Annotated in this window: 43 protein-coding genes and 2 tRNA genes; 34 read left to right on the top strand and 11 right to left on the bottom strand. The window is 36.0% G+C overall.

Features of this window, described 5'->3' with window-relative positions; all coding sequences use genetic code 11:
- Nucleotides 1-262 precede the first annotated feature (262 nt).
- Together JSS34_01440 and JSS34_01435 are read right to left on the bottom strand one after the other, a co-directional pair.
- Nucleotides 263-799, bottom strand: a complete 537-nt coding sequence (locus JSS34_01440; protein ID MBS0185010.1) for a hypothetical protein — start codon at nt 797-799, stop codon at nt 263-265.
- Nucleotides 796-2,874: a mechanosensitive ion channel gene (locus JSS34_01435; protein ID MBS0185009.1), complete on the bottom strand. Its 2,079-nt coding sequence runs from the start codon at nt 2,872-2,874 to the stop codon at nt 796-798. Before JSS34_01435 ends, JSS34_01440 begins: the two co-directional genes overlap by 4 nt.
- 371 nt (nt 2,875-3,245) lie before the next feature.
- Here JSS34_01435 and JSS34_01430 point away from each other — a divergent pair, with 371 nt between their 5' ends.
- From JSS34_01430 to JSS34_01415, 4 genes are all read left to right on the top strand, one after another.
- Nucleotides 3,246-10,388: a hypothetical protein gene (locus JSS34_01430; GenBank protein MBS0185008.1), complete on the top strand. Its 7,143-nt coding sequence runs from the start codon at nt 3,246-3,248 to the stop codon at nt 10,386-10,388.
- Nucleotides 10,389-10,518: 130 nt separating this feature from the next.
- A tRNA-Val gene (locus JSS34_01425) sits at nt 10,519-10,593 on the top strand.
- Between the two features lie 36 nt (nt 10,594-10,629).
- Nucleotides 10,630-11,586: an alpha/beta hydrolase gene (locus JSS34_01420; GenBank protein MBS0185007.1), complete on the top strand. Its 957-nt coding sequence runs from the start codon at nt 10,630-10,632 to the stop codon at nt 11,584-11,586.
- A gap of 153 nt (nt 11,587-11,739) precedes the next feature.
- Complete coding sequence (locus tag JSS34_01415; GenBank protein MBS0185006.1) at nt 11,740-13,077, top strand: glucokinase; 1,338 nt, start codon at nt 11,740-11,742, stop codon at nt 13,075-13,077.
- A gap of 3 nt (nt 13,078-13,080) precedes the next feature.
- On the opposite strand, the gene JSS34_01410 is transcribed toward JSS34_01415, so the two are convergent.
- Entirely contained in the window at nt 13,081-13,665 is a 585-nt protein-coding gene (locus tag JSS34_01410; GenBank protein MBS0185005.1) for a hypothetical protein, read from the bottom strand.
- Nucleotides 13,666-13,734: 69 nt separating this feature from the next.
- On the bottom strand, nt 13,735-14,328 hold the full coding sequence (locus JSS34_01405) for a methyltransferase domain-containing protein (protein ID MBS0185004.1): 594 nt from the start codon (nt 14,326-14,328) through the stop codon (nt 13,735-13,737).
- A gap of 386 nt (nt 14,329-14,714) precedes the next feature.
- Between JSS34_01405 and JSS34_01400 the strand changes: the two genes are divergently transcribed.
- The 6 genes from JSS34_01400 (at nt 14,715) to JSS34_01375 (ending at nt 25,807) form a co-directional block, all read left to right on the top strand.
- Nucleotides 14,715-17,483 carry a hypothetical protein gene (locus tag JSS34_01400; GenBank protein ID MBS0185003.1) on the top strand — a complete coding sequence of 923 codons (2,769 nt, stop codon included), beginning with the start codon at nt 14,715-14,717 and terminating at the stop codon, nt 17,481-17,483.
- Nucleotides 17,484-17,513: 30 nt separating this feature from the next.
- On the top strand, nt 17,514-18,308 hold the full coding sequence (locus JSS34_01395; GenBank protein MBS0185002.1) for a hypothetical protein: 795 nt from the start codon (nt 17,514-17,516) through the stop codon (nt 18,306-18,308).
- A 212-nt stretch (nt 18,309-18,520) separates the two neighbouring features.
- Nucleotides 18,521-20,302: an aspartate--tRNA ligase gene (aspS, locus tag JSS34_01390; protein MBS0185001.1), complete on the top strand. Its 1,782-nt coding sequence runs from the start codon at nt 18,521-18,523 to the stop codon at nt 20,300-20,302.
- A 30-nt stretch (nt 20,303-20,332) separates the two neighbouring features.
- Nucleotides 20,333-20,920 carry a TIGR00730 family Rossman fold protein gene (locus JSS34_01385; protein ID MBS0185000.1) on the top strand — a complete coding sequence of 196 codons (588 nt, stop codon included), beginning with the start codon at nt 20,333-20,335 and terminating at the stop codon, nt 20,918-20,920.
- Between the two features lie 95 nt (nt 20,921-21,015).
- The gene (locus JSS34_01380) at nt 21,016-24,690 is read left to right on the top strand and encodes a vitamin B12-dependent ribonucleotide reductase (protein MBS0184999.1); all 3,675 of its coding nucleotides are present in this window, start codon (nt 21,016-21,018) and stop codon (nt 24,688-24,690) included.
- 124 nt (nt 24,691-24,814) lie between these two features.
- Complete coding sequence (locus JSS34_01375; protein MBS0184998.1) at nt 24,815-25,807, top strand: SDR family NAD(P)-dependent oxidoreductase; 993 nt, start codon at nt 24,815-24,817, stop codon at nt 25,805-25,807.
- A gap of 3 nt (nt 25,808-25,810) precedes the next feature.
- Here JSS34_01375 and JSS34_01370 read toward each other — a convergent pair whose 3' ends face one another.
- Both JSS34_01370 and JSS34_01365 read right to left on the bottom strand, forming a co-directional pair.
- Nucleotides 25,811-26,026 (bottom strand): DUF1049 domain-containing protein, encoded by a 216-nt coding sequence (locus JSS34_01370; GenBank protein ID MBS0184997.1) that lies wholly within the window; start codon nt 26,024-26,026, stop codon nt 25,811-25,813.
- A 153-nt stretch (nt 26,027-26,179) separates the two neighbouring features.
- Nucleotides 26,180-26,467, bottom strand: a complete 288-nt coding sequence (locus tag JSS34_01365) for an integration host factor subunit beta (protein MBS0184996.1) — start codon at nt 26,465-26,467, stop codon at nt 26,180-26,182.
- A 148-nt stretch (nt 26,468-26,615) separates the two neighbouring features.
- Here JSS34_01365 and recF point away from each other — a divergent pair, with 148 nt between their 5' ends.
- Both recF and JSS34_01355 read left to right on the top strand, forming a co-directional pair.
- On the top strand, nt 26,616-27,761 hold the full coding sequence (gene recF / locus JSS34_01360) for a DNA replication/repair protein RecF (protein ID MBS0184995.1): 1,146 nt from the start codon (nt 26,616-26,618) through the stop codon (nt 27,759-27,761).
- A 173-nt stretch (nt 27,762-27,934) separates the two neighbouring features.
- Nucleotides 27,935-28,270 carry a hypothetical protein gene (locus tag JSS34_01355; GenBank protein MBS0184994.1) on the top strand — a complete coding sequence of 112 codons (336 nt, stop codon included), beginning with the start codon at nt 27,935-27,937 and terminating at the stop codon, nt 28,268-28,270.
- 199 nt (nt 28,271-28,469) lie between these two features.
- Here JSS34_01355 and murJ read toward each other — a convergent pair whose 3' ends face one another.
- Nucleotides 28,470-30,026, bottom strand: a complete 1,557-nt coding sequence (gene murJ, locus JSS34_01350) for a murein biosynthesis integral membrane protein MurJ (protein MBS0184993.1) — start codon at nt 30,024-30,026, stop codon at nt 28,470-28,472.
- Nucleotides 30,027-30,181: 155 nt separating this feature from the next.
- On the opposite strand from murJ, the gene glmU reads away from it, so the two are divergent.
- The 4 genes from glmU to JSS34_01330 all read left to right on the top strand — a co-directional run bounded on the left by glmU (nt 30,182) and on the right by JSS34_01330 (nt 34,912).
- Complete coding sequence (glmU, locus tag JSS34_01345; GenBank protein ID MBS0184992.1) at nt 30,182-31,549, top strand: bifunctional UDP-N-acetylglucosamine diphosphorylase/glucosamine-1-phosphate N-acetyltransferase GlmU; 1,368 nt, start codon at nt 30,182-30,184, stop codon at nt 31,547-31,549.
- Between the two features lie 6 nt (nt 31,550-31,555).
- Nucleotides 31,556-33,379: a glutamine--fructose-6-phosphate transaminase (isomerizing) gene (glmS, locus tag JSS34_01340; GenBank protein ID MBS0184991.1), complete on the top strand. Its 1,824-nt coding sequence runs from the start codon at nt 31,556-31,558 to the stop codon at nt 33,377-33,379.
- An 84-nt stretch (nt 33,380-33,463) separates the two neighbouring features.
- Complete coding sequence (locus tag JSS34_01335; protein ID MBS0184990.1) at nt 33,464-34,300, top strand: uracil-DNA glycosylase; 837 nt, start codon at nt 33,464-33,466, stop codon at nt 34,298-34,300.
- Nucleotides 34,301-34,489: 189 nt separating this feature from the next.
- Nucleotides 34,490-34,912 (top strand): hypothetical protein, encoded by a 423-nt coding sequence (locus JSS34_01330; protein ID MBS0184989.1) that lies wholly within the window; start codon nt 34,490-34,492, stop codon nt 34,910-34,912.
- Between the two features lie 362 nt (nt 34,913-35,274).
- Here the strand turns inward: JSS34_01330 and JSS34_01325 are convergent, their stop codons facing one another.
- Entirely contained in the window at nt 35,275-38,703 is a 3,429-nt protein-coding gene (locus JSS34_01325; protein ID MBS0184988.1) for a hypothetical protein, read from the bottom strand.
- A 619-nt stretch (nt 38,704-39,322) separates the two neighbouring features.
- Here JSS34_01325 and JSS34_01320 point away from each other — a divergent pair.
- The gene (locus JSS34_01320) at nt 39,323-40,585 is read left to right on the top strand and encodes a cation:proton antiporter (protein MBS0184987.1); all 1,263 of its coding nucleotides are present in this window, start codon (nt 39,323-39,325) and stop codon (nt 40,583-40,585) included.
- A 4-nt stretch (nt 40,586-40,589) separates the two neighbouring features.
- Entirely contained in the window at nt 40,590-41,222 is a 633-nt protein-coding gene (locus JSS34_01315; GenBank protein ID MBS0184986.1) for a ribonuclease HII, read from the top strand.
- Between the two features lie 9 nt (nt 41,223-41,231).
- Here the strand turns inward: JSS34_01315 and mutY are convergent, their stop codons facing one another.
- Nucleotides 41,232-42,296, bottom strand: coding sequence for an A/G-specific adenine glycosylase (gene mutY / locus JSS34_01310; protein ID MBS0184985.1), 1,065 nt, complete (start codon nt 42,294-42,296; stop codon nt 41,232-41,234).
- 224 nt (nt 42,297-42,520) lie between these two features.
- Between mutY and JSS34_01305 the strand changes: the two genes are divergently transcribed.
- The 12 genes from JSS34_01305 (at nt 42,521) to JSS34_01250 (ending at nt 49,794) form a co-directional block, all read left to right on the top strand.
- The gene (locus JSS34_01305; GenBank protein MBS0184984.1) at nt 42,521-42,892 is read left to right on the top strand and encodes a hypothetical protein; all 372 of its coding nucleotides are present in this window, start codon (nt 42,521-42,523) and stop codon (nt 42,890-42,892) included.
- Nucleotides 42,893-43,164: 272 nt separating this feature from the next.
- The gene (locus JSS34_01300; protein ID MBS0184983.1) at nt 43,165-44,037 is read left to right on the top strand and encodes a GrpB family protein; all 873 of its coding nucleotides are present in this window, start codon (nt 43,165-43,167) and stop codon (nt 44,035-44,037) included.
- Between the two features lie 55 nt (nt 44,038-44,092).
- The gene (locus JSS34_01295; GenBank protein ID MBS0184982.1) at nt 44,093-44,662 is read left to right on the top strand and encodes a DUF924 domain-containing protein; all 570 of its coding nucleotides are present in this window, start codon (nt 44,093-44,095) and stop codon (nt 44,660-44,662) included.
- Between the two features lie 425 nt (nt 44,663-45,087).
- Nucleotides 45,088-45,561, top strand: coding sequence for a hypothetical protein (locus JSS34_01290; protein ID MBS0184981.1), 474 nt, complete (start codon nt 45,088-45,090; stop codon nt 45,559-45,561).
- Nucleotides 45,562-45,571: 10 nt separating this feature from the next.
- Nucleotides 45,572-45,898 (top strand): 4a-hydroxytetrahydrobiopterin dehydratase, encoded by a 327-nt coding sequence (locus JSS34_01285; protein ID MBS0184980.1) that lies wholly within the window; start codon nt 45,572-45,574, stop codon nt 45,896-45,898.
- A gap of 136 nt (nt 45,899-46,034) precedes the next feature.
- Nucleotides 46,035-46,550, top strand: a complete 516-nt coding sequence (locus JSS34_01280; protein MBS0184979.1) for a DUF721 domain-containing protein — start codon at nt 46,035-46,037, stop codon at nt 46,548-46,550.
- Between the two features lie 88 nt (nt 46,551-46,638).
- Nucleotides 46,639-47,274: a DsbA family protein gene (locus JSS34_01275; GenBank protein MBS0184978.1), complete on the top strand. Its 636-nt coding sequence runs from the start codon at nt 46,639-46,641 to the stop codon at nt 47,272-47,274.
- Nucleotides 47,252-47,614: an AtpZ/AtpI family protein gene (locus JSS34_01270; GenBank protein MBS0184977.1), complete on the top strand. Its 363-nt coding sequence runs from the start codon at nt 47,252-47,254 to the stop codon at nt 47,612-47,614. The genes JSS34_01275 and JSS34_01270 overlap by 23 nt, the downstream gene beginning before the upstream one ends.
- Before the next feature lie 148 nt (nt 47,615-47,762).
- The gene (locus JSS34_01265; protein ID MBS0184976.1) at nt 47,763-48,485 is read left to right on the top strand and encodes a F0F1 ATP synthase subunit A; all 723 of its coding nucleotides are present in this window, start codon (nt 47,763-47,765) and stop codon (nt 48,483-48,485) included.
- Nucleotides 48,486-48,564: 79 nt separating this feature from the next.
- Complete coding sequence (locus JSS34_01260; protein ID MBS0184975.1) at nt 48,565-48,789, top strand: F0F1 ATP synthase subunit C; 225 nt, start codon at nt 48,565-48,567, stop codon at nt 48,787-48,789.
- Nucleotides 48,790-48,802: 13 nt separating this feature from the next.
- Nucleotides 48,803-49,297 carry a hypothetical protein gene (locus JSS34_01255; protein MBS0184974.1) on the top strand — a complete coding sequence of 165 codons (495 nt, stop codon included), beginning with the start codon at nt 48,803-48,805 and terminating at the stop codon, nt 49,295-49,297.
- Nucleotides 49,294-49,794, top strand: a complete 501-nt coding sequence (locus JSS34_01250) for a hypothetical protein (protein MBS0184973.1) — start codon at nt 49,294-49,296, stop codon at nt 49,792-49,794. Before JSS34_01255 ends, JSS34_01250 begins: the two co-directional genes overlap by 4 nt.
- A gap of 3 nt (nt 49,795-49,797) precedes the next feature.
- On the opposite strand, the gene JSS34_01245 is transcribed toward JSS34_01250, so the two are convergent.
- Nucleotides 49,798-50,298, bottom strand: a complete 501-nt coding sequence (locus JSS34_01245) for a CarD family transcriptional regulator (GenBank protein MBS0184972.1) — start codon at nt 50,296-50,298, stop codon at nt 49,798-49,800.
- Between the two features lie 369 nt (nt 50,299-50,667).
- Between JSS34_01245 and JSS34_01240 the strand changes: the two genes are divergently transcribed.
- From JSS34_01240 to clpX, 4 genes are all read left to right on the top strand, one after another.
- Nucleotides 50,668-50,752: transfer RNA gene (locus JSS34_01240), tRNA-Leu, on the top strand.
- 36 nt (nt 50,753-50,788) lie between these two features.
- The gene (locus tag JSS34_01235; GenBank protein MBS0184971.1) at nt 50,789-52,198 is read left to right on the top strand and encodes a trigger factor; all 1,410 of its coding nucleotides are present in this window, start codon (nt 50,789-50,791) and stop codon (nt 52,196-52,198) included.
- Nucleotides 52,199-52,288: 90 nt separating this feature from the next.
- Nucleotides 52,289-52,891: an ATP-dependent Clp endopeptidase proteolytic subunit ClpP gene (clpP, locus tag JSS34_01230; GenBank protein MBS0184970.1), complete on the top strand. Its 603-nt coding sequence runs from the start codon at nt 52,289-52,291 to the stop codon at nt 52,889-52,891.
- A gap of 169 nt (nt 52,892-53,060) precedes the next feature.
- Nucleotides 53,061-54,341 (top strand): ATP-dependent Clp protease ATP-binding subunit ClpX, encoded by a 1,281-nt coding sequence (clpX, locus tag JSS34_01225; GenBank protein MBS0184969.1) that lies wholly within the window; start codon nt 53,061-53,063, stop codon nt 54,339-54,341.
- A 233-nt stretch (nt 54,342-54,574) separates the two neighbouring features.
- Here the strand turns inward: clpX and JSS34_01220 are convergent, their stop codons facing one another.
- Nucleotides 54,575-54,754, bottom strand: coding sequence for a hypothetical protein (locus JSS34_01220; protein ID MBS0184968.1), 180 nt, complete (start codon nt 54,752-54,754; stop codon nt 54,575-54,577).
- Nucleotides 54,755-54,793: the final 39 nt, after the last annotated feature.

Below are 54,793 nucleotides of genomic sequence, written 5' to 3'. Positions count from 1 at the left end.
GGAGGAGTTATGATCTGTTTCTCTAAAAAGTCAATTTTTTCAATGTCTTAATTATTTCTTATGTCGAACTGACCTTATTTAGATTTTTTTGGGCGTCAGGAAGAATTGAAAGATTTGGGTTTATGAAAAAAAGCTTTTGGAACATGAGAATTTTTCGTCTTTATCAGGATTTTTGTACTTGAAAGCCATATTTTCAGCATTCATGTTTAATGCTACTCTTAAATTTTTTTAATTTCCTTAATCTCGATTTCTTAATGTTCCCTTAATCACCCATGGCTTCTTTGAGTTTGCTGTTTAATGCATTAAGAATTGAATTAATGACAGAACGCCATATCTTTTCTTTTTCGAGCAGTGTCGCATTTTCAGGATAGGTCTGGGAGCGGTTGGTCCTGACTTCTAAATATTTTTGCCTGAATCCACGGTCATTCTGAATTGAAATCTTAAGAGCAATAGCGCCTTCTAACCTTCCAGCTTGCTCTCTTGTTAGAAGTGTTCCAGGTTTTTTTTCTAAGAGGACATCTTGACCCACCACTTCATCAAACTCAATAAGTGCATGACCCTGTGAAGATGTTGTTTTAAAGTGCGCGCGCGCCCAATTTTCAAGGGCTTGCATTAGTTGATTTACATAGATATTTGTTGTGAGCTCACTGTAAGTTGATTTAAATTCGATGGTTCTTGCATCTAAAGAAAAGTCTATAAATTCTTTTTCATTGAGGGATACTTGAGGCCCCAGATTGGGTGTATTGCAGGCAGTCAAAGGAAGGCATAAAAAAAGGCAAGGGAATAATAAATGTCTCATAATGGTTCTCCTTTAAATGTATTCTTCATAGAAGAAAGATATACAATTTCAGCGGGAGAAGAAAGATTAATTTTATTTAATTTGCAGGCTTGTTGGAGACGTTTGTTAAACTCAGATTTGACATTGCCACTAATATAAACACCAGATTTAAACCTTCCATCAATTGCAATTTTTAATCCATCCATCCTTTTAATGCCCCAAATCGTTGCTTCACTTAATACCATATCCTTTGTTGTGGGGTCTTCCATCATCTCTTTTAAAACATTTTGAATGGTTGTTGAAACCAAATTCAGATCTTCACTTTCTAAAACTTCGACCTCAAAAGAGCAAAATGTATACTCTTTGGAAAAGTTTGAAATAATTTCCACTTGACTGAAAGGAACAATGTGAATGGCACCTGTGTCAATGTCTCTGAGCTCAACATTTCGAAGCGTTAAGTTTTCAACAACACCTTTACAGTTTCCAAGGAGAACAACATCACCAATATTTAAAGATCCATCTAAGAGAATATTAAGACCGTTTATAAAATCTTTTACAAGGCTTTGTGAACCAAAACTTAACGCGAGCCCAAAAATACCAAGACCCGTTAAAAGAGGCGTGGTATCAACACCGGCCTGTGCAAGCATCATCAGCAATAGAATAGAACTTAAAATCCATCTTAACCCATTTTGAAAGACAGGCAAGATTGTCCGAAGTCTTTGCATCTGAGCATTTTTTTCCCGTTGTGACCCTTTAAGTCTTTGTGAAAGAGACTGAAGATATTTTTCAAAAAGCGCTTCTGTTAATTGCCAGATTAATATTCCTAAGATTAAAGTAATACTGATATCAATTGTAATGTTTAATGATTTTGTTTGAAACGTTTCATCAATCCAGCCAATAAGATCACATTTCCAAACTTTTCCAATAAGAACAAAGCCTATCCCATAAAAAAAGGCATGAAAAAGCCATCCCATAAAATGAAGTGATTTTGTAATATGTCTTGAATAAATCGGATCGAATCGGCTCAAAAGAGAGTCCGTATCTGTCCATAATTTTAAAAGAAAATGCCATAAAAGAAAGCTTAATTGAATGAGAATAATAATAAGAAATGAGGAAAAGATGCGGATGAAAAAAGTTCTTGTATCTTCTTTAAAGGTCCATGAAAGATAGATAAAGAAGCCAGATCCGATGACAAAAAGATGGCAATGATCTGCTAAAAATTGAAAAAAAGGTGACGTTAAATGAAATCTTTGTAAGATGTTTTTTTGTTTAATCCAGGTGTCAAAAGCAGGCCGCAATTTTAAAACAAAATTTGTGAAAAGAGAAAAAATAATAAATCCAAGAATTCCAAAAAAAATCCCCGATAAGAGGGAAGGGACCTTTGCATATTTAAGCAGGACATTTAAGGCAATAAAACTCCATATCCAATAGATAAGAGAACGCAAGGGAAGCGTAAGAGAAGAAATAAGTTCTGAAGAAGGCTTTGTCCTATCAAAATAATTTAAGGAACTTAAACAAATCCATAAAGCTGTTATTAAAGTAATAAAATCAATAAAAAAAGATCTAAAAAAAGTGTTTTCAATAAAAAGGCTTAAAGAAATAAATCCTATAATAAAGAAGGAAAGGGGGGATAAAAATATTGATCCAAGAGAAGACCAAAGGGGCGGAAGAGACTTAAATCTTTGAAAAACTTTTTTTTGAATAAAAGAGATGAAAAACGCTGATAAAAAAGCAATAAAAAGACTTACTATAATTTTATAACTGAGCATACCTACTTTTTTTAAAATATCTTTTTTATTGTTTTGCTCGATTATTGTATTGAGATAACCTGGAAGTGCCGCAATTTTTTCAACATAAACAACAATCTCTGACGTTCGAAGGCGCACCGCCTCTGAAAGATGAGAAAAGGTATTGGAAAGCCATGGATTATGTTGTATGGAAGAATTAGAATGCGTCGATTCAACCATGGATAATCCTGCTGACTGAAGAAAATTTTCTTCAGGGTTTCCATGAGAAGGGGCAGTAAAAAGGCTTATTACAATGAAGACAGGAACGATAATGCTTAAAAATTGCAAGCTTTTATTTAAAATGATCAAATTTGGTTCTCCTTTTATTTTTTTTAACAATACCATATAAGATGATGAATGGAAAGCATTCACCTTGTTTGAGGAGTCCTTTTATTTCGTGTTTTTTAATTTAAAATAAAGATCTTATGAAAACTCTCTTTTTTTGAGAGAAAAAGAATTTTTAAAGAAGGAAGATTATCCTTCTTGAGAAAATTTGGGAAAATTTAGAAATGAAAAAAAGTTCTTGAATAAAAATTGGAAATAAAATCAGGCTGTTGCTCCAATTAAATATAAAATAAGATTGAAAAAAACAAAATTTATATTATTTGTTTAATAAGCTCATATTACATTTATTATTTATTAATAATTCATTATGGAAATTTTTAATCTAAAGGCATAACATGAAAAAAATTATTTCAAAAAGAAATTTAATTCGTCCTTTTATATTATTAGGAGTTCTTGGGGGAATTTCTTTATTTTCCTCTCAAATTTTTAGTATGGAAGAAGCTGCTGTTGATGTTGATTCTATTGATGGCGGTCGTTCTACTTCGCCTGTTCTTTCTTCTCTGCATAAAAATATAAATACAAAATTAAATGAAGATCTTAAGAATGCCTTGAAAGCGCTTCCTCAAGATGTAAAAGATCTTATTATAAGTAAGGAGAATGGCCGTCTTTTTTGGAAAGTAGCGGATCAATATTCTAGTGTTTCAACAAAAGCCTGGTTGGATGCTATGGGGATTCTTGCTTGTAAGGGAAATAGAAAGCAAAAAGAACATGCGACACGAGCGCTCGTAAAAATTTTAGAGGAAGAACAACACCCAGATTTTCCAAAATTAGAAATTACAACTTTCTTGCTTGAAAAGATGGGTGAAAGTCTGCCTCAATACAGACAAAGTTTGGAAAGAACTATACAACAAGGTATGAGAAACTCTACCTATCCTTTGAAAAAACGTTCAGAATTTGCTGAATTTCTTTTCTTAGAAGGTTCCCAAGAGGCATCGTCCGAAGCTGAAACCTTTTTAGGAGAATATTTAACGTATCCAGATGATTCTTTTTCTTTTGAAGAGCGTGTAAGCGTTCTTAGAACAATAATGGATAAAGGAAGAGTTGAATTTGGAAAAGTAAAATTAAAGCAAGTTATTAGAAATGCTCTTCTAGCAGGCAAGAGCTTTCAGGACTGTCGAGCTTCGCTATGGGGATTTCGCTTAAAAAAAGCGAAAACGGCTTTAAGTGATATTTATTTAGAAATTGCACAAGAGGAAGGCCCTTCTTTTTCTTCACAAATGCGTTTTAGTTTTGCAGCTGACGTTTTAGAAGTACAGAATCCATATTCATGGATGTATAGAAGGCATGAGGGAAGTGAAGAATTTAGTATAGAAGAGAGGACGTCTTATAGCGAGAAGGTCTTTGCGATTTTGTTTCCCTTTTTTTCTGATGAGAGCATTCCTTTAAAAGATCGATTGCATATCGCCGACAAAATGTTATATCAAGAGGGCTTAATCAAAGAAAGAGGATATGACTTTTTATTCTCTCAGGCTAAAAATGAATCTTTGCCTCCTTTAGAACGTTTAGAAACAGCTAGGAAACTTTTAAGCCTTTGCAAGGCTGATAAAGAGGAACGCGAGTATCTGTTTGATCTCTTGGAATCTTTGGTGCAGAGTGTTGAACCGTTGCAATCTCTGAAAGAGTTCACTGAAACAATTAATGGCCTCAGTTTTCAGATGGAATCTTTGGATCAAACAGAGAGAGATCTTAAAAGAGATCGTTTGTATGCTCTTCTTTCTTCTAAGGCCCAAGGTTTAGAGGCAACACAAGATGTTATAAATGCGCATATATCGATTGCTCGGAATGGTCCTCCATCACAAAAAGAAAAGGCTTGTGACCGCCTTTTAAGTTTTTTTCAACAAAGTACACTTTCTTCTGAAAATCGATATTATCTTCTGAAATGTATTGTCGAGAACGGAACAGAAGACCAAAGAAAAGTGGCTTATCCGTATCTTTTAAATGATGTCAACAGTCTTCCTTTAGAAAAGCAAATTGATTTGCTCAAAATGGTTGCCGGAGCAAATCAAGGAGAGCAAAAAGAAGATGCCTTGAGACGTCTCTTCATAATTGCTCAAGACCCTGCCTTATCTCTGGACATGTATTTTGGCATCATAAGGTTTTTTGTATGGAAAGGCTCCCAAGATCAAACAAAAACAGCATTTACATTATTCGAAAAACGGTTGGAGGGTTTGAAAGAGGCCTCTCAGCTTAAGGCGTGGCTTTTTGAGTTTGATAACTATCTATCGAATAAAAAATATTCTCGAGAACGTGCTTCAACATTGGTTTTATCTTTTTTAAACTCTTTAGGGGATGAGGCAAGAAAAACGCTTTCTTTTGAAACCCTTCAAAGGGCAATTGGCCTTATGGAAAGTTCTAAAGTACAAGAGGATATAAACCAAGGACATGCTTTTATGCTTTCTTTTATGGAGGCAGATAACACCCTAAAAATGGTTGAGTCTCTATCAGACGAATATAAAAGATTTTTGAGTAATGTTCTTGAGGGAAAGCATGCAGAAAATAAAGAGCGTGCTTTTAACATCATCTCTTCTTTCCTTGAAAATAGAGTTGCAAATTCAAAGTTTCCTAATGAAATTCATCGTTTTTTTGGATGGGGCTCCTCTTCTGAACATCGCCAACGTGCTGAAAGAATTATATTTCCTCTTCTTCAAAATTCTCAAAATTTATCCCCTGATGATCTTATTGACGCTGCGCGGTTCATTTTTTACGGAAATGAGCCAGCTCGAAGAGAAATCGCTAAAAATGCTTTAATAGGCTTAGCTCGAAAAGTAAAAAGTTCTCCTTGCGAATATTGGCGAATTGCAGAGATTTTTGGAAATTTTGGACGTGGTGATGAAGAAGAGGTATATCCAAATGAAAAAGAAGAAATATGCACGGGGCTGATGTCTTTCTTAGGCGGAGAGGAAGATTCAAGGATTTATACCTATGTTGCTCGTCATGGATCTAAAAGTCAGAAACATGAGGTCTGTGAACGGATTCTTTTACGAATGACATCTTCTCAATCTGTAAAAGATTTGAAAGAAGATGCGTATACGATTGTATATCATGGAAGCCTTGCACAACAAGTTAATATGTTGAGTCTTCTTTTGAAGCATCCTGAATTTTCTTATAACGAATGGGGAAGTTTTTTTTATAGTTCATATGAGTATAGTTGGGGTTATGATAATCAGGATGCCGCTCGTAAATCAGCCCATCAAAAACGTTTAAAAACAATAACAGAGGGTCTCATAGACGTGCTTGAAAACTCAGAAGATGAGATTTCTTTGGAAAAGCGTGTCAAATGCATTTCAAGATTTGCATGGAGGGATGATTTTAATAATCGTGTTCAGGGTTTCTTAGCCGCAACTCTCGAAAAGCCTGGTCAACTCCCTTGCGAGATTTTAAAGGAAGCTGCTCACCTAATTATAAGAGACCAGTCCGCTGAGAAGGACCATTGTGACATCGCGAGCAACTATCTTCTTTCTTTGATGAATAAAGCTACATTTTCTTTAGAAGAACGCCTTGAAACGGCACGTGGATTAATGAAGCGCGACTTTTGCTATCCCTCAGAACAAGCAAGAAAAGAAGCGAAGGCATTTTTAGTGCTTGCTTTAGTGAACGATGCAATATCCTTAGAAGAGCGTAAAGAGATTGCGCTTTCTTTGCTTGAAAGAGAAAATGGAAGAACCCCAGAAGAGCAAATTTGTGTATTTTTATTATCCTTTTTAGCGCATTCTGAGAGTACTCTTTCAAAGGAAGCCCAGGAAGCGCGCATAAGAATTGCAAGAACAGTTATTAAATTTGGAACAGAAGAGCAAAGCAAGCAAGCAAGCCAAATATTATTTAGAGAGAACATGGGGTACCTGGAGGGCCGAAGCCCCTATGATTATATTAATATGTTAAGAGAAGTTTTCCATAAAGTCACGTCGGAAGAGGAAAAAGCAAAAGCGGGAGAAGCAGTTTTTTCTTTTGTTCAAGATCCTGAAATAAAAAATGATGGTTGGTACAAAAATAATGCTATTGAGCTTATTTTCAAATATGGTGTGCCCCGGCATAAAGAACAAATGTGTGCTCTTTTATGGCACTTTTTTGAGACGAAAAATAAAGTATTATATGATGAGATAACGCCTCTTCACCTCCTTGCAAGATTAGCTCAAGACCCTTCCTTAACGCATCATAGAGAGAAGGCTTTTTCTGTTTTGTTCGATTTTTCAAAAGAAAAGCAGAATTCTTTTAATGCGCGTCTCTCCGCACTTCAAACACTGATTGACAACGGGGACAAGGAACATAAAAAAAATGCAGTAGATCTTTTATTTTCACTTGTCACTGAAGAGACACATTGGGCGTCTTTAAAAAATCGTTTGGAGCACCTAAGGAGACTTATTGGGACTGACGTTAAAAACGAGGCACTTACGCTTTTATTGAAATTATTAGAAACTTCTCCAGACTATCCTTTAAAAGATCGTTTAGAGAGCCTGAGTTATGTCTTTCATAATGGTACATCTGCACAAATAGAAGAAGTCTGCTCCAGGATACTCCTTTTTGTTCGAAGCGAGGATATTACACTCACATCAAAAGAGTTTGGCTGGGTTCTTCAACGTGGAAATGCTGCACAATTAGAAGAAGCTTGTAGTCTCGTGTTATCTTCTGTTCAAAAAGAAGAAAGTTCTTTGTCTTTAAATGAAAAAATTGAGCTTGTAAGCAAAATTTTTAATCGGGAGACGGGGGATCATCAAGCGGCAGCATATACGTTTTTACGATCTTTAGAACGTCAGGGAGAACTTTCTGAGGGTCAATGTATTCAAGTGGCAAGGATATTGATTGGAGCAGATCATTATTCTTACGATTCTCCAAAAAGAGCGCCCGAGCATGTTGAAGGGGGATGTGAGATGCTTTTAAGACTTCTTAAGAGTGCGACACTTTCTCTTTCTCCCAATGCGCGTCTTAATGTTGCTTCTACTATTTCTAAATATGGAACATCGTCACAAAAAGATCAGGCTTGTACCTTTGGTATTTCTCTTATTAAGCAATATGCAGGCACTATTCATCCACAGGAACAGACGGAGTTTCTTATAGGAGCTGTTAAACAGGCAGGAGATGAGATCTCTCAAGACGCAGAAAAAATGCTATTTTCTCTTTTTGAAAGTCCGGAGACAGATGCATATATTTGTAAGTCTATAGTGCGTTCTTTATGTTGGCTTCAACGGGAGGCAGAGTCTAATTGGCAGGATACAGACGAACTGAGAAATTTGCGTGTTAAATATAGATCCTTATGGAATAAAATTCATGCGCGATTGATTGATTCTCTTTTAAATTTTGAAAATGGTCTTTCTTTAGAAAAGCGTTTCGATGCTGTAAATCAAATGACAGAAAACTTTTCGAACTCTTCGAATGCGTCCACAACGCCTTATCATACAAAAGCATTTGATGCTTTATTAACGCTTATGGAACATCCTGATACCTCTCCTGAGATGCGTTTACGCACCTCAAAAAATATGCTTTCTTATCGGCACGGTATTAATGTAGAAGAAGAGAACCAAAAAGAAAGAGCGCGTGTTCTTTTATGGTCTGTTCTCGTTGATCCAAGAACCGACGTAAATGAGCGGAGAGAGGCTGGATTGTTCCTTGTGAAATATGGATATAGGACGATCGCACCTGCTGGAGCAGGGAGCATTCTTATGTCACTTATGAAGGATCCTTATCTTTTAGAGGGAGATAATAATTATTGGCCTGGAAATGACAGAAGACCACAAGAAGAGATTCAGCGTGAAAGACTTTTATTAGCTCAAAAAGAAATTTCTGTTTATCTTGCAAAGTTTGGTCAAACTGAAGCGGAAAAAGAAGAAGGCAGAAAGTTTACATTGACTCTTCTTGAGAGTCGAGATCAGGCGCTTTCTTTGAAAAAATTAATGGAGATTGGAAAAGAATTTATTGACCTTGATATTCCAGAAATTCAAAAAAAGAGAGGCGCTGTAGTATTATTATCTCTTATCCAACCTACAAATACCCTACTTTCTCCAAAGATATATATGAATATTGCGATTAAGCTTATAAACACGGGAATTGTAGAATTAAGGGAGGAAATAAAACGCGTTTTAGTACATTTTTTGAATGAAAACGAACAATTCTCATATTTGGATGAATATTTGCGAGATAGGCATCGGTATTATTATGATCCAGCCACAGGGAAAACATATAATGGTTGCTGGCATCCCCAGCTACCACAAAGTGCACAAGAAAGAGGTGTGCTTTCAAGCGATGGAAAAGAGTTCATGCGGTCGGTTTTCCTTTCTTATGCGCGTGAGAATCGAGCAAGGCTGAGTGCGGAACAAAAAAGGATTCTAAATGATATGATTCCTGCTTTTACAAATATGCGCCAGCGCCTAGAGCTTCTTACCTTCTTATCAGAAGCTCCTATTCCGGACGATCGGCTACAGGTTTTCTTAAATGTTTTAGAAATTTCTGGAGCAGAGCTCTTTCAGCTTGTGCCTCCCCAGAGATTAAATGAAATGATTACAGGTATTGCTCGTGAACAAAATCTTCACAGATGGGGAGAGATCATAGAAGAGACACTTATACGTTTTCGTCCTCAACCTTTAGCTCGAAGAATGGCAGGCGCTGCAGCGGCTCAAAGACAACCAACAGTTGCAGAAGAAATAAGAAGACAAGGCATCATTGCGCGTGAGATTCATAACTTTATGCATGAGGCAACGGATGAAGGTGGCCGAATCGAGGACGGTGTTATTCATATTATCAATCGTAAGCTAAGCTCTATTGCTCAGGGTGCAGAGATTGTTATTAAAACATATGGAGAGACATTTGCATTTATAAAAGCATGGGTTAAGGAGAATGTTTCATCTGAGCGATATCCCAATGCTATTGCCCAGCTTCAAACAGGTATAGAAATTTCACTCGTTCAAAATTCTCTTCAAAAAATACATACCTTCTTAGAAAGATTTTATCCCGATAAGATCGATATGTGGATGAGAGGGTTTATTATGGATTCTTTGAATGCTTATGCTGACCATACGAGTTGTTCTGAAGGTGTCGCAGAAAGGCCATTTACGGCATTGGGGGGAATTGATCCTGAAATAGATGCCGTTCTAAGAAGGCCCTTTGCTATCCAATCAGCAAAATTCTTTATTGCTCAATGTAACTTTAGAGAAACAAATGAGCGTGGAGAAGAAGAGAATAAACAATGGGTTATACGTAATTTAAGGAATGCTGGTATAACCAAGGAGTCTACATCTATAGAGGCGGCCTTAGCATTCAGGCAATTTGGAACAAGCCAGATTCAAAGCTTGAACTTAGGTGCTCAAAAACAAAGATGGTTTTTAGAGCAGATAGAGCTTTTTTCAGATCTTTTAGAAAGTTCCTTTGAGGATGAGTTTAAACCTCATATGAGGAGTGCACTGAGAGATCAAATTGAGCAAGCAATTGCAGCAGCATCTGCACCGGTTGCTGGTTCTAAAGAGAAAGGCTTAGCTGCTTCTTTAGATTGAATAAAGGTCTAATTATTCTTAAAGACGAGCGGAGGTATAATGCCTCCACTCGTTTGGCAAATAATAATCCTTAATCGAAAGGCTTGCATCCAAAATAAACCTATGGTATTGGAGTTTAAGTCCTAAATATGGGCGCATAGCTCAGTGGTAGAGCACTACGTTGACATCGTAGGGGTCAGAGGTTCAAACCCTCTTGTGCCCACCATATTATAAAAAGAAAAAGTTTTGATAAGGATTGATCTTGAAAAGTTTTCTATCCCTTTTTTATCTTATCTTAATTCTTGTTGGTTTTTATGGAATTTTTAATAAAGTTGAGAGCAAACACTCTGAAACTCAAAAAATTACCCTTTTTTCTGAAGCCTTTGGAAACAAAAACCATCCTGCAATTCTTCTGAATGCTGGTGCAGGAAGTCAATCCATTGTATGGGCCGATGTCTTTTGCAAAAAGCTTGCAGAGAAAAGATATTTTGTCATCCGGTATGATTATCGAGATACAGGTCTTTCTTCTCAAGTTCAGGATGAAATAACTCCCTACACGATTCACGATCTTGCAAAAGATGCTTTAAATATTCTTAAAAAATATCATATTCAAAAAGGTCATATTGTTGGATTTTCGATGGGCGGGCAAATTGCTCAGTTTCTTGGGGCTTATTATCCAGACCATGTTTTAAGTCTTATTCTCATTGGAACTTCAACAGATTTTAAACCTGGATTTGATGCTTTTGAAGGCAAGTTTAAAAACGAAGGACTTTCTCCTCCAAATCAAAATTATGTGACATGGGCAACGCGCCAAGTTGATCTTGATGCCCAGACACTTGATGAAAAAGTAGAAGATTATATTAAGACATGGCGTTATTTAGATGGAAATTCCCCTCGATTCAATAAGGATTATTACAGAAATGAGGGAATTCGAAATTATACACGTACGAAACTTCATAAACCTTATTTAAAGCATGCCCGAGCAATGAAATCCTCTTTTAAGGATCACAAAAAAGCGCCTTCTCTCATTAAATCTCCAACGCTCATTCTTCAAGGAGCGCAAGATCCTGTCTTTGGCATTGATCATGGAAAGAAGTTGAATTCTCAAATTAAAAACTCAACTCTGTTAATTTGGGACGACTTTGCGCATGCCATTAGTCCTCAAAACTTTGATCGTATTATTGAAGAAATCGATAGATTCATTAAAAGTCACTTTTGAAAAACTTGGGCGTTAAATTGTCCTGCAAAAGATGCCTTAAATTAATTTCTAGAAGTTTTTTTAAAAATGAGAGAGAATAAAAAAGAAATAAAAGAACGTTAAAAAGTAAAAAAATATTTACAAATTCTCATCGGTTTTTTAAAGGGAGGCTCAGTGGAAACTTTAAGTATTACCTTTTCTTATGAAAGTACGCTCAAAATATCTCTTTTGCTAGTGGAAGTAACGCCTTTTGATATTTTAATTGGTGTTAAGGTTCCTTCTCAAACAACAATATCTTATGAAAGTATTAATCCCTTTGCTTTTACATCTCTTGAGGATATTGTTTTGAATTTTTTAGAGCGTTTCCCAGAATTTCAAGACATAAATTCAGCTGTAGTTGCTCTTCCTCAAAATTTTTTAGTCTTTGACCAAAATGCAGCTCCTTCTTCTCCCTTTAATGCATGGAAATTTGATTCTTCTTTTTTTAAGAAGAAAACAGGTTTCTTGAATGTTTTTTTTGTTGATCGAGTAACCGTTATTGGAAAAGCAGTTCCAATGCTTTTGCCCAATGATTTTTTTGTCTTGTCTGGGCAGCAAGCTGCTTATTTTAATGCAAACAAAAATACGTATATGATTGCTTTAACGGATGAGACTTATGAAAGCTCTTTTTTCTCCTTTAATGAGGCTTCAAAAAGTTGGGTAAGTACAAAAAGCTTGGTTAATGCCTTAGAGCTTAATACACATAATGATGCCCTTCAAAACCTTTTAAATGTAATGAGTCAAGACGTTTCGCCCTCCTATCCAACACTCGGATTCTTTTTTAGTGCTAAAGGAATTGAAAAGCTCTATGCAACTCTTTATCAAGAAAACAATATGGAAGATTTTATACAGCGTCAAATTGAGTTAACACCTGCCGTTATTCAGAAAGGAGCCCCAACAGGCGTTGATTCGTTAGAGCTGAATGATGTTATCACACGATCTTCTTTAGAAGGACTGGATGTAAGTATTTCTGCAATCGCTCCCACTGACCCCCAAGTTATAAAGAATGCAAAGTCATTTTTACCGCTCTCACTTAAAAATACAGTCCCCATTTCTCAAGATGATCTGAATTGGGCTCTTTTAAAAGCTCTTCCGTTTTTGACAATTATCAAAGGAGCTTTTTCATACAAAAAATTACCCTTCCAATCGAATATTCTTTTTCCGATGTCTTCAAGTAATCTGCAACCTATCCTTGAAAAGTTTTGTTTTGATTGTCTTAATACATGGTCATCTTTGCTTGGAGAAGCTTTAGGTCAGCAAGCTCTTATTTTAAATGCACAGGGAGGCATTTTTTTAGCGGGACGGTTGCTTCTCTTAATGAAAGGACTTTTGAGAGATCTTTCTTTGAATTCTTCCTTTGAAAAAGAAATATCTGATCAAAACTCTTTTACTGAAACTTCTTTTGCGCTCATTACAAATCCAATGCCTTCTTTTTTAGGAATGATTGTTTTTTTTGAAGAGCAGGAGAATTAATCTTTAAGTTCCTTTTTTCTTATTTTTTAAATCTATAAGATTTTTAAATGGAAAGTATGTCGATGGTTTTTCATGGGTTTGAGGTTCTTGTAAGGAAAAAGGCTTTGAAGGAAGAGAAGAAAGCTTTACTTCAGAGGGCAGAGAAATGCTTGGATAAAGATTTAAAGCAAGGCTAAGATATTGTGCGATAATTTCTCCTACGTCAAGAAAACCCTCAGCATCAAGTGGTTCGATGGTTTCTTCTTCTCCTGTTAAAATGAGATCTTCTAGTGTATCTTCATGTTTAAAGAGAGAAGGGTTTTGAGCTGTAAAATAAACAGTTTCCTGGATATGATCTTCAAAAGGATCCAATGTTTTAACACACGTATAGACGACATCGGCTTCAAGAGTTGCTTTAAGTGGATAAGTTAGAGGGCGTTGAGAGGAAAGAAAAAAAAGGCTAAAACTGAGTTTTTTTAAATTTTCAAGCCCAAAGCGTTTTGCTAATTTTAGACATTCGTCTTGCGTTGCTTCAAAATAAAGAGGCTTTCCTTCAAGAAAACGAAGCGGAATGTTAACAAGACGCGAAAATTCAATAAAAGAAGTCATCAAAGCTCTCCACTGGGTTTAAGAAATTTAATTATTGTTTATCTAGAAAAATAAAACCAGAAAAAAACTTTAATTTTTTTCGTAACACCAGATTGTAGCGGGAGGAAAGTTCTTCAAGACAAATCCTGCACGTCTTTTTGAAAGACCATATTTATGACAATTAAGAGAAGTGAACGGGTTATATGTATACTGAACGAAACGGCCATTTTTTGAAAGATTCTTGAAGCTGGCATCAAGAATATTTTTTTGAACAAGTTTCGGCATGTTTAAAAGAGGCATTCCAGAAACGATGGTTGAGATCTTTCCTAAAAACTCAGAAGGAATTAAATTTGGAAGGTTTATGGCATTCCCATGTATAATTTTTACATTTGGAAATCGCTTTTTAAGATAAGACACAAGAATAGGATCAAGTTCAATAACATAAAGCTGCTCCTCTGGGACTCCTGCTTTTAAAAGCTCTTCTGTTAAGATTCCTGTTCCACCCCCTAATTCAACCACAATATGTTGAGGAGATACAAGGATTTCACGACTAATGTTCCGTGCAAGAGATTTTGAACTTGGGAAAAAAGCGCCAATCTGAAGGGGGTTTTTGAGCCATCTTTTAAAGAAAACAAAATGTTCTTCATGGCGTGCTTGTTTTTTTTTCAGAGAGTGTAAGGTCATAAAAAGGATTATCTCTTCTTAAATTGTTGGGAAGGAATTTATAGGGAGAATCTACAGGATAGTTTTAGGTTGAATCAAGTAGAAATTTAAAAAAAAAAGAAAGCACTTTGAGTTTTTTTTAAAATTAAGAGAAACAAAGGCCGGTGGATAGGGGCAAAAATTTGATCGAGTGTTTAATCAATTTTTAGAAGAGCAAGAAAATCACGTAAATTTTGAACTATCAAAAAGAAAACAGGTGAGTTTTTAGAGAAAATAAAATAAATTTTTTATCTTGAGGGATAAAGAGAAAAATGGTTTTATGTATTTGATAAATAAAAAGAGTTGTCATCTTTTATAAAAAAAATGAAAGGATTTTAAATAATGAATAAAAAAGAAAGGGAAGTTAAATGAAAATAAAATTTTATCTTGTTTTATTTATTTGTTATTTTTTCTCCTTTCAATCAAATGGAATGATGTTTGAAAGAGCACTTGAAAAGGCGTCGCATTCAATATCAAAATCAAACATGATTTCTGGGCTTGTCAAAAGAGGGGGACAACCTTCGATTTTCAGAAGAAACATTCATGCACGCAATTCCCTTTTTTCTGAATGTCCCTTAAAAGGCGTGCCTAAAAGCTTAAAAGGAAATTCTTTTTTAAAATATTCATCCTGTTTTGAAAAAGATGAAAATTACTGGAGGTGGTATACTTTAATGGCTGGAGTTGGTGTTGGGGTAATAGTATCTTCCCAACCTGTTTTTGCGAATGAGGCGTCTAAAGATACAAAAAAGGAAAACCCTGAAGAGACATTAGAAAAAATTAAGCTTTCTATTCAAAAAACTGAAATGCATATTTCAACACAAGAAATTAAGAAAAAATCGACAATTTTGATTGGGGGAACAGCCGCAGGAAAAACCGTTGTTTATAATTATTTAACAGGTGTCCCCTTAGAAGCATTAGAATATAAAGGAAAACTTGTTATTGATCGGAAATTTAATAAAGATCAAGAAGAGGGACGAATTTCACATGGGTATTGTTCTGAAACCCGCTATTTACATATAAAGGGTGAATATTGCGATTCTCCGGGATTTCGGGGGACTAATTTTGAAGAAGAAACGCCGGATACAATCCAAGATATTGTAAATGCTTATTCTTTTCATCTTTTATTTAAGCATGTGGAAGAATTTAGACTCGTTCTTGTTGTTCCAGAAACTCATTTTGATACAACAAGTGATCGCGGAAAACTTTTTATTGACCTTATAAAGCAACTTGAAGCAATTTTTCCCGGGCAAGCAAGCCATCTGAAATGGGGGTTAACACTTCTCGTAACTGGAAATACCAATAAGAGAAATCCCGAAAAAGCAGTGAAATCAAAGATTTCAGAAATGCTTTTACAAAGAAAAAATCTGACATCTTTTCAAAGAGAAATTCTCGAATTTTTTGTATCTGAAGAGGATGCTTCAAGAGATGGATGTATGACAGACTGCTCAGAACTTTCACACATTTCTCAGAGAGAAAAAAGAATTACTTTTTTTGACAAACCTACTGAACCCATGGATATTCCTCAAGGACAATCATTAGTTGAAAGTAGCACATATATAAAAAGACTTGCCCCTCCTAAAATTTCTGTAGAAGCTGAAACAAAATTATTTATAAGAGGACTTACAGATTCTATTACCCAAGAAACATTAGCCATTTTTTCTTCTTTTTTGGCCCATTGGGAAAATAAAGCGATGGCGCTTGTGAAAAATCATTCAGGCCATGCTTTCCTCTTAAGAAACCGTTTTAGGGAAGCTACGGATTATCTAAATCATGTCCGGAATCTTCCGAGTAGTTTTGATGAAGATATCAATAATATTGAACAGGTTTTGGCACGTTTTGATCCAGATGAACATAAGAGATTTTCTAATTTAATGGAGCGATATAAATTTTTGCAAAGTATTCAAATTGAAAATTTTGGTAATGAAATAGATTTTAAGGCAGGTGGGCACCTAATGAATGTTATTGACACGATACGACTTTTTGCTTCTAACCCAGAAGTTATATCTATTTCTGATGAGTTAAGAGTAAAAGGGTGTATCGTAGGAGTCAGTGATATTGATCGAAATTCTTCTTCTCTTGTCTTAACAGGATCAAAAGCCTTGCTCGTCGATACAGATCTCCATATACGTGAAGTTAAAGGCAACACAAATGTAGTTTTTATGGCGCCTTTATGGAGTGTTAATGGAAAAAGAACGTTTGTTTTAAAAGGAAAAGAGGGGGGATTTATTTCCCCTTTTAAGGCAGGGAATGGACAAAGTCCAAGCAGTGCAGGTGAAAATGGGCAACCCGGGAAGCCTGGTTATAACGGTGGAAATTTTTTTGGAATTGCTGATCATATTGAAAGAGAGACTGATTTAACCGTTAACTTAAATGGAGGAGATGGAGGAGCAGGGCAACAAGGTGGGGATGGGGTTGATGGAGAATCAGGAAAAGAGGGCTCTCTTGAAGAAGTAAAAGCACGTTTAAGCTCACTTGTTATAAAAAGAGTGGCCATTTTAAGAGGCTATCGCGTAACATATACATCAGGGTCTTCTGGTACTGAGGGAGGGAATGCTGGCCAAGGAGGGATTGGCGGAGCGCCGGGAGAAGCAGGGATATTTGAAATAAGAGATCATAATTTCAATAAAAAAGTAACTCTTATGCATGTTATTCAAGAAAAAGGTAATGAGGGCCTTTCTGGTGAGGCCGGTAAAGCTGGAAGAGGTGGATTAAATGGACATATCTTTACTGGCGTTTATGAAGAAAAAACGGATAATGGAAAGAATGTAGGAATTTTGGCGGCAACAATGGCAGCGGCCGGTACTGGCGCAGGAATAGGGGCTAAAGTAGGTGGGACAGTTGAAATTGGGACAGGTGGCTCGTCCTTAGGAACAATTACTGTTAGCTCCACTTTAATTGGGGGTATTGTAGGAGGAAGCGTTGGTTTTGGAAGCGCTCTTTATCATTATTATTACGGAAATGGAGATAGATGGTATGAAAAACCCTATGCTCTTCCTTATGTTCAATATCAACCAAATGGACGTGTTCCAGATTCCTTGGAAGTTAATTTAAATGGAAGAAAATTTCCGCCTCAAAATGTGCCGGTTGATTTATATAAAATGTTTACTGATTATAAAAATACATCTGGTGTTCATTAAGTATATTAAAGTTTTAATGGAGGGGGTGCTATGAAGAAATTAGTAACGGTAGCTTTTATTCTCTTAAGTCCGAATATTTGCGCGGCATTTCAAAATATAAAAAATTTATATGAAGATGTATTGCCTTTTGTTAAAGAAGAATTTGTAAGGCAAAAGCTTCAGTCATTTTCCTTTCCAGATTTTTTTAAAATTATTTCTTACACGAAAGATCGGAATGAGGATTATAAATGTTTTAGTTTTACAGAAGGTACACATATTGGAAGCCTTTTTATTGTAACAACTTCTGGTAAGCTTTATTCTTTTTTTAACTTAGGTCCCATATTCACAATTTTAACAAAAGAAGAATTTCCTTTCTTAGAGAATGAAGAGATTCTAATTATAAGCTCAACAGGAGGCACAGGAGAACATCATGTCTATGGCCTTTTATTTTCTTTTTCCAAAGGGCAAGTAATCGCAAGCTTTCCCCTTTCTGGAGACTCGTATAACGGATTGCCCTCTTTGAGAGACTCTAAAGGAGAAGATAGAGGGCCTGGAGAGTTTCATTATGGAATACAAAAAATTGAGAAAAAAGAGGATTGCCTCGTTTTAAAAGGATTTTTTGAGACGGTTATTCCTTCTGATTTAAAGAAAGAACAAAAAAAGATTTTAAATCAATATGATTTAAAGAGCTTAAAAGAACCTTTCACGATAACATTACCGTTGAATGGCTCACCTTCTTTGCAAGGAAGCCCAGGTGTCGTTAAGCGCCTTAAATTTATTTTAGAGCTCTTCTCTTATATAAAACCTTTGATCACTCTTCTTCCTCTACAAGAAAGAAACATATGACACCGTTCAAAGGAAAGAGATGTTTTGCAATTATATAACAGATAGGTCAATGCTGTTCCTTGGAAAAGTGTTTGTAGGGATGATTTTCTAATGAAAGGGTGGCTGGAGACCTTGACAAATCGATATAAATGGGTAATTTCCTGTTTAAGCCTTTCTTTGTAAAAAAGTGGGGCGTTTGTTAAAATTACATTATTTATTTTTGAGGAAAAGTTATGTCTTTGTATAGAACCCATACATGCGGTGCCCTTACGAAAAAAGAAGAGGGGCAAAAGGTACGTCTTTCAGGATGGGTACATCGCAAAAGAGATCATGGACAACTTATTTTTATAGATCTTCGAGATCATTATGGAATTACCCAGTGTGTCCTTGACCAGCAAAATCCTCAATTTAAAGAATTAGAAGCCCTTCGCCTTGAAAGCGTCCTTATGATTGATGGACATGTCGCCTTAAGAAGTCCTGAGACAGTGAACTCTAAAATTAAAACGGGTGAAATCGAAGTTGTGATCCAAAAGTTCGAAATTTTATCGACAGCGGATGTTCTTCCTATGCAAGTCAATAGTGATCAAGATTTTCCTGAAGAGACACGTTTGACCTATCGATTTCTGGATTTACGGCGTCTTCCAATGCACGAAAAAATTGTATTAAGGTCTCAAGTTATCGCAAGCTTGCGCCGCCGCATGATTGATCAAGGGTTTTTAGAATTTCAAACCCCCATTTTGACATCAAGCTCTCCAGAAGGAGCACGGGATTACCTTGTTCCAAGCCGAATTCATCCTGGAAAATTTTATGCTCTTCCTCAAGCGCCGCAGCAATTTAAGCAATTGCTAATGGTTGCGGGTTTTGATCGTTATTTTCAAATTGCCCCTTGCTTTAGAGATGAAGATGCACGTGCAGATCGATCTCCAGGAGAGTTTTATCAGCTTGACTTTGAAATGTCTTTTGTTGAACAAGAGGACGTCTTTGCGGCAATTGAGCCCGTTCTTTATGGAATTTTTGAAGAGTTTGGAAAAAATAAAGTATCGACAAAACCCCCTTTTCCGCGCATCCCTTTTCAAGAGGCGATGCTCAAATATGGAAGTGATAAGCCAGATTTACGGAATCCACTCGTTATCTCAGATGTAACAGACATCTTTAAAGGCTCTTCATTTGGACTCTTTGCATCTGCGATTGAAAAAGGAAATTGTGTAAGGGCCATTCCTGTCCCTCATGTTTCGGATAGACCGCGTAGTTTTTTTGATAAATTAAATGATTGGGCTCTCTCTGAGGGAATGGGGGGATTGGGATACATTCTTTATACCTCTGAAGGCGCAAAAGGTCCTATTGCGAAAAATTTAGATAATGAGCGTCTAATGAAGCTTAAAGAGCTTTGCTCCTCAGAGCATGATGATGGTATTTTCTTCGTATGCGATACCACCAAGAAAGCTCCAAAACTTTCTGGTCTTGTTCGGCAAAAACTTGGGATTGAACTTGATCTTTTGGAAAAGGATGTTTTTAAGTTTTGCTGGATTGTGGATTTTCCTATGTATGAACTCAATGAAGAAACAAATCAAATCGAATTCAGCCATAATCCTTTTTCAATGCCTCAAGGTGGCTTAGAATCTTTAAATACGATGCCTCCCCTTGAGATAAAAGCGTATCAATATGACATTGTATGTAATGGAATTGAGCTTTCTTCAGGCGCCATTCGGAATCATTTACCGGAGGTTATGTATCGCGCTTTTGAGATTGCAGGATATGATGCACATGTTGTTGAAGAGAGGTTTGGGGGACTCTTAAATGCCTTTAAATTTGGTGCGCCTCCCCATGGTGGGTCTGCTCCTGGAATTGACCGGATTGTAATGCTCTTAGCAGATGAGCCCAACATTAGAGAAATTATTGCTTTTCCATTGACTCAAAAAGCTGAGGACCTTTTAATGCAAGCGCCTGCTTTTGTTCCCGAAGAACGCTTGAAAGAATTACATCTTCGTGCTAATCTACCCAAACAAAAGGGATAAAATAAAAAATAAAATTGGGGACTTCTTATCATGAAATATGTTCGGTCGGCATGCGTTTTTTGTGGCGGGTCTCCGCTTGTTGCAAAAAAATATATGGATGTTGCACGAAAGCTTGGAAATCTCCTTGCCAGTAAACAAATAGAGCTTGTCTATGGTGGCGCAAATGCTGGCCTTATGGGTGCTATTTCAAATGGTGCCATGGAAAAAAAGGGCCGTGTTCTTGGGTTTTTACCAGAAGATCTTCTTTCTATTGAAGATGGAAATACCGAAATTACGCAACTTACGATTGTTGCTGATATGCATGAGCGAAAAAGAAACATGTATATTCATTCCGATGTTTTCATCGCTTTGCCTGGCGGTTTTGGGACATTAGAAGAGCTTTTTGAAGTGATGACATATAAAGCGGTTGGTTTTTTTGATAAACCGATTATCGTTTTAAATACAGATGGATATTGGGACCCTCTCATAAAAATACTTGACAATATTTATGCGGAGAAATTTGCTGATGTTGGCCAAAAAAATATGTATTCATTTGTCAATACGCCTGAAGAAGTCATTGATCTTTTAGTAAAAAAGGATGAAAAGCAAGAGTTCATCCAAAAAATAGTTCAAAAATAAGCGCCTAAAGGTCTTGTCAAAATACCTAATTTATGTCTATATAAGACTATATATAGTTTTTTTGTGTGTGAAATATCAATATCTTGAGGGGTGTTATGCGTATTGTTCGAAAATTTACGACGGCTGGTTGTTCTCCTTACCATGATGTTAAATTTCGAACAACGACAAGTGAAATTCGAAATCCTGATGGCTCTCTTGTTTTTAGTCTTCCTGATATTGAGGTGCCCGACTTTTGGTCACAAGTTGCGGCAGATATTATTGCTCAAAAATATTTTCGAAAAGCGGGCGTTCCTTCTGCTTTAAAGCCTGTTCCTGAAAAAGATGTTCCTGCATGGCTCTATCGATCTGAAGCAGATCAAAAAATTCTTTCAACCATGCCTGAAAAAGAACGTTATGGAAGTGAAACCAAAGCGACACAAGTTTTTGATCGATTGGCTGGAACATGGACATATTGGGGGTGGAAAGAAGGGTACTTTAAAAGTGAAGAAGATGCTCTTATTTTTTATGATGAAATTCGTTATATGCTGTGCCATCAGATGGCAGCTCCTAATTCTCCACAATGGTTTAATACAGGACTCTATTGGGCCTATGGGATTAATGGAGAGTCTCAAGGTCATTATTATGTTGATCCAAAAACAAAAGAACTCCGCTCTTCAACATCTTCTTATGAAAGGCCTCAACCACATGCCTGTTTTATCCAAAGTATAAAAGATGATTTGGTTAATGAAGGCGGAATTATGGATCTTTGGGTGCGCGAAGCGCGTCTTTTTAAATATGGTTCTGGAACAGGAAGTAACTTTTCGAATATTCGTGGACAAGGAGAATTTCTTTCGGGGGGTGGAAAATCTTCAGGGCTTATGAGTTTCTTAAAAATTGGAGATCGTGCTGCGGGAGCAATCAAATCAGGAGGGACGACCCGGCGTGCTGCAAAGATGGTTGTCGTGGATATGGATCACCCAGATATTGAAGATTTTATTAATTGGAAAGTTAAAGAAGAACAAAAAGTTGTTTCTTTAGTGACTGGATCAAAAATTGCCCATAAATATTTAAATCAAATTTTTAAAGTGATTCAAGACGGGCAAGAAAAAGGGGAAGGGGATAAAGCTTTTGATCCGCATGTTAATCTTAATTTAAGGAATGTTATTAAAGAAGCGCGGTATCATGCTGTTCCGGATAATTACATTCATCGTGCCCTGCAGCTTGCGCGTCAAGGGATCTTACATATTAATTTTGATATCTATGATGTTGATTGGAACTCAGAAGCTTATGCAACGGTGTCTGGACAAAACTCAAATAATTCTATTCGTGTGACAGACGATTTCTTAAAAGCTGTTTGTGAAAATGGAGAATGGAATCTTATTCGAAGAACAGATGGAAAACCTTTTAAAACGCTTTCGGCGCGTCACCTCTGGGATCAGGTTTGCTACGCGGCTTGGGCTTCCGCAGATCCAGGCGTACAATTTGATACGACGATTAATGCGTGGCATACCTGTCCTAAAAATGGCAAAATTCGATCTTCAAATCCTTGTTCTGAATATATGTTTTTAGACGATACAGCTTGTAATTTAACGTCTCTCAATCTCATGACATTTCGCCGGCATGCAGATACTTTTGATTTTGATATAGAAGGATATATGTATGCTGTGCGGCTTTGGACATTGGTTCTTGAAATTTCAGTGTCAATGGCGCAGTTTCCATCTCGAGAGATTGCTGAGCTTTCCTATGATTTTAGAACGCTTGGTTTAGGATATGCGAATATTGGCGCCCTTTTAATGTCAGCAGGAATTCCTTATGATAGTCCTCAAGCACGCTCAATTGCAGGTGCTTTGGCGGCGATTATGACAGGTGTTAGTTATGCGACTTCTGCTGAAATAGCTTCAGAGCTTGGAGCCTTTGAAAAATTTGAAGAAAATCGCGAAGATATGCTTCGCGTCATGCGCAATCATCGCAGAGCTGCTTATGGAAAAACATCTGGATACGAAAATTTAAATATAAACCCTGTTCCTTTAGAGAAATCTCATTGTCCTCTTCCTTCACTCATTACCACGGCTCAAAAGGTTTGGGATGAAGCACTTTCCTTGGGGGAGAAACATGGGTACCGAAATGCACAAACAACGCTTATTGCTCCGACAGGAACGATCGGACTTGTCATGGATTGTGATACAACAGGGATTGAGCCTGATTTTGCACTTGTTAAGTTTAAAAAACTTGCCGGAGGTGGGTATTTTAAAATTATTAATCAAACAGTTCCAGAAGCTTTAAAACATCTTAAATATGAAGATTCTCAGATTGATGCAATTATTAAATATGCTGTTGGGCATGCGACATTTAAAAATGCCCCTTATATTAATACAGACACGTTAAAAGACAAAGGTTTTACGGATGACGTTCTTCAAAAGCTTGAAAATGCTTTAAAAAGTACCTTTGATATTAAATTTGTTTTTAATGCTTGGATTTTAGGAAAAGAATTTTGTTTAAATACGTTGAAATTTTCTGAAGAAGATCTTGCAAACCCGTCCTTTGAAATTCTCTCAGCTCTTGGATTTACACCCCTTGAAATTGAAGAAGCAAATCTTTATTGCTGTGGCGCTATGACCCTTGAAGGATCTCCATTTTTAAAAGAAGAGCATTTAGCTGTTTTTGATTGTGCAAATCCTTGTGGACGTCTTGGTGTTCGTTATTTATCTCTTGAAAGTCATATTCATATGATGGCGGCCGTGCAACCGTTTTTATCTGGAGCGATTTCTAAGACCATCAATATGCACCATTCTGCTGATATAAACGCTTGTGACGAAGCTTACATGCTATCTTGGAGGCTTGGCCTTAAATCCAATGCTCTTTATCGAGATGGATCAAAACTTTCTCAAGCTTTATCTTCTTCTTCGCAAGATTTGGGATTTGATCTTATAGATGAGAATGAAGATGAAAAAGCACAAAAGATTTTATCCGCTTCACAGACTGAAAAAACAACATTGATGGCAGAACGTATTGTCGAAAAAATTATTCGGCATGTGGAACGTCAAAAACTTCCCCCTCGGCGTAAAGGATATACTCAAAAAGCAACAATCGGAGGGCATAAAGTTTATCTCAGAACAGGAGAATATGAAGACGGAAAGCTTGGAGAAATTTTCATAGATATGCATAAAGAAGGAGCAGCCTTTCGGAGCTTGATGCATGGGTTTGCCATGGCAATTTCCGTTGGACTTCAATATGGGGTTCCTTTAGAAGAATTTGTAGATGCTTTTGTTTTTACGCGTTTTGAACCTTCTGGTATTGTGACAGGAAATGATACCATTAAAATGGCAACGTCTATTTTGGATTATATCTTTAGGGAACTTGCAGTTTCTTATTTGGGCCGGACGGATCTCGCTCATGCAGAGCCTGCAGATATCCTTCCAGATAGTTTGGGTCAAGGAAGCACACGAGAAGGGATTATAAAATCTGAGAATTTAGGAGCTTTTGATCAATCGGTACAACATGCAAGTACAGGATACATGAGACGGAATCTTTATGTGATTCAAAATAAAACAGTTTCTCAAATCCGTATCAAAGAAGACGCTGTCAAAGAAAGTGAAAAAGAAGAAGATTCTTTCAAAGTTTCAGAAAGCCTTAAATCTCCTGTGGAATCAACGCGTATAAATCGTATTCAAGAAGCACGTCTTAAGGGATTTGAAGGAGACTCGTGTCGTGAATGTGGAAATTTTACATTGGTTCGAAATGGAACATGTTTAAAATGTGAAACATGTGGATCCACAACAGGGTGTTCTTAAGAAAAGAAGGAGAAAATGATTTCCTGGGTCTTGACCAGATCCCCCTTCGTCATGTAGTAAAGCATCTATCTTAAGGCGCTTATCACGACGTGAACGGTTTAATTATTTAAGGTAAGGATTTTAAATGTCATTTCCAATTCTTGTCACAGGAGCTGCTGGGTTTATTGGGTTTCATGTGGCAAAGACCCTCCTTGAAAAAGGTGAAAAGGTTCTCGCTTTTGATAATTTATCCCCTTATTATGATGTTAAGTTAAAAGAGGACCGTCTTAAAATTTTAAAAGAGTTTCCTCAGTTCATTTTTCATAAAGTTGATATTTCAAAGAAATTAGAAGTTGAAAATTTATGGAAGCAATATCATCCTAAGAAAGTTGTTCATTTGGCGGCGCAAGCAGGTGTTAGGTATTCTTTGGAAGATCCTTTTACCTATATAGAAACAAATGTTATGGGGCATTTAATTCTCTTAGAGCAAGCGCGTTTTGAGGAAGATTTTCAACATTTTGTCTATGCATCAACTTCTTCTGTTTATGGTTTGAACGAAAAACTCCCTTTTTCCATTAAAGATCCAACGGATTCACCGATTTCTGTTTATGCTGCAACAAAGAAAATGGATGAGCTTTTATCGGGTGTGTATCGTTACCTTTTTAAAGTTCCAGCAACAGGATTAAGATTTTTTACGGTTTATGGCCCTTGGGGGCGTCCAGATATGTCTGCTTTCATCTTTTTACGCAAAATTATAAAGGGGGAGCCGATTCCTGTTTTTAATGATGGAAAAATGGCCAGAGATTATACATATGTGAATGATATTGTTTCAGGCATTCTTAAAGTTCTTGAAAAGCCCTCTTATGATTCTGAAGGAAACCCTCTTCACAAAGTTTATAACCTTGGCAACTCTTCAAAAGAATCTTTAATGCGTTTTATTTCTTTAATTGAAGAAAATATTGGGAAAAAAGCTCAAATTGAATTCCTTCCAATGCATCCAGCGGATGTGAAAGAGACCTGTGCTGACATTAAAGAATCGCAAGAGGATTTTGGATTTGATCCTGTTACGTCCCTTGAAGAGGGTATTAAAAAACTTGTAGCATGGTATCAGGATTATTATAAAGCTTCAGATCTTTAAAAGTTAATCGTTTGAATCTTTCTTTTGAAAAAAATGGGTTACCCAATTTGTAAAGCATCCAATCGAAAATCCTAAGAAAAAAACAATAAGAATAATAAAGACTAAAGGAGATTCAAGATCATAGGGCAGTGGCCATAAGCTTACAAGCGTTGGTGTTTTATTGGACACTGAAAAAATAACAACGAGAATCATAATGATAAGAGACAAAATTTTCGACATGCGATCTTCCTTATAAAAAAACTAAAGAAAGCTTTACAAATTAATGTTCTTTTTGCAATAGAAAAATTTTAAGACAAAAAACCGCTTACAAAGCGGTTTTTAGATTTTATTTAAAGAGAAAAACCTGCCTATCTTATAAGCTCCCTGAAAGATCTAACTTTTCCACTGATTAAGGCTCGATAAAAGAGAACGTCCACATTTGAAAAAAGGAATATCCTTTTCTTCAACTTTTACGGGTGCCCCAGTACGTGGATTCCGCCCAAGGCGTCCTTTACGATGACGCACAGAAAAAGCTCCGAAATTCCGGAATTCTGCTCGGTTCTTTTTTGCAAGAGAAGATGAAATTTCATCAAAAATGAGCGCAACTATACGCTCCATATGTTCTTCAGATATATCTGAAAACCGTAAAGCTAACTTGTGTATGAGTTCCGAACGTGTCATATGAACATCCTTTTTATGGTTTATGTTTTGCTTTTTTTGTGACACACATAATAAAACATATCTCTTTTTCTAGGATACAAGATTTGATGTATTCGTCAAGAGAATAAGTGCAAAAATAGGTATTTTCTAGTATTAAAAGGTTTTAAAATTGTTTCCTATTCGGCTTAAAAATTTAACGCTTACGCAATTTAGATGCTATTCTTCTTTAAAACTCCTTTTTGAAGAAAGAATTATCATTTTTACAGGTCCTAATGGTGCCGGTAAAACAAATATTTTAGAGGCCATTTCATTTTTAAATCCTGGACGAGGCCTTCGGCAAGCAAAGTTGTTGGATCTGTTAAAAATCCCTTCTCAAAGCGCGGAGTCTTCATTAGGATGGGTTATTTCAGCTTGTTTAACGCTCCCGCGTGGAAATTGTCAAATTGGAACAGGTCTTGCTGTCCCTATAAAAGAAGGAGAAACTGAAAAACGTCTTATTCGTGTGGATGGCGTTGATTTAAACTCTCAAAATCAACTTGAAAAAATCTTAAGTGTGCTTTGGATGACGCCAGCAATGGATCGTCTTTTAAGCGAAGGGCCTTCCCAAAGAAGAAAACTTCTTGATAAATTTATCTCCAGCATTGATCCAGAACATTCTAAGCGTTTGTATCGATATGAATATGCCTTACGCGAAAGATCTCGCCTTTTAAAAGAAAACAGAAATGATCCTCTTTGGCTCGGAGCTCTTGAAGAAAAGATGGCTCTTGAAGGCGTTGCTTTGACAGCGTCTCGTCAAGAAATGATTGAGCTTTTGATGTCAAGTATGAACTCTCATCGGGAATCTTTTCCAACAGCTTTTCTTATCTTGAAAGGAGAGATCGAAAAACTTCTTAAATGTTCATCTGCTCTTGAAGTAGAAGAGGTTTTTAAACAAAGGCTCAAAGATGCGCGTGCTTACGATAGGATTTCTGGGGGTGCTTCTTTAGGTCCTCATTTAAGCGATCTTGACATCACGCATGTTCAAAAAAATATTTCTATTTCTCTCTGTTCAACGGGAGAACAAAAGGTTCTTTTAATTTCTTTGATTTTAGCGCATTTGAGAATTCATGCTCTTCGGCGCAAAGAGACGCCCCTTTTGCTCTTAGATGAAGGAATGGTCCATTTGGATACGATTCGACGAGAGGCATTATTTGAAGAACTCGACAGTCTTAATGTCCAGACATTTTTTACAGGAACAGACAGGTCTGCTTTTGAAGCAGCTCAAGGAAAGGCTCAATTTTTTGAAGTTCAGTCAGGAGACGTGATGGAGAAATGAAAAAGAAACTTTAAAGAATTTATTATTATGAACTTTCAAGAGCTTATGGGGTAAAAATTGTATTAAATTTGGTAAATCGACACAAAACTGATACGCTAAACATACAATAAATAAAAATAAGGAGAAGAAAAAGGCATTTTAAAAAAACTTGTCGATCCATCCTCTTTTTTTCATTGTTAGGTGGAATTTCATTAATTTCCTTAGAAGGAATAAGTGCAATAAGGACGGCTGGTAACTCGTATACACCACTTATTAAGACGCGTTCTGCAACTATAATTGGAACTGCACGTGATTTAGCTTATTGGAGTAGTACGAAACCATGGCCTGTTGTCCAAATTGAGAGTCCAAGTAAAAAAATACAGGATCTTTGCATTCGATATGGAGGTGTTCCAACAGAAAAAGAAAATCAGTTCAAAATGTCAATGGATAAGCTTCCGCAATTCATAGAAAGAGTTCGGCGAGAAATGCCCACGGAAAGCTTATGTGCGAAGGGTTTAACTGCTTTATAAAAGATAAATGAAGGTGGGCTTAAGTTTCTTAAAGATTTTTTTAAGGATTTTATGAAATCTTAACGGCGTATAAAGTTTTTTTAAGAAAGGACTCTTAAGAGACAAAAGCCCCCCTCTTAAATTTTTGTTAAGAGAAATAAGAAAATAAAAATTAAAATGTCTAAAAAATAAGAGATTTTAAAATATTTCCTCTTTTTACTTAAGGCAAAGGGACGTCATGGCTTGGAGGGTTTTTATCAAAGTCCTTAAAATTCACAGCTTTTGTTAAAAAGACACCCACAAAGAAAACAATGAGCCCACTTCCTACAATGAGAATAAGTCCCGCAATTCTTTCCCAATTGTTTCCAAGAATGAAATCATGCGTGTTTTCAATAACGATATAAAGCACAAGAGCCATCATAAAGGAAGACGCCAAAACCTTAGGAATAAAGCGTTTTAAGCGTGCATCGAAATTGAGAAGATCGCGTTTCCGAAGCATAAAGGCTAAAAGGATGGCATTTACCCAGGAAGCCCCTGCGGTCGCAAGGGCAATGCCGACATGTTTTAAAGGAATAAAGAGAAGGAGGCTCAGGGCAATATCAACAACAACAGCGATGGCTGCAATAATAACAGGCGTTTTGGTATCTTCTCGTGAAAAAAAGCTGGTTGCAAATATTTTAATTAAAATATAAGCCGGCAACCCACAGGCATAACCCATAAGTGTAAGAGCCGTCTGGTGCGCAATTTCTGCCGTAAATTTTCCCCGCTCAAAAAGAACAATCACAAAAGGTTCAGCAGCAATCAAAAGAGCGATGGTTGCAGGAAGCGCTAAAAGAAGTCCAAATTCAAGCGATCGATTTTGATTATGGAGGGCTGCTTGTGTATCCCCACGGCGAAGTTGACGGGACATTAAGGGGAGAAGAGCTGTGCTAATGGCTGTTCCTATAACACTTAAGGGAAGCTGATTGAGACGATCAGCATAATAAAGATAGGAAACACCCCCTATAGGAAGAAATGAGGCAATCGTTGTTCCAATGAAAAGGTTTATTTGAACAACTCCTGACCCAATTGCTCCAGGAATCATGCGAATAAGAAACTTTTTGGTTCGAGGGGTTAAGCCGGGTCTGATCAGCCTCAATTTAATATTCTGTTGATGGGTTGGAAAAAGGACGCAGAGAAGTTGCACAAGACCTGAAAGAAGAACGGCAACTGCGACGATCTCTCCGATATTAACGGAAGCACCCGCAATAATCATAATACCGCATATAAAAATGTTTCCAATGGCAGGAGAAATGGCGGCTGCAACAAAACGATCTAAAGAATTTAAAATGCCACTATAAAGAGCGGTTAGAGAAATCAAAAGAAGATAGGGGAATGTGATTCGTGTGAAGGCTAATGCCAGCTCAAAACGCTCAGGGGTTGCTTTAAATCCAGGCGTTAAAAAGGACATGAAAAAAGGTGCAAAAAGTTCAAAAATAAGAATGACGCCAATAATGACAGTCACCAAAAAAGACATCACTTCTTCAGCATAGGTTTGTGCTTCTTTCTTTCCTTCGGCAGATAGGGTGCCAGCAAAAAGAGGAACAAAAGCTGCATTGAAGGCTCCTTCTGCGAAGAGTCTTCGGAGTGTACTTGGAATTTTAATCGAAACAACAAGGGCATCTGTAACGGGCCCAGCGCCAATATACATGGCCATAAGAAAATCTCTTAAAAACCCAAAAATGCGGCTTAAGATTGTAAAAAAACCAACAGTCGTGAATGATTTAATAAGAGACATGGCAAATCCTTTTTAAGAGGAGGAACATAAATTGTACCAAGAATAATTTCTTATATACTGCGTAATAATTTGTCGCAACACTTGACTTGGAAAAAGGAAAAATATATGGCATTTTTCTGATGAAGCTTATTTTAATCTTAAGGATTTTCTCATTTATGACCTCCTCTCTAAATTCTAACACCACAGACTCTATAAGAGCACTTGTTCTTTGTGCGGGAGGAGGAACACGTATGAAGTCTGGAATTCCAAAAGTTATGCATAAAATTGGAGGGCTTCCTCTTATTGGGCATGTTCTAGAAACGCTTAAAATGCTCCCCCTTTCTCATAAAGCATGTGTTATTTCTTCTCAAATGGACGAAGTTAAGGGCTTTGTCTCTCCCATAGAATGTTATATTCAATCAGAAGCAAAAGGAACAGCACATGCTGTTTTAGCTGCAGCTCCCTTTTTTGAGTCTGCTCCAGCAGGCTGCTTGCTGGTTCTTTTTGGTGATACTCCCCTTATTACACCAGAGACAATAAAACGTCTTCTTAATAAGCATAAAGCTTCAAAAGCTGCTTTAACAATTCTTGGAATGGAGGTTCCTTCTGCGAATCAATATGGACGTATTTTTTTAGATAAAGACGGGTTTTGTACCCGGATTATTGAAGCAAAGGAAGCAACTGAAGCAGAATTAAAAAATACACTCTGTAATTCTGGTGTGATGATTTTGGATCTTTCTGTTGCATCCTCTCTTTTAAGAGAGGTGACGTGTCACAATGCATCAGAAGAATATTATTTGACTGATTGTGTTGAGATTGCTGCTCAAAAAGGATTAAAGACATCTGTTGCTCTTGCTTCTCAAGAAGAGGTGTTTGGCATAAATACTCAAGCAGATCTCGCTGTTGCTGAAGAGGTTTTTCAAAAAAGAGCTCGGTTAAAAGCTCTTGAACAAGGTGTCTCTTTGCAGGATCCAGCGTCCGTTTATTTTAGTTATGATACTTCCTTAGAGAAAGGCGTTTTTGTTGAGCCCCATGTTTATTTTGGTCCCAACGTCAGGGTTGAAGAAGGTGCGCGAATTCGTGCCTTTTCTTATTTAGAGGGCGCAAAGATTGGAAAGAATTCTATCATAGGGCCTTTTGCGCGATTAAGACCAGGTACTGAGATTTTTGAAAATGTTCGTGTTGGAAATTTTGTTGAAATTAAAAAGTCGGTGCTTTCAAAAGATGTTAAAGTGAACCATTTGTCTTATATTGGCGATGCCGAAATTGGAGCAAGTACAAATATTGGAGCGGGGACCATTACCTGTAATTATGACGGGATTTCTAAACATGAAACAAAAATAGGAGAAAAAGTTTTCATTGGTTCAAATACCGCACTTATTGCTCCTATTTCTATTGGGGAAGGAGCGATTATTGGTGCTGGATCTGTTATTACACAAGATGTTGCAGATGATGCAATTGCTCTTTCACGGAGTCCTCAAAAGCAAATTTTAGAGGGTGCAAAACGATTTCAGCAGCGTGCTCGGAAAATTAGAAAGGGCTAAATTTAAATGTGTGGAATTATTGGTGTTGTGGGAACCAAAGAGGCTGTTCCATTTCTTATGGAAGGATTAAGAAGGCTTAAATATCGAGGGTATGATTCTGCAGGCATTGCAACCGTTGAAAACGGCGTATTTCATCGTGTTCGTGCTGAAGGAAAATTAGAGTTTTTAGAAGCAAAACTTGAAGCATGTCATGTTCCTGGAACGATTGGGATTGGGCATACCCGTTGGGCAACGCATGGACTTCCTGTTGAACGCAATGCCCATCCTCATAGCAATGGGAAAGTTGCGCTTGTACACAATGGTATTATCGAAAATTTTGTTGAACTCTATCAAGAGTTAGCTTCTAAAGGAGCGGTTTTTGAAACAGAGACAGATACGGAAGTTGTTGTGCATCTTTTAACAGATTATCTTCTCTCTGGAAAAACCCCCAAAGAAGCCATGCAGTTAACGCTGAGTCGTTTAAAAGGAGCTTTTGCACTTGCTGTCTTATTTAAAGATTTCCCCGATCTTTTAATGGGTGCACGCCAAGGTCCTCCTTTGGCGGTTGGGTATAAAGACACTGAAATGTTTTTAGCATCCGATGCACTTGCTCTCGCACCTTTTACGCAAAAAATATCTTATTTGGAAGATGGGGATTGGGTTGTTTTAACCTCTTCAAAAGCAACAATTTATAATCAAAAAGGAGATGAGATTTCGCGTCCCATCCATACAACGGCTTTAACAGGAGAGCTTATCGGAAAAGGAAAATACAGACACTTTATGGAAAAAGAAATCCATGAGCAACCCCTTGTCATTTCTGAAACACTTCAAAGTTACATTCAACCTTTAACACAATCCATAGGGCTTCCTCCTTTTCCTGAAAATATTTCTCATATTGAGCGTATTGTCATTGTTGCCTGTGGAACATCTTATTATGCTGGAATGATTGGAAAATACTGGTTGGAATCTTTAACAGGCTTACCTGTTGATGTTGATATTGCCTCTGAATTTCGGTATAGAGAGAGTCCCCTTTCTTCTAAAACACTTTGTTTATTTATTTCACAATCTGGAGAAACAGCAGATACGCTTGCTGCTTTAATGGATGCAAAATCCAAAGGTGCGTTGATTGTCTCGATTGTAAATGTCGCAGAAAGCAGCATTGACAGAGCCTCTGATACTACGCTTTTAACGCATGCCGGTCCTGAAATTGGCGTTGCCTCAACAAAGGCTTTTAGTTGTCAATTGACAGTGCTTGCTTGTTTTAGTGTTGGATTTGCAAAATTGCGTGGAAAACTCTCTTCTCAGCAAGAGCACACCTATATTCAAGACCTTCTTATGCTTCCATCCCTTCTTACGCATGTTCTTGATGTGGAAGAGAGCATTAAGAAAATTTGTCCTGAACTGGCTCAAGCCCGAGATGTTCTTTTTTTAGGGCGCAGCCTTCTTTTTCCAGTTGCGTTAGAAGGCGCTTTAAAGCTTAAAGAGCTCTCCTATATCCATGCTGAAGGGTACGCTGGAGGAGAATTAAAGCATGGTCCTATTGCGCTTATAGATGATCAAATGCCTGTTGTTGTTCTCGCTTCTTCTGAGCTTTTTTTGGACAAAACGGTTTCAAATATCCAAGAGATAATGGCAAGATCTGCAAAAGTTATTGCTTTAGGAGATGAACATGCTCTTGAAAAAATTGGAAAATCCCTCCATGCTAAAGTTGTACTCCCAAATGTGCCTGGCTGGATTGTTCCAATTATTTATACGATTCCTGTCCAACTTCTTGCCTATCATACAGCGGTTTTAAAGGGAACAGATGTTGACCAACCCCGAAATCTTGCTAAATCTGTTACCGTTGAATAAGATTAAATCTTAAATTTTTGAGAAATAAACTCAATGCCAAAACTTTATAAAAATCTTTCAGATACATTGAATTGGCTTGAAGCCATGGGCGTTGATGAAATCGTTGGTGAAAGTCCTCAAAATAGACTGAATCTTTCTGACAATGAATCTTTTCTAAACTTCTCTGCATTAAAGAAAGAACTCGCTCAATCTCAGTCAAAAAAAACTTTCATACCAAAAGAAGCCCCTCAGAGCATCAAAAATGAAGAAAATCATTCAAAGATGGAAAACATCTTTCATAAATCTTCTTTAGAGCGCTTTTCGCCCGATGCACAACAAGGAAGTGCTTATGCACTTTCTAGAAAAGCACAAACTTTAGAGGAGTTAAAGAATATTATGAAGACTTTTGAGGGTTGTGCTTTAAAGAAAACAGCAACGAATCTTGTCTTTGGAGAAGGAAATGAAAAAGCGTCCCTCATGGTCATTGGAGAAGCTCCGGGTGCCGATGAAGATCGATTAGGACGTCCCTTTGTTGGAGTGAGTGGGCAACTGCTTGATAAAATGTTTGCAACCATAGGATTAAGCCGAAAAGAAAATATTTACATTTCTAATATCATTCCCTGGCGTCCACCTGGAAATCGTACGCCAACTCCTTCAGAAATTGCCGTATGCCTTCCTTTTTTAGAAAGGCATATTGAGTTAATTGGCCCAAAGTATTTATGTTTTGTAGGAGGAGTATCAACAAAAGCTCTTCTAAATACGACAGAAGGGATTATTCGACTTCGGGGAAAATGGCATGGATACAAAATGCCTCATCTTTCAACACCTATTCCTGCGCTTGCAATGTACCATCCCGCCTATCTTTTAAGATCTCCCTCTAAAAAAAGAGAAGCTTGGCGAGATCTTTTAACGTTAAAAGCTGTTCTGGATACAAAAAACTAAATGAGAAACAAAAAGTCTTTTAAGTGCATTCCATACACCTAAAATTTAAATCTTTTTTTTGAAAGAGTTAACCAAAACGCTCTTTTTTCTCTCTAAAAATCCCTTGTATTGCATAAATTTCTTTGATAATTACACCTCAATATTTAAAAAGGTATAATTTTTTATAATTTATTTACGAACGGTGTTTTTATGAAAAAATTCCTATATATGAGTTTATTTGCATTTCTTAGTTTTAAGAGTTTTTCTGAATGCTCTGCCATGGAAGATGATCTCAAACCTGCGTCTCTTCCAAATATAAAACTTAAACGCTATGAGATCAAAAAAAGAGAATTTGAAGAGACTTTAATAAGGCAACAAAATCTTTTATTGCAACAAAAAGAAGGAGAAGGCTGGGGAGTTTTGGTATTTAATGATGACCCTGATAAGCCGCGACCTATTTTAAGGGCGCTACGACGTTTACAACTACCCAAAGATTTTAAGCCAAGAAGCTTAGCACCTCAACCTGTTTTTAATTTTGGGAATGCAGGAGATCCGGTGGTACAAGCGGCTGTTATTGAGCCCTCTGTGGCAGATAATGGAGTTACTGGTGAATTAAAAAAATTAAAAATTTAACTAAAAGGTTCTGAAGAGTAAAAGAACAAAAAGGGAATATTTATAGGACGTTCTATAAATATTTCCTTTTTCTTAATTAAAAACAATAATTTTTAGTTTGAATATCTTTCGAAAAATTTTATTTTTCTTGAGAATTTAAAGCATACCTTTAGACCATTTAAGATAGAAAACCAAAAGGTATTTTATGCTTTTTGATTCGATGTTAACGTATTCTTCTCTTGAAATTTAAAAATTCTTTCCTTCTTAAGGATACCTTTTAGTATTTTTGTTGAATGGAGTGACACAAAAAAATCTATGCGCATCTCGTTAAAGATGCGCATATATTTTAAACTTCTTAGAAAAAAATCTCACTTATGAAAGACTTAAAAGCTTTGTTTCCAAATATTTCTACGTTTCATTGCAGATCGGATACGATTTTTGAAAGTTTCACGACTTTCTGCAGATGCTAAAGCTTCTTTCGAAACTAATCCTTTTTTCATAAGGTCATCAAAAGCTTCATTCGTCGTTTTCGGAAGCTCCCATGTATCTAAAATGCGCTTGATCTCATCAGTTATGGTTTCCTCGACCTCATAAGGTGCTAGGAGGTCATTCTTAGCTAAGAAGGTTCTTATCGCTTTTTTATACTTTGGATTCTCCCCAAGCTCAGGGGAGATTAACTTTTCTCGAATAAGTTGTTTACATGCGTACAGGGGAGCCCATTTCCGTCCATCTTTCTTAAAAAAGCTTTTTACCCCCTCTGTAACTTTACTGGAAAAAGTTCCTGTAACAAGAAGATCTTTATTCTCCATAAATCCAGCTAATTTACTTTTATAATATTGCTTTGCCTCATTTGATGCCAAGTTTTCCTCGGGGACTAACTTCTTAGTACAAAGCTTCTCAAAAGCATCTACAATTGTTAGGGGACCTTGTGCTGCTATAAATGTTTTTACCTCAGCACTGATGACTTGTTTGGTTTTTTTTCTCTGAGAAACTTCATTTAAATTATTTGCTCTTAAAAATCCTTTCATTTTTCGAGTATATTCTGTGTTATTCCCAATTTCACCAGGAACTAACTTTAGTCTTATGGCTTCAAGGCAAGCTTCTTTTGCCTTCCATTTCTTTTTACTCGATTTTAAATAATCTTTTACATCTTGAGAGATAACAAATGTTTGATCATGAGAGCGCTGAACTACTAATTTAAGTGCTCCAGTTTTCTTAAAGTAAGACCAAACGGCCTTATATGGGGATGTGGCAGGAATCGAGCTTTCATTCACTTCTTCCTGCGTTAGAACACCTCTGTTCCTAAAAAATTCTAACACGTGTTTAACACTCTCAAATTGATCTTTTTCAAATTGTATGTGTTGTTTTGTAATATACGCATTAATTTTTCTGATTGTTGGAAATTTTGATCCTCTTTCTAGATAGGGAACTTTTTTAGTGGGTGCCTCATCTTCAAACAAGTCATCCAAGTCACTCGACTCTTGATCTTTATTTGCCTCGGACTCACTGTCTGATTCAATGACTCTTTTTTTCCGTCCTTTTTCATTTTTAAGAAGCATTTCATCAAACGCGTCATCTCCTGAGTCTTCTTTTTCTATTTGTGCAGCGCTGAGATGTTTTTGCGAGCCGAAATCGTCTTCATTTGCAAAAGTTTCCTCGGTGGCAGCACCTTGATTATCTTCATTGGGAAAGACCTCCATGGTAGTAGCAATGCTTTGTTCAGAGACAGGCAGGGGTGTGCCAGACTTGAGAAGAGAAGAGGAAGCAGTAGCAAAAACAGGAATCTCTTGGTTTATAAAAGTTTTTACAAATGAAGGATTCTCAAGAGATTGCCTTTGATCCGATGCTTTTTGTATTGCTGATGCATCGCTTCTTTCTTGGAAAACAGATGGATTCAGTGCTTCAAGATCATGCAGATCTTTTCCACGCTTAGGCAGCTGAGGGGATAGAACAGAAGGTCTTTGCATTTTCTGTTCATTTTTTTGGCCAAAATAAAGTGGCTCAGGTGTTACTGGTCTTACAGAAGATCTTAAAGCTCTTTGAATAAGGTGTGAAGCATGGGAAGACCATGTTTCTGTTTTTGAAAATGGCTCTTGTTGTATATGAGAAGAGGGTTTACTTCTCTCATAACTTTCGAGTTGAAAGCGTGCTTGAGTGCTTCTTTCTCTCGGATCTCTTAAAGATTTAGAAGGCGTCTCAAAGACTTGTGCAGGATTATCTTTTTGTTGAAAAAACGCTCTGTCTCTTTCATTTTCATGCCTTTCGGAAGAGGCTTCTCTCGTCTCAAAAAACTGAGATTTTCCTGCTTCTTGCGGCCCAAAAGCATGAGCGTCTGATAACATTGATTGTGACCTATCGTCAAAACTTCTCTGATCCCAGGCGGATGAAGCTGAAGCCATTACGTCGTGAGAAGTTCTTTTAAGAGTTAAGTCTCGTGCAGAGTCCGCTCTTCTATGAGTTAAGTCCCGTCCAGAATCCGGTCTTCTAGGAGGAGCGCTCCTCTCTGTTTGTGAAGTTCTTGTTCTTGAGTCTCTTACAGCAGCATAAGGATTGTGTTGATCAGAGGAGGCGTCCATACGATATGAAGGCATGTCAAGTTCCGCATGTCTCGATGGCCTACCTTCTTCTTGAATACGTGCATGGGCCCCTAAACGAGAAAGGTTTGGAGCTCTTGAACGCGAATCTCTCTGGGCTCTTGGCCGTGCTGGTGTTGAGATTGCTTCATTTGGGAAGAGTCTGTTAAGCTCTTCACGAACTTCTTTAGCCATCACTTCAAATGAACCGCTTTCATATGGATTTTCAGAGTTTGCTAACTTTTCATCATAGCCTAGTTCCCGAATAAATGCGCTTGGAGGAGGAATGACGTCCTCTTCTTCATTTTCTTCTGGTTCATTTCCTTCTGATACATGTTCTTCTAATTCTTCTTGAGGCTCCATCTCTTCAGGAGTAATTTCTGAATCTTCTTCCTCAGCTTCCTCTTCGACGCTTGAGTTTACACGCGTCTTCTTACGGTCATATTTATCAGCATAGGTCTTTGCAAGTTCTAAAGCTTTTTGTCGCGTCATTCCCTCTGGGGTATATCCGAGAAGAATAAGTCGTGCTTTAAACATAAGATATTTGCGTTTCTGTGAAGGCATGCGTTTCAGCATTTCCTCAGCTTTTTCAAAACACTCCCACGCATAAGAAAAAGGCTTTTCTTCGTGAGGAAGATAAAATCCTTTATTAAAAATATCAGCAGATATAACTCCTATATAGTACCAAGCATGCCTTATGTATTTTTCAAGAGCGCGATCTTCAGGCGTAATCCATTCTGGATTTTGGGATGCAAAGAATCCATGAGGCATACCATTATGAGAAATAATATCATAGAGCCCTTTCCTAACATTTTCTCTATATGCACTAAGTCCGTCCCATTCAGGAAAATAATTATCTTTTGACAAAATATCTGCAAGTCGCATTACGGCAAAAGCTTTTGCGAGATAGGCATTCTGGGCGATACAATTATCTGAAGCTCCCTCTTGCTTGACAGGATGATAGCTCCTCCAAACACTTATGTAGTCTTGTTCAAAAGCGAGAGGTCCGAAATAAGAAATTTGACCGGATAAATACTTTTCCACGGAAAAAGGTTCTTCATATCCATCTATCCGAGGGATCTTTCTCTTAACAAGACCTGCGCGAACCTCGGGGTAGCGAGACACTACACTATTAAAATCTCGTTGCTCGTTGTCAGAAAGGCGAGGGGCTTCTTTCATAACGCCCCAAACATTTGCAGTTATGATAAGATTTAAAAGAAAGATTTTTAAGTGTTTCATAAAATATTGCCTCGAATTTTTTACTTTAAAAAAATATATAAAGATCCGACCCAAAAGCTTTTATTGCTTTAATTTTTCGGTTTTTAAAAATATGTTTTTAATATCACAGAAAAGATTAGAAATCAATAAAAACAAACAAATTGATATTTAAAATGTTGATTTAAAACCTCTATTTCTTAAGTGCTTGTTGTTAGAAGGTGTTGAATGTTTATGCAAACAAAACATTACGCACTAAAAGATCTTTGTAAAGAAGAAAATTGAGAAATAAAAAAACATTTTTTGAGCATTTTTAACATGTTATAATAATTAAACTTTATCTTAAAATTTAAAGTTCTTTTTTTTGAAAGAGTTAAAAAAGATCTTCTTTTTTACCTTAAATATTCCTTGTCTCCTGTAATTTTCTTTAATAGGTAAACCTCAATATTTAAAAAGCTATAATTTTTAAAGGCTTTGTTGGATAAATAAAAAGAGAAAAATCATTCTCATTTTTATTTATGCAACAAAGCCGTTTAGAATACTTATTTCAGAAAATTTTATTTTATGTCATAAGAAGAAATAAATAATGTTTTCCTCTGTAGAAAAACATTTTTAAAGTCTTTTCTTGAAAGTTATTTATGATATGCACTCGGTTTTAACACATATTGCACTTGTTGCTGTGGCTGCTCTTTTGGGAGGCATTATCCTCACGCGCCTGAGACAGCCTGCAATTTTGGGATATGTTTTTGCGGGGGTTATTTTAGGCCCTTCAGGGCTTGGATTTGTAAAGAATATTGATGGAATTTCCCTTTTAGCCGAACTTGGCATTCTTCTCCTCCTTTTTGTCATTGGGCTTGAGTTAGATCTTCACTCTTTTAAAAAGAAGTGGAAAACCTCGCTCATTATTGTTGCCCTTCAAATCTTAATGAGTGTCTTTCTTGTTGGGGGAACTGCAAAGATTTTCGGAGCTGAAACAGGACTTTGTGTTTTACTTGGATTTATTGGAGCTTTAAGCAGCACAGCCGTTGCTGTTAAGTTGCTTGAGAGTGCAAATGAGTTCCACACACCTTTGGGCCAGTCTATTTTAGGTATTTTGATCGCTCAAGATCTTGCCTTCGTTCCAATGATTCTTTTGATGCGTGGGTTTGGAGGAGGGGGATTTTCTTCTTTTTCCATCGTAAAGGTCTTCGTTTCCATAGGATTTTTAAGTTTTCTTATCCTTTTTTTACAAAAAAAAAGAAACTATAAAGTCCCTTTTGATTCTTATATCAAACCCCATAATGATATGATTCCTCTTTCTGCGTTAGCTTTTTGCTTTGCCCTTTCTGCTTTAGCGGGCATTTTAGGGCTTTCAGCTGCGTATGGTGCTTTTATTGCAGGCCTGATTATGGGAAGTAGCCAGTATCAAAAAACATTGGTTCAAGCGACGCATTCTATCCAAAGTATTCTTATGATGGTATTTTTTCTCTCTATCGGCTTGCTTTTAGATCTAAAATTTATCTACGAAAATCTTGGTCTTGTCCTTGTTTTGTTAATCCTTGTAAGTCTTGTAAAAACAATTCTCAACATAGGAATTCTTCATTTTATCAAACTGCCATGGAGGATGGCATTTTTAAGTGGTGTGATTATTGCTCAACTTGGGGAATTTTCTTTTCTTCTCGCGGGCGTTGGAAGAGAAATACAGATTTTAGATGAAAAAGGAACAAAATATGTAATTGCCTTAACGGCTTTATCCTTAATTTTTAGTCCGATTTGGCTTCATTGTATTCGACGCTTTAAGAAAATGAGATTTGACCAATCTTTAACTTTTAAAGAATTTATTAAAAAAGGATTTTCTGGAGAGCTTTCTTATCTTGGGAAAGTACGGAAAAATTTAAAATTTTATCTCAACAAAGAGGTAGATTAAGAAGATGAAACCAACTTTTGAAACCGAAGCTTTATTTTTACCAAAATTTGTTATCGGTGTTGATGAAGTGGGTTATGGAGCATGGGCAGGTCCTGTTATTGTGGGGGCTGTGGCTCTTGATATTTCTGCGCTTCCTTCGGATCTTTTGAATAAGATTAATGATTCTAAAAGCTTATCTTTCAAAAAACGTGAAAATGTTTATGAGAGTTTTATGTCATATTCTGGAAAAGGTATTTATTTTTCGCTCGATCACGCGACAAATCAAGAAGTGGACGCATTGAATGTTCGTGGGGCTACACAAAGGGCTATGAAGCGTGCGGTTGAAAAACTCTTAAATCAATATCCAGCTTTTTTATGGGGCGGTATTTTGGTTGATGGAACGCATGCTCCTAACTTTTCTCTTAAAACACAATGTATTGTTGGAGGAGATCGAAAATGTCTTTCCATTGCAGCAGCATCTATTGTCGCAAAAGTGACGCGCGATAGAATGATGCAAAGACTTTCAGAAGAATATCCGCACTATGCTTGGGATAAAAATGTGGGATATGGGACAAAACATCATCAAGAGGGATTAAAATCTTTCGGCCCAAGTCCGCATCATCGTATGAGTTATAAGCCCTTGCAGGCTTTTATGTGATGAAAAACTTTAAAGAACATGGCGCATAATTTTTTTCATAAGCGTGGGAAGTGCTTGCTCAGAGATTTTTGCAAGAGGGCACCAAAATTGATTTTCTAAAAGAGAGAGGTTATCTCTTTCGATGAAAGATTTTAAAACACGAACTTTTAAATGAAAATGTGTAAATGTATGGGAAACAACCCCTTTTAAAGGAAGAGCCTCTTCTTTAAAAAAAAGATTTTCTTCGTTTTTATTTAAATAAGGAATAGGAACCATAACGAGACCACCTAAAAGGCCTTTGTGCGGTCTTTTTTCAAGTAGGAGAGCTCCCGACTTGCTTTCAATCCAAAATGCATCAAGTGTGCGTGTTGGTTTTAAGGAGGCTTCTTCTTTTAAAGGATAAATTTCTGCCTTTCCTTTTTGAAAGGCTCTGCAAAAATCTTTTAAAGGACAAACAAAGCACGTTGGGTTTTTAGGTGTGCAAACCAATGAGCCAAGATCCATAAGGGCTTGTGCATAGTCGCCGAGCCGTTGAAAGGGGGTATGATGACGTGCTAAATTCTTAAGAAGAGATTTAGAAGTTGGAAGGGGTGTATCTATGGCATAAACACGGGAAAGAACACGTTCTATATTGCCATCCAAAGGAGACGTATTTTTTTCAAAGGCAATGGCAGCAATCGCAGCTGCTGTATAAGGTCCAATACCGGGTAATGTGAGGAGTGTTGATTCGGAGCTTGGAAAATCTCCCTTATAAAGGGTAGCAATTTCTTGCGCACATTTAAAAAGATTTCGAGCGCGTGCATAATAACCTAATCCTTGCCATGCATGCAGAATATCATCGAGAGAAGCTTCACTTAAGGCGTGCACAGTTGGCCAAAGACGGATGAAATTTAAAAAATAAGGAATGACCGTCGGAACAGTTGTTTGTTGAAGCATGATTTCCGAGAGCCAAACATGGTAAACATTCGGTTTATGCCCTGGTAAAGCGCGCCATGGAAGTACCCTACGGTTTTTATCATACCACGGCAGAAGGTGTTGTTGGATTAAGTGAGCGTCAAAAAGATTTATTTTCAACGTTGAAAAAATAGTTTCCATGAAAACACAAAAGTAAAAAAGATTAGTTTAACCTAAAATTTTGGGATTTTTATAGAATTTTTTTATCAATATCATATTTCTCTGGAAAAAGGGAGAATATTTTCTGAATAATAAATAGATGTTCCTCTTCCCTCTTAATTGAAAATTTATTGACAATTATAGTCAAATTAAGTTACCTTTAAATAGAAAAAAGTAATAAAAAAATAAAAATTAAGGAGAGAATAATGATAATAAAGAATATTGCTTTAAAATCAATGATAACAGTAAGTTTAGCATCCTTTTTATTTGGGTCATTTTCTGTAAAAGCATTGGAGACACATGGTATCCTATGTCCTGAAAACTTTCCTGGAAGCGACCATTTGTTTTATCAAAATGACAAGTATTTTACGGATATTAATCGTAATGTTTGGCTTGTAGACTATACACATATAGTTAAGGGGCATGTATCTCAAACTGATCATATAATGAGAGTGCATCCTTCTTTTGTTAATCACGTAGGAGATAAATGCTTTTATGAATTGAAAAATGAGAGAGATGTTAAAATTGGAGGATTTGATTTAACGCTACATAAGATTTTTGATTCTCATCACCGCTAACATTTCTATTAAACAAAAAGCTTTTCTCAAGATATGTTAAGGTCTTAATAAGTTATATCTTTAATAAGATTTTCTCTCTTTTGGTAAAGATAATCAAAAGAAGAGAAAATCTTTTTTATTTTATTTAAAACAAAAAATTAAATTGACATTGTTTTTTTCTGATAAAATTGTCAAGATTTTTAAATAAATTAAGCTTTTTTCAAAAAAGTTCTTTCTTATTTAATGAATATGTTAGAAAGAAGCATAATTTTTAAAATTTAAAAGAGGAATTCATGAGTCGCATTCTTGAAATTATTTCCTATGATCCATTGTGGCCAAAAATGTTTGAAGAAGAAGCCCAAAAGATCAAAGCGGCTTTGGGAGAAAATTATTCCTCACTTTATCATATTGGATCAACCTCAGTTGTCTCTCTTGCAGCTAAGCCAATTATTGATATTCTTTTGGTTGTAAATAAAATAACAGACTCTTATCCAGAAGCTTTGGCTTCACTTGATTATAAATTTAGAGGCAGGATCGTAAGTCCTCTGAGTAACTTTTATCAAAAAGGTATACCCCAACCTCAATTTCATCTTCATCTTTATGAAGAAGGAGATGAAGCAATAGGACTTCATTTATCTCTTCAACATTATTTAAGAAATCATCCTTCAGAAATCATTTCTTATAGTCAGCTCAAATTTCATTTGCAGGAAAAATATAAAGATAAGAATGATTATGCCCAATATCGTATTGAAAAAGCTCCGTTTATTGAGGATCTTCTTCAAAAAGCAAAATTTGAAGGATTAACTTTAAATTATATAGAATCTTCTTTAAATAAGAATGCTTCTGAAAAAGATTGGATCATTTTTAAAGAATTTCAAAAAGAAGAATTTTTAAATTTTAAAGATGATGATACACTCTTTAACGCGTGCATTTCAGAAAAAGATCATCTTTATTTCAGTTTAAAAAAAGGCCTGACAGTTGTTACTGTTGCACATGTTGTTATGCTTGACTCTCATAAAGCTTTTTTGAAATCAATCGCTACATTTGATTCTCTTGAAGGAAAAAAATATGCTCAAAAAATTTTTGAATTACTCCAAAAATGGGCAAATTCTCATCATTACCATTGGGTGCAAGACACCATGTTTTCTAAAATAAATTCAATTTAGAAGACTCTTATAATGAAAGAAGAATACTTTTTAAAACATAAAAGGAAAATAAGAAGTGGCAGAACATCCTTTAATTGAAAATATCTTAACTTTTTGGTTTTCTTCTGCTAAATCAAAAACATATGGTCAATTCCAACCGATGTGGTTTAAGAGTACGCCTCAAATTGATCAAGCAATCAAATTAAGATATGAAAAAATCCTTGAAGAAGCTAAAAAAGGAAGATTTGATGATCTTCAAAAAACGCCTGAAGGCATGTTAACTCTTATCCTTCTCTTTGATCAATTTCCACGGAATATGTATAGAAATTCTTCTAAGGCCTACGAAACTGATGAAAAAGCGCGTTCGTTAGCTCAAAAAGCTCTTGATTTAGGCTTTGATCAAAAACTTCCTGAGTTTATGCGGCCTTTTGTATACCTGCCATTTGAACATAGCGAAAATCTTAAAGATCAGGAAAAATCTATTGCCCTTTTTGAATCCTTAGGAAACCAACATTTTCTTGATTATGCTTTAAATCATTATGATATTATAAGACGCTTTGGGCGTTTTCCATTTCGAAACAAATACCTTAAACGGGTAAATACGGAAGAAGAAAATGCTTTTCTGAAAGAGAATAAAATGATGTAATTTTGACAGATTCGTTGCATAGTAACTCTTTTCATTCTCATCACCATAGTTTTCATAGATTTTACAGAAAAAGCGCACTCGGCCTCTTTAACAGACGAATAAAATAAGATTAAAAAAAATGAATGATGTCAGAATTCATAAAAAACAATTAGAGCGCATTTGCAATGTTTTTAAAGACTTTTTTTAAAAGATGATAAGCTTTGGATATTTGGATCATGTACCAATCCAAAAGCAAAAGGCGGAGATATTGATCTTTATATAGAAACAGATTATACCTCTGCGCAAGAGATTGTTGAAGCACGGTTAAAATTTCTAACGGCATTAAAAATTCAAATTGGGGATCAAAAGATAGATGTTGTTGTAAAATATAAAAATCACTATTTACCCATCTACGAAATTGCTCAAAAAGAAGGAATACGTTTAATATGAAGGATAGTGAAACTTTAAAGTCCGTTATGAAAATTTGTGATATCCATGCTTTTCGTCTGGAAAGAGCTCTTATTCATATTCATCAATTTGTGCCAATCACCCCCAAAAAAATTTCAAGCTTTTCGGACCAAGATCTAAGTTTTTTAGAACTTTTAACAAGTCGATTTTCAAAACTTCTGGATTTAATAGGAAGTAAAGTATTTCCCTTTGTTCTTCGTATTTTAAAGGAAGATGAAGAAAATTTTAGTCTCTTGGATCGACTTTATAAGCTTGAAAAACTTGATTTTTTACCCAGTGCTCAAATGTGGATGGAAATGAGAGAAATTCGAAACCATGTTACATATGAATATCCCGATGATCCGGACCTCGCGGCTCAAAACCTGAATAAAGTGATTGAAGCCTCTCAGGATCTTTTAAGTTATTGGAAAGCTTTAAAAAATAAAATTCATAACTCTTCTTTTTTTAAATAGAAAGCAAATTATGAGCTTATCAGAACACTCTTGTCTGCCTTGCCAAAAAGGAATGACTGCCTTAAAGAAAAATGAAGCAGATATACTGCTCGAAGAGCTTGGAAAAAACTGGAAAATTCAAGAAGAAGGACATCTTTATAAGAGTTTTGACTTTCCTAACTTTATGAAGGCCATGGATTTTTCGAATCAAATTGCTTCTCTTGCTGAAAAAGAGGGTCATCATCCTAACTTAAAGATTTCCTGGGGAAAGTGTGAAGTAGAAATCTGGACCCATAAATTGAATGGTTTGAGTAAAAGCGATTTTTTTCTTGCGGCCAAGATTGATAAACTACTTTAAATATTTAAAGAAAAATGAAAATTTGGTAACTTCGGACCCGTATATTGATTTAAAGATTCTTCTTGGTTTATTAAAAAATTAGGACTTTCTTAATTTAGAACTTTTACCTTTTCTAAAAAAATCGTAGACTTTTAATATGCAAAAAAACAAATTTATCAAACGTCGTGGAACTTATGCTGTTCCCCAATCTATTGGTCTTCGCATTGAGCGACTTTTAGAGCCTTTTATAAGGTCTCATGGATTTTCTGAAGCACGGATCATTCTTGATTGGGAAAAAATCATGGGAGTTTCTTTAGCAAGTCAAACACAACCTCAAAAAATTTCATTTTTAAAGGGTCAACGGGGGAATGGAACTTTAACACTTCTTGTCACAAGCGCCATTGCGCCTGAAATCTTGCATCTTTCTCCCCAAATTATAGAACGCATTAATGGATATTTTGGATATAAGGCAATTGAAAAGATTGTTTTAAAGCATGGCCTCATAAAAAGCTCTCTTTCACAACATAAAGAGAATGCTTCTTCTATTCGTAGAAAATTAGAAGAGAATGAAATTCAAGAAATTAGAAGTCTTGTTGCTGAAATACCAGACGAAAACCTTAAAAACGTTCTTTCTAATCTTGGGGTTCATATTATGGAAAAAAAGAACGCTTAATTTTTTAAAGAAGCTGAAAAGATCTTTTCTTAAAGAAAATAACCCGCTATCCTTTTCGTTAGGAAAATAAAAAAATTGAAGGAAGCTAATGAATAAGCTAAAATTGATATGCGTCTGGTTACTTTTTTTAAGTCTTGGAATGGGATGGGGAACTCCTCTTCATTCTAAGCAACCATGCTTAAAGGGAAATCCACATAATATTATTGTAGAGCAAGAAGTTGTTCTTGGTAATCCTCAAGCTCCTGTTGTTATTATATGTTATTCTTCTTTTACATGTCTTCATTGTGCACAATTTCATCTCAAAGTCTTTCCGTTTTTGAAGCAAAAGTATATTGATACGGGACGTGCATTTTATATTATGCGAGATTATCCTTTAGATGGCATTTCTCTTAAAGCGTCTCAATTAGCGCGTGCTGAAGGGGTTTCTAATTATATAAAAAATGCAGAAGTATTTTATTATCGTCAAAAAGAATGGATAACGTCTAAAAATCCAGAAAAAATCCTCCAAAAGCTGGTTAAAGCAGGGGGTGCTTCTGAACAGGATATTCAAAATATTCTTAAAAATAAAGATGTTCTAAAAATAATTCTTTCTCAAAGACTTGAAGCTCAAAAAAAATTAGGTATTACGCATACACCTACTTTTATTATTAATGGACGAAAAGTTGAAGGTTATATGTCCTTTGAACAATTAGAGAAATATCTTGAAGAAGCCGAAAATTGTTAATATTCCAATGCCCATGAAAAATAAATCTTTAACAGAAGAAGAAATTTTAAACGAGAAAATTGCATCTTTTCGACAAAAGCCGAGACTTTTTCTTCAAACCCCCTCACAAAAGTTGGGGCAGAAACAAGCTGTTTCATTTTTTCGTGTTGGAAGTGAGTTTGTCTCAGCAATTATTGCAAGTGTTCTTTTGGGCCTTGGAATAGATGCTTTATTTAATATACAACCTTATGGAATTATAGGATTTTTTGTAATTGGAAGCATTGCGGGGTTTTTAAATATTTTCAGAATTTTAAGACAAATGCATCGCATACAAAAAGATGATGTAAAAACTGAAATTTAAAATTAATTACCTTAAACTTAAAAATTCTAAAAATTTTTAAGTTTATATTTTTCTTGAGTCTTCCATGATTTTAGGAAAGAATGAGTCTTATAAGGAGAAAGACGTGACAGACGAAATTCAAAATCTTCCTGGAAAAGCACCCCAAGAAATTCATAGCCCTTTGCATCAATTTGAAGTTAAGACATTGGTTCCTATGCATCTTGGGAAATATGATGTTTCTTTTACAAACGCATCCTTATTTATGGTTTTAGGAGTTGCTTTTACCCTTATTTTTTTTATGAGTGCTATGCGGAAAAAGAGTCTTATTCCTACAAAATTTCAACTTATCGCAGAAATCCTCTATCGGTTTGTGGCTGGGCAACTTGAAGAAACAGCTGGAAAAGAAGGACAAGTCTATTTTCCTTTTGTCTTTTCTTTGTTTCTCTTTATTTTAGGCGCCAATCTTTTGGGAATGATTCCTTATTCTTATACCATTACAAGTCAGATTATTGTTACTTTTTCTTTAGCAATGCTTGTTTTTATTATAATTACCTGTGTGGGTATATTACGACATGGGCGCCGGTTTATAACCTATTTTGTGCCAAGTGGGGTTCCAAAAATTTTATTCCCGCTCATTGTTCCCATTGAATTAATTTCTTATCTTTCTCGGCCAGTGAGTCTTTCTATTCGACTCTTTGCAAATATGATGGCAGGCCATACAATGCTTAAGGTTTTTGCTATTTTTACCGTTATTATGGGTATGTGGGGGGTCGCTCCTCTTATTTTAAATATTATTCTTACCCTTTTTGAAATTATGGTTGCTATCTTACAAGCTTATGTTTTTACAATTTTAACGTGTATTTATTTACATGATGCTATTCATTTGCATTAAGAAAAATATAAAGTTTTGTAAGAAGGCTTGAATTAATCGGTGAATTCATTAACAATAGGATATAAAGGAGGATTAAAATATGGATGTTCAATCAGCAAAAATGATTGGTGCCGGCTTAGCTGTCGTTGCTTTGCTTGGTGTTGGTATTGGTATTGGTAATATATTTTCAAGTCTCATTTCAGCTATTGCCCGCAATCCATCTGCGCGCGATCAACTTTTTCCCATTGGGCTTTTGGGCTTTGCTTTAACAGAAGCTGTTGCTCTTTTTGCGCTTTTGATTGCTTTTCTCATTTTGTTTTTATGAGTTAAAATAACAAATGCCCCAACTCAATGTTGAGACTTTTCCCTCATTAATTTTTTGGTTAATTTTGAGTTTTGGAGTCCTTTATCTTGGTTTGAGGTATCTTATCATTCCTAAAATTTCTAAAACCATGGAAATGCGGGAAGAAAAAATAGAGACTTACCTTGAAAAAGCGCAGGAATTTCAAAAAAAATCTTTAGAGATTCAAAAATCAAATGAAGAGAAACTTCATGAAGCTCATCTTGACGCTCAAAATTTATTTACTCAGCATGCGAGAGAAATGAAAGAGCTTTATCAAAAACAAGAAAACGAAATTGCTGAAAATTTTCATCAGCAATACTTAAAATTTGAAAAAGACTTGCTTTTAAAACAAAATGAAATATCTCAAAGCCTTAAATCGGATGCGGCACAGTTTATTGAGACATTTTTAAAAAAAACAACAGGAAAACACATACCACTTGAAGAAATTCAAAAAGAACTTCTTCAAATGAAGAAAGATGGAAAGAAATGATGACTATATTTTCTGATCCAACTTTTTGGACTCTTATTGCTTTCCTTTTTTGCATTGTTTTTTTTGGAATAAAAGGATTTTTTTTTATAAAAACGTATCTTCAAAATCAAATCGTTCAAATAGAATCCCATCTTAAAGAAGCACAAAATCTTGCAAAAGATGCTGAAAACCTCTTCCTTAAAAGGATGCAAGAAAGCGAAGATCTTAAGAAAACAATAAAAGAAATTAAAAAAAATTCTCAGCAGGATAGTACATTTCTTTCTCAGGAAACATATCATAAAATAGAAGACCATCTAAAAAGAAGTGAAATACGTTTTCAAAAACGTTTAAAACTTATAGAGGAGCAGGCTTTTTTAAAAATAAGAGAAGAGATTGCGGATCTTATTTATGAAGGAAGCTTTAATTTATTAAAAAAGCAACAAGACAAAAAGTCTCAACGTTTCTTTATAAAAGAAGCGCTTGAGACTCTGCCACAGAACATTCAAAGAAATACGTAATGATTATAATTTAGAAGAAAGGCTACACTCAATCTCTTGAGTTGCTTGAGAGAGCGTGGTGTTCTCTACAAGAGCTTTTTCACGTGCAAGCCGAATAAGAGCTGCTTGAAAAATTTGACGCTCACTATAGGATTGTTCTTGATTGGGTTGTATTTTATAAAGATCACGCAATACTTCAGCAATCGCAAGCGGATTGCCAGAGTTGATTTTTGCTTCAAATTCTTGAGCGCGCTTACTCCACATTATTTTCCGAATTTGAGGCGGGGCCTTCAAGACTTCTGAAGTTTTATGAAAGACGTCTGGTGCGCTTAGCTTCCGAAGGCCAGAACTTTGAGCTCTTGTAAGAGGAAGACGTATGGTCAGTTGATCTTGATCAAATTGTATAACATACACTTGCAATACATGACCAGAGATATCCTGTGTTTCAATATCTTTGACACATCCAACACCACGCGTTGGATAAACAACAGTATCACCGATAGAAAATAAAATTTCATGTGACATAACAAAAACCCATATGAAAAATTTAAAATTCCGAATAATCTAACTTGTGTGACAAAAATAAAATCAAAGGAGAAAATCCTAAAAGGGATAATATCTACACACGAAAGTCTTTTATCATTATTTATCATATAAAGTCAACTCTATTCTTTAAGTTGCATATTTCCATATAAGTGTTTTTAGATGAAAGGATTAATATTAATATATGAAGATGAAAAAATTAGATTTATACTAAATTTTTCTTATATTTTCATATAGAATTTCTTTGACATCCTTTTTGGGGAATTAGAAAAGATATCTAAAGTTTATAAAATCTCTCTTTTTTAAAAAAAGGGAGTATGCTATAGAAAAAAAGTCTTCGAATAAAGTTCGGCGGGCGTGGTGAAATTGGCAGACACGCCAGATTTAGGTTCTGGTGACGAAAGTCGTGGGGGTTCAAGTCCCTCCGCCCGCACCATATGTTTTTGTTATGTTATAAGGTAGTTATTTTTTCATGAAAATCACTGAAAACCAAGTTACAGGTCTTATCCATCATTTTAACATTATTATTCCAGCAGCGGAAATTGCCCAGTCCATGGATATTCGTCTCAATAAAATTGGACAAACAGTTCAAATGCCTGGCTTTAGAAAAGGGAAAGTCCCTTTTGCAATGCTCAAACAGAGATATGGAAGGGCCGCGCTTGGTGAAGTTGTAGAAGAACAAGTTGAAAAAAATGTTCAAAAAGCACTTACAGATGCTAAAATTCGTCCAGCTCTAAAGCCTAAAGTTACCCTTGAACATTTTCGTGAAGGCGAAGATCTAACGATTAAGGTTTCTGTTGAAGCTCTTCCAAAGATTGAGAATCTTAGTATTGAAGGTTTTACGCTCGAAAATTTAAAGGCGGATGTTACGGATGAGGAAGTTGATGCTCGGATTGAAAAGTTAAGGGAAAACACCAAATTACCGACTGCTCTTAAAAATCCTCGTTCAATTCAGAAGGGGGATATTGTTTACCTTGTGTACAGCATTACTTTAAATAAAAAAGTAATTGATAAAAAAGAAGGAGAAGGCGTTCCTTATACAATGGGGTCAAATTTTTTTGGCATTGAATTTGATAAATCTTTGGAAGGTCTTAAAATTGGAGATACGAAGACGCAAGATATTGTGCTTCCTTCTCCAAATTATGGAAAAGATTCAGGAAAAAACGCTGAAATTACATTTACAATAAAAGATATCATGGTTTTAGAGTCTTCAAATCTCGAAGTTCTTTCAAAAAACAATGGTTTCAAAGATGTTGAGGAGTTTAAGAAAGCTGTTAAAGATTCTATAATCTCCCATTACGATTCTTATACACGTCAAAATATGAAGCGCCAAATTTTAGATCGTCTCTCTCAAGATCATCAATTTGATGTGCCAGCTGGGCTTATTGATTTAGAATTTGACGCCATCTGGAAAGAGCACGAAAATTTTGAAAAAAATAAACAACAAACGGATATGAAGCCTCTGTCTCAGGCAGAAAAAGAAGCCCTTCAAGCGGACTACAGAAAAATTGCAGAAAGGCGCGTGAGACTTGGTCTTTTGCTTGCTGAGATCGGCATTCAGAATAATATAAAGGTAACAAATCAAGAGCTTGGAAAAGCACTTTATGAATACTCTATGAACTATCCCGAGCATCAAAAGGAAATTATAGAATATTACCGCAATAACCAAGAAGCAATGACAGCTTTTCAGGCTCCTATTTTTGAAGAAAAAGTTGTTGATTTTATTATCCAAAAATCAAAGCTTACGGATCGCAAAGTAAGTATTGAAGAGCTGATACATCTTCTTGAAGAAGACGACGAAAATATGGATGATGGAAAATGTGATCATAAAGGAGAATGTGGTCATAAAAAGTTAGATGAAAAAAATCAAAGACTTCTGTAAAAAAAAGTTAAAAAGTCATCTTAAAAGGGCTTTATTTTTTAGAAAAGGAAACACGACATGTCTTATCCTACAAATTTTAATGATCCAACGATGGATACATTAATTCCTATGGTTATTGAACAGACAAGCCGTGGGGAAAGATCTTTTGATATTTTTTCAAGACTTTTAAAAGAAAGAATAATATTTTTAAATGGGCAAGTTGAAGATGGCATGGCAAGTGTTGTTTGTGCTCAATTATTATTTCTAGAATCTGAAAACCCTGATAAAGATGTTTATATTTATATTAATTCTCCCGGAGGCGTTGTAACCTCAGGTCTTGCTATATTAGATACGATGAACTATATACGGTGTGATGTGGCAACATTTTGCATGGGGCAAGCTGCGTCTATGGGATCATTTTTACTTGCTGCTGGAACAAAGGGCAAAAGATATTGCCTTCCAAATGCACGTGTTATGATTCATCAGCCCCATGGAGGTGCACAAGGTCAGGCGACAGATATAGAGATTCAAGCGCGTGAAATTTTATCCATAAGAGCACGTTTAAATCGTATTTATTCTGAGTACACAGGGCAGCCCTTAAAGGTTATTGAGGATGCTCTTGAAAGAGATCGATTTATGTCTGCGGAGGAAGCAAAGGAATTTGGTCTTGTGGATCATGTTGTGACAAAACGGCCACCGCTTGAAAAAGTTTAATCTTAAGTTAACGTAAAGCCTGTTGATCCTGTCGTTATAAATTTGTAGAAAAATTATCTTTAAAGAAAGTTTTTAAAGATTTTAAGGTTGCACAACTTTAAGATGAACAGGTAAGATAAAAGAAAAAGCATCGGTAACATGACTTACCATGCCAAAATTGGTGATTAAAATGAGTAAATCAGAATCAGACACATCTCAACAAGATGCTTTATTTTGTGATTTTTGTGGAAAGAATCAAAATGAAGTTCGTAAACTTATCGCAGGTCCAACGGTCTTTATCTGTGATGAATGTATTGAACTTTGTAATGATATCATTCGCGAAGAATACAAATCTTCCATCTCAAAATCAGGCCGTGGTTTTCCAACACCCCATGAAATTCGCCAAGTTTTAGATGATTACGTTGTGGGGCAAGAGGAAGCAAAAAAAATTCTTTCTGTTGCTGTTTATAATCATTATAAGAGGCTTATGCATGATTCCAAAGGAGAGGATGTTGAGCTTGCGAAATCTAATATCCTTCTTATAGGTCCAACAGGATGTGGAAAGACACTTCTTGCACAAACGCTGGCACGTATTTTAGATGTTCCCTTTACCATGGCCGATGCGACAACCCTTACGGAAGCAGGTTATGTGGGAGAAGATGTTGAAAATATTATCTTAAAGCTCTTGCAAGCAGCTGATTATAATGTTGAACGGGCACAGCGCGGAATTGTTTATATTGACGAAGTAGATAAAATTTCTCGCAAATCAGATAATCCCTCGATTACACGCGATGTATCGGGCGAGGGTGTTCAACAGGCGCTGTTGAAGATTATGGAAGGTACCATTGCTTCCGTTCCGCCACAAGGGGGTCGTAAACATCCCCAACAAGAATTCCTTCAAATTGATACAACAGATATCCTCTTTATCTGTGGCGGAGCTTTTTCAGGGCTTGAAAAAATTATAGCTGCACGTGGTAAAGGAGCATCCATTGGGTTTGGTGCCAATGTTCAAGGACCAGATCAAAGAACAACGGGCTCTCTCTTAAAGGATGTTGAACCTGAAGATCTGTTAAAATTTGGGCTTATTCCTGAATTTGTAGGACGTCTTCCAGTTATTGCGACATTATCAGATTTAGATAAATCTGCTTTAATTGAAATTCTAACAAAACCAAAAAACGCACTTATTCGCCAGTATCAAAAGCTCTTCGAGATGGAAGGGACTGAACTTGAGTTTACGCCAGACTCATTAGATGTCATTTCTCAAAAAGCCATTGAACGAAAAACAGGTGCCCGTGGTTTGCGTGCAATTCTTGAGCATATTTTATTAGATACTATGTATGATCTTCCGGCTCAAGAAAGTATTGCAAAGGTTGAGATCAATGCAGATGTTGTTTTAGAAAAATCTTCTCCAAAATTTACAATGACACCTGCTCAAGAGAAGGAAGAACCTTCAAGAAAAGAGGCTTCATAAAAAATAAAATAGGGCTTAAATAAGTTATGAATAAGGAGGTTAATAACCTCCTTATTTAGTTGATATTTCTTTTTTATGAATAACAACTTTTCTTAACTGGGCTTCATCAGATTAAGCTTTGGCAAAGGGCTTTTTAATTAAAAAAAAGTTAAGTGCAGCTTTTTAAGAAAATTCAAAGCCTTATTTAAACCCAAACTTCCTAAAATAAATAGGTAACAGATTAAGATAAATATTTAATTGAAATCTTTTTCTAAGATTGGAGAAGATTCTGTAAAGTCTAATACCTGTGCATTCGTTATTTTAATAAGGTCAGAGGTTTTAATCCGAAGGGTAGCTTTTGGAATTCCACAACCTCCATAACAATTTTCATTTTTTAAAACTTTATAATCGATTAAAGTAGGTTGTGTGGACAAAAAATTAAGGAAGCCAGATGAAGGTACCAACAAAATATA

This window comes from Pseudomonadota bacterium (assembly GCA_018242545.1).
GTDB lineage: Bacteria > Pseudomonadota > Alphaproteobacteria > 16-39-46 > 16-39-46 > 16-39-46.
Note: the sequence above shows the minus strand (reverse complement) of the source record. Positions and strands in the feature narration are given on the sequence as shown.

Bases quoted from the DNA above. Each gene is read 5' to 3' on its own strand.
- JSS34_01440 (MBS0185010.1), bottom strand. From the start codon at position 799: ATGAGACATTTATTATTCCCTTGCCTTTTTTTATGCCTTCCTTTGACT.
- JSS34_01430 (MBS0185008.1), top strand. From the start codon at position 3,246: ATGAAAAAAATTATTTCAAAAAGAAATTTAATTCGTCCTTTTATATTA.
- JSS34_01410 (MBS0185005.1), bottom strand. From the start codon at position 13,665: ATGACTTCTTTTATTGAATTTTCGCGTCTTGTTAACATTCCGCTTCGT.
- JSS34_01405 (MBS0185004.1), bottom strand. From the start codon at position 14,328: ATGACCTTACACTCTCTGAAAAAAAAACAAGCACGCCATGAAGAACAT.
- JSS34_01400 (MBS0185003.1), top strand. From the start codon at position 14,715: ATGAAAATAAAATTTTATCTTGTTTTATTTATTTGTTATTTTTTCTCC.
- JSS34_01395 (MBS0185002.1), top strand. From the start codon at position 17,514: ATGAAGAAATTAGTAACGGTAGCTTTTATTCTCTTAAGTCCGAATATT.
- aspS (MBS0185001.1), top strand. From the start codon at position 18,521: ATGTCTTTGTATAGAACCCATACATGCGGTGCCCTTACGAAAAAAGAA.
- JSS34_01385 (MBS0185000.1), top strand. From the start codon at position 20,333: ATGAAATATGTTCGGTCGGCATGCGTTTTTTGTGGCGGGTCTCCGCTT.
- JSS34_01380 (MBS0184999.1), top strand. From the start codon at position 21,016: ATGCGTATTGTTCGAAAATTTACGACGGCTGGTTGTTCTCCTTACCAT.
- JSS34_01375 (MBS0184998.1), top strand. From the start codon at position 24,815: ATGTCATTTCCAATTCTTGTCACAGGAGCTGCTGGGTTTATTGGGTTT.
- JSS34_01370 (MBS0184997.1), bottom strand. From the start codon at position 26,026: ATGTCGAAAATTTTGTCTCTTATCATTATGATTCTCGTTGTTATTTTT.
- JSS34_01365 (MBS0184996.1), bottom strand. From the start codon at position 26,467: ATGACACGTTCGGAACTCATACACAAGTTAGCTTTACGGTTTTCAGAT.
- murJ (MBS0184993.1), bottom strand. From the start codon at position 30,026: ATGTCTCTTATTAAATCATTCACGACTGTTGGTTTTTTTACAATCTTA.
- glmU (MBS0184992.1), top strand. From the start codon at position 30,182: ATGACCTCCTCTCTAAATTCTAACACCACAGACTCTATAAGAGCACTT.
- glmS (MBS0184991.1), top strand. From the start codon at position 31,556: ATGTGTGGAATTATTGGTGTTGTGGGAACCAAAGAGGCTGTTCCATTT.
- JSS34_01335 (MBS0184990.1), top strand. From the start codon at position 33,464: ATGGGCGTTGATGAAATCGTTGGTGAAAGTCCTCAAAATAGACTGAAT.
- JSS34_01330 (MBS0184989.1), top strand. From the start codon at position 34,490: ATGAAAAAATTCCTATATATGAGTTTATTTGCATTTCTTAGTTTTAAG.
- JSS34_01325 (MBS0184988.1), bottom strand. From the start codon at position 38,703: ATGAAACACTTAAAAATCTTTCTTTTAAATCTTATCATAACTGCAAAT.
- JSS34_01320 (MBS0184987.1), top strand. From the start codon at position 39,323: ATGCACTCGGTTTTAACACATATTGCACTTGTTGCTGTGGCTGCTCTT.
- JSS34_01315 (MBS0184986.1), top strand. From the start codon at position 40,590: ATGAAACCAACTTTTGAAACCGAAGCTTTATTTTTACCAAAATTTGTT.
- mutY (MBS0184985.1), bottom strand. From the start codon at position 42,296: ATGGAAACTATTTTTTCAACGTTGAAAATAAATCTTTTTGACGCTCAC.
- JSS34_01305 (MBS0184984.1), top strand. From the start codon at position 42,521: ATGATAATAAAGAATATTGCTTTAAAATCAATGATAACAGTAAGTTTA.
- JSS34_01300 (MBS0184983.1), top strand. From the start codon at position 43,165: ATGAGTCGCATTCTTGAAATTATTTCCTATGATCCATTGTGGCCAAAA.
- JSS34_01290 (MBS0184981.1), top strand. From the start codon at position 45,088: ATGAAGGATAGTGAAACTTTAAAGTCCGTTATGAAAATTTGTGATATC.
- JSS34_01285 (MBS0184980.1), top strand. From the start codon at position 45,572: ATGAGCTTATCAGAACACTCTTGTCTGCCTTGCCAAAAAGGAATGACT.
- JSS34_01280 (MBS0184979.1), top strand. From the start codon at position 46,035: ATGCAAAAAAACAAATTTATCAAACGTCGTGGAACTTATGCTGTTCCC.
- JSS34_01275 (MBS0184978.1), top strand. From the start codon at position 46,639: ATGAATAAGCTAAAATTGATATGCGTCTGGTTACTTTTTTTAAGTCTT.
- JSS34_01260 (MBS0184975.1), top strand. From the start codon at position 48,565: ATGGATGTTCAATCAGCAAAAATGATTGGTGCCGGCTTAGCTGTCGTT.
- JSS34_01255 (MBS0184974.1), top strand. From the start codon at position 48,803: ATGCCCCAACTCAATGTTGAGACTTTTCCCTCATTAATTTTTTGGTTA.
- JSS34_01250 (MBS0184973.1), top strand. From the start codon at position 49,294: ATGATGACTATATTTTCTGATCCAACTTTTTGGACTCTTATTGCTTTC.
- JSS34_01245 (MBS0184972.1), bottom strand. From the start codon at position 50,298: ATGTCACATGAAATTTTATTTTCTATCGGTGATACTGTTGTTTATCCA.
- JSS34_01235 (MBS0184971.1), top strand. From the start codon at position 50,789: ATGAAAATCACTGAAAACCAAGTTACAGGTCTTATCCATCATTTTAAC.
- clpP (MBS0184970.1), top strand. From the start codon at position 52,289: ATGGATACATTAATTCCTATGGTTATTGAACAGACAAGCCGTGGGGAA.
- clpX (MBS0184969.1), top strand. From the start codon at position 53,061: ATGAGTAAATCAGAATCAGACACATCTCAACAAGATGCTTTATTTTGT.